Origin of the sequence: Pseudomonas sp. NPDC089569, from assembly GCF_050280625.1 — a bacterium.
In the GTDB taxonomy this organism is placed as follows: Bacteria; Pseudomonadota; Gammaproteobacteria; order Pseudomonadales; family Pseudomonadaceae; genus Aquipseudomonas.
Map to the genome: position 1 here is coordinate 1 of NZ_JBNNVQ010000027.1, position 57,671 is coordinate 57,671.

Consider the following 57,671-nt stretch of genomic DNA (forward strand, 5'->3'; position numbering starts at 1 on the left):
TCGAAGTGGTGCGCAGCAATGCCCATGGCGTCAGCGGCATGAGCGAGCGGCTGAGCAGCGGCTGCCACGAAGTCGCGGGCAGCAGCCAGCAACAAAGCGCGGCCGCCAGCACCATGGCCGCGGCGGCCAGTGAAATGACCGCCAGCATCGAGGAAATCACCCGGCATGCCGAGCGGGCGCTGAACATGGCCAACCAGGCCGAAGCGCTGGCCAAGGATGGCGGGCGGGTGATCCATCAGGTGGTCAACGACATGGACGGCATCGCCCGTTCGGCGCAGCAGTCGGCACAGGTGATCGCCACGCTGGACAAGGAGTCCGAGGGGATTTTCAGCATCATCCAGGTGATCAAGGACATCGCCGACCAGACCAACCTGCTGGCGCTGAACGCCGCCATCGAAGCCGCCCGCGCGGGCGACCAGGGACGCGGATTTGCCGTGGTGGCCGACGAAGTGCGCAACCTGGCGGGACGCACCAGCGCTTCCACCCAGGAAATCGCCGCCATGGTCTCGCGCATCCAGCACAGTACCCGCGAAGCGGTAACCAGCATGGAGGCGGGGGTGGCCCAGGTCGACAAAGGCATGGCCGTGACCGCCGATGTCGAACGCGCCATCGGCGAAATCCTCCAGGCCACCTTGAGCACCACGCAATTGGTCAACGACATCAGCCGCACCATCGGCGAGCAAAGCCTGGCCAGCAACGAAATCGCCCATCAGGTGGAGATGATCGCCGGCATGTCCGAAGGTAACAGCAAGGTGATTGGCCAGACGGCTTCGACCACCGATCAATTGTCGAACCTGGCGGGGCAGCTTTCGCAGTCGGTGGACCGCTTTCGGCTTTAAAACTCAGGTGACTGGAGTGGCGCTATCGCTAGCAGGCTAGCTCCCACAAGGGAGCTTCATTGAATTCGGAATTGGCATGCACCAAAGATCCGGTGTGGGAGCGAGCCTGCTCGCGATGGCGGCGCAACGTTCTACTGCTTCCGGGCGGTTTCCATCAGCCATTGCCTGAAAATCAGCACCTCGGGGCTGGGCCGTTTTCCGGTCTTCGATTGCAGTAAATAGTGCGATTGGTCGATCGCCAGTTCGCCCTCGAAAGGGGACACGAGCCTGCCCGAGTCGATGTAGGACTTGGTCAGGCTGCGCAATACGAGGGCAAAGCCTGAGCCGGCGCTGGCCAGTTCCAGCGCCGTGAGCGAGGTGTCCACCAGCAATCCGCCTTTTCCTTGTGTGTTTTGCGCGATGCCGGCAGCGCGGAACCAGCGAGTCCACAGGTCATCGCAACCCATGATGTGAATGAGGTTCTGCTGAGCCAGGGTGACCAGTGCTTCGGGCGAGCCTGCACGTTCAAGCCAGACCGGGCTGCACACCGGAATCGACGCTTCCTTCTGGATCAGTTCCGCCTCGAACCCCTCCCAGTGTCCGTCGCCAAAACGGATATCGACCGCGCTTTGATCGGCGCCCTGGGCGTCCGCCCAGATATCGGCCAGCAAGCGGATTTCAATGTCGGGATGTGCCTCGATGAACGAGTGCAGCTTGGGGGCCAGCCAGAGCACGGCGAAGGCGGCGGTGGAGCGCACGGTGATCGAGCAGTCGCCGCGACTGCCGAACAGGCCCACGGTCGACAGCGACAACTCATCGAACGCCTTGCGCACCGAAGGCAGGTAAGCCAGGCCCATGTCGGTCAGCCGCACGCCACGGGGCAAACGCTCGAACAACTGGAACCCCAGGTATTGCTCCAGCGAGCGGATTTGCAGGCTGACGGCCGCCGCCGTCATGTGCAGGTCCTCGGCCGCGGCGGAGAAACTCAGGCTGCGCGCAGCCGCTTCGAAAGTACGCAACCAGGGGAGGTGGGGTAGCTTGTAGGACATCGCCGAGCCTTAAATTTTTTTGGCCCAAAGGCCATTTTTTTCTTGTTTGTCTTGAAGGAGCTTTACCGAAATGATGGGCACGAACAAGTAGGCCACAAAAAGAAAAATGGCCTGCCGGCTTTCGTATCGGTTCTGCGATGAACCTCGGGCATGGGGCAAGGAACATGGCGGCAGTGGGGGAGTTCGACTACATCATCGTGGGCAGTGGTTCGGCAGGTTCGGTACTGGCCGATCGCCTCACCGCCGACGGACAGAGCCAGGTACTGGTACTGGAAGCGGGCGGCAGCGACCGGCGTTTCTTCATCAAGATGCCGATTGGCTACGGCCGTACGTTCTTTGATGAGCGCATCAACTGGAAATACGAGACCGAGCCGGAATCGGCCATCGATTCAAGACGCAGTTATTGGCCGCGCGGGCGGGTGATGGGCGGCTCCAGCTCGATCAACGCCATGGTCTACTGCCGTGGCTTGCCCGTGGACTTCGACGGCTGGGAGCAAAGGGGCAATGCCGGATGGGGTTGGGCCGATGTCCTGCCTTACTTCCAGCGCTCCGAACGGCGTGTCGATGCGCAAGGCAATGCGGCCCAGGGCGGCCCGTTGTACGTCTCGGATGTCACCGCGCAACTGCATCCGCTGCGCCGCCATTTTTTTGCGGCCGCCCAGGAAGTGGGGCTGCCTTACTCCGAAGACTTCAATGGCAGCAGTCCCGAAGGTGTGGGCGTCTATCAGATCAACACCTTCAAAGGCATGCGCTGCTCGGCGGCGGATGCGTTCCTGCGCCCGGCCATGCAGCGCGATAATCTGCGGTTGATGACCCATGCTCTGGTTCACCGGGTACTGTTCGACGGCCGTCGCGCGGTCGGGGTGGAGTTCGAGCACAATGGACAAGTGCAGACCGCCCGTGCCCGACGCGAGGTCATTCTCAGCGCAGGGGCGGTGAATTCACCGCAATTGCTGCAATTGTCCGGTGTCGGACCCAAGGCATTGCTGCGCCGTCATGGCATCCCCGTGGTGCTGGACAATGAGGCGGTGGGTGGACAACTACAGGACCACCTGGGCATCAACTACTACTACAAGTCGACCGAACCGACCCTCAACAACCTGCTGTCGCCGTTGCACGGCAAGTTGTGGGCGGGGCTGCGCTACGTGTTGACGCGCAAGGGGCCGCTCAGCGTCAGCGTCAATCAGTCCGGCGGCTTTGTGCGTTCCGATGCCCTGAGCGAATCGGCGGATACACAGCTGTATTTCAACCCGGTCACCTACTCGACGGCGCCGGAAGGCAAGCGCCCGTTGATGAACCCTGATCCGTTCGCCGGGTTCATCATTTCGTTCCAGCCTTGCCGACCCAAGAGCCGCGGGCGTATCGACATTTGCAGTGCCGACCCGCGCGTCGGGCCGAAGATTCGCCCCAATTACCTTTCCGATCCGGACGATGTCGCGGGCGTCATTGCCGGCGGCCGGCTGATCCAGCAGATGGTCCGCACCCAGGCCTTGCGCGGCCTGATCAAGGAGGCCATCGCACCGGACCTGGACGGCATGTCCGATCAACAGATCCTCGACGATTTCCGTCAGCGTTGCGGCTCGGTGTTCCATCCGGTCGGCACCTGCGGCATGGGCCCCGATGCCAGTAACTCAGTGGTCGATACGCGCTTGCGGGTCCATGGGCTGAAGGGCCTGCGGGTGGTCGACGCTTCGATTTTTCCCACGATTACCTCGGGCAATACCAACGCTCCGACCATCATGGTCGCGCAGAAAGCGGCCGATTTGATTCTGGCCGACAACAAGAAAATGGAGTGGCGTGATGCGCATCAAGAAGCTTGAAACCTTTTGCGATCCCTATGTGGGTTTTGTCCGCGTCACCAGCGACACCGGCGCGATCGGATGGGGGCAGCTGTCGACTTACAACGCCGATATCACGGCACAGGTGTTCCACCGTCAGGTGGCACCTTATGCGCTGGGCGCCGATGCGCTGGATATCGAAAGCCTGATCAGCCTGATTCCCGAGCGCGAACACAAGTTTCCGGGCACCTATCTGTGCCGGGCCATGGCCGGGCTCGATACCGCCCTGTGGGACTTGCGCGGCAAGGTCGAAGGCAAGCCCGTGGTCGAGTTGCTCGGCGGTACGCCGGGGCAGTTGCGTGCGTATGCTTCGTCGATGCGCCGCGATATCAGTGCCGAGAATGAAGCCAAGCGCTTTTTGCAGTTGCGCGATGACTATGGTTTCGACGCCTTCAAGTTCCGCGTGGGTCGCGAGTGCGGCCATGACATTGACGAGTGGCCGGGGCGGACCGAGCAAATCGTGCCGACGATCCGCAAGGCATTGGGCGACGGAGTATCGCTGCTGGTCGATGGCAACTCGGGGTTCTCCCCCAAGCGTGCCATCGAAGTCGGCGGCATGCTGCAAGACTACGGCATCGAGCATTTCGAGGAGCCGTGCCCGTATTGGGAACTGGAGCAAACCCGGCAGGTGACCGAAGCCTTGACCCTGGACGTCACCGGCGGCGAGCAGGATTGCGACCTGTCGACCTGGCGCAGAATGATCGAGATGCGCGCCGTGGATGTGGTGCAACCCGATGTCCTGTACCTGGGCGGCATCACCCGCTCGATGAAGGTCGCGCGGATGGCCGAGCAGGCCGGGCTGCCTTGCACGCCGCACAGCGCCAACCTGTCCCTGGTGACCTTGTTCACCATGCATTACCTCAAGGCGCTTCCCAACGCCGGCAAGTACCTGGAACTGTCGATTGAAGGCCTGGATTACTACCCATGGCAGGACGGCTTGTTCGTCGAGTCGCCCTACACCGTCAAGGATGGCCATGTGACGGTCAGCGATGCGCCGGGCTGGGGTATCGAAGTGTCGCCGCAGTGGCTGGAACGCTCCACCTATCAAGTCAGTGAGGTGGCGCGATGAGCACGGTCACCGACGCGCTGATTGCCGAGTATTTTGCCAGCGGTACCCTGAGCGGCTTGCCCCGTGACCATTGGATCGATGGTCAATGGCGTGCTGCCGCCAGTGGCGACTCCATGGAGACCTTCGATCCGGGCCTTGGCCGCGCGTTTGCCGGTTTTGCCTCGGGTGACGAACAAGACGTCGAACTGGCGGTGGCTGCTGCCGACAGGGCCTTGCGCGGCCCGTGGGGCAAAGCCACACCCGCCGAGCGCAGCCGCACGTTGATGCGCGCAGCCGAAGGTATTCGTGCCAACGCCGAACGACTGGCGGTGATCGAAACCCTGGACAATGGCAAGACCCTGAAGGAGGCGCAATCGGATGTGCGCTCCGCCGCGCGCCTGTTCGAGTACTACGCCGGCGCGGCCGACAAACTGCACGGCGAAACGATACCGCTGGGACCGGATTACGTTTCCAGCACCCACCTGGAACCTGTGGGTGTCACCGCCCACGTGATTCCCTGGAATTATCCGTTCTCCACGGCGGCACGGGGCCTCGCGCCAGCACTGGCGGCAGGTTGCACGGCGGTGCTCAAACCGGCCGAGCAGACCCCCATGACCGCGCTGTTGCTGGCCGAAATCCTGCATCAGGCCGGTTTGCCGGCCGGTGTCTGCAACGTCATCACCGGCACCGGCGCCAGAGTCGGCGCTGCCCTGGTGGCTCATCCAAAAGTCCGTCACGTCACCTTTACCGGTTCGGTGCAAACAGGCCAGGCGGTCATGCAGGCCGCTGCACGCAACATCACCAGTGTCACGCTCGAACTGGGCGGTAAATCGCCGATGGTGGTGCTGGGCGATTGCGACATGGAAAAGACCGTCGAAGATGCGCTGTGGGCGATCTATTCCAACGCCGGACAGATTTGCTCGGCCGGCTCGCGCCTGGTCATCGAGCGCGGCATCCACGCCGAGTTCGTCGAACGCCTGGCGGCCCGGGCCAATCAGCTGACCATCGGCCATGGCCTGAAGAATCCGGAAATTGGCGCCATCAGCTCACTGGAGCAGTTGGAAAAGATCAGCACCTACGTCGAAGATGCCAGGGCTCGGAAAATCAGGATCGCGGCGGGAGGGACCCGGCTGACGGATGCCCAGAGCAATGCCGGCTGGTTCTTCGCGCCCACGCTGCTCGACAACGTCAAACCCGGTGATCGCCTGGTGCAGGAAGAAATCTTCGGCCCGGTACTGTCGGTGCAAGTGGCCGACTCGGTCGAGCATGCACTGGAACTGGCCAATGGCACGCCGTTCGGACTGGCCGCTGGCATCTACAGCCGCGACATCACCAAGGCGCTGCGCCTGGCTCGCGATATCGACGCCGGGCAGGTGTACATCAACGAGTACTACGCCGGTGGAGTCGAAACGCCATTTGGCGGCAACAAACTGTCGGGCTTTGGCCGTGAAAAGGGACTCGAAGGCTTGCGCAGCTACTGCCGGGTCAAGGCGGTGACTGCGCGGATATAAAAGGTGGTTAGAGGTACAGCGACACGTGTGTGGGTCCGGCGAAGGTGATGAACACCCGCCCAGACAACTCCTGATAACAACAGCCAATAACGGGGACACCTCATGAGCAAACTCATTGACGATCTGACACAAGGCCTCAAGCAAGGGCGAATTGATCGACGTACCTTCATGCAGTGCATGCTGGCGGCAGGCGCCGGCATGGCACTGGCCACCAGTTTCCCCGGTCGTGCCCTGGCCGATACGGTGGGCAGCCCCAAGCGCGGCGGACACTTCAAACTGGGTATCGCCAGCGGGTCGACCACCGACTCGTTCGATCCAGGCTCATTCGGCGACAACTACATGCAGTCTGTCGGCCATTCGATTCACAGTTATCTGACCGAAGTCACCAACACCGGCGAACTCGTCGGTGAACTGGCCCAGAGCTGGGAGCCCTCGCCGGACGCGAAGGTCTGGAGCTTCAAGCTGCGCCAGGGTGTGCAATTTCACAACGGCAAATCCCTGGAGGCGGCGGATGTCGTGGCCTCGCTCAACCATCACCGTGGCCCGGATTCGAAGTCGGCCGCCAACAGCCTGCTGGCACCTATTGTCGATATCAGCGCCGACGGCAAGGACCGGGTGATCATCACCTTGAGTGGCGGCAACGCCGATTTCCCGTACCTGCTCTCCGACTATCACCTGCCGGTGATGCCATCGCAGGATGGCAAGGTCAACGCCACTGACGGCATCGGCTGCGGCGCCTACATGCGCGAGGCGTTCGATCCGGGTGTCAGGACGCTGGTCAAGCGCAACCCCAACTACTGGAAGCCGGATCGCGGCTGGTTCGACTCGGTGGAATTCCTGGTGATCGCCGACGTGGGCGCGCGTACCAATGCCCTGAGCACCGGCGAAATCCACGCCATGAACGGTTGCGACCTGAAAACCGTGCACCTGCTCAAGCGCAACCCGGCGCTGGAGATTTCCTCGATCAACGGCGGGCAGCATTACAGCCTGCCGATGAATACCACCATGGCGCCTTTTACCGACAACAACGTGCGCATGGCGCTCAAGCATGCGGTCGATCGCAAGACCATGCTCGAAACGATCCTGCACGGCCACGGCGAGGTCGCCAACGACCACCCGATCAGCTCCGGCTACCGCTACTTCAACAAGGAACTGGCGCAGCGCGACTACGATCCGGACAAGGCCCGGTTCTACCTCAAACAAGCAGGCCTGGACAGCTTGAAGGTCGACTTGAGCGCCGCCGATGCCGCCTTCGCCGGTGCGGTCGATACCGCCGTGCTGTTCAAGGAACACGCCGCCAAGGCAGGCATCGACATCAACGTGGTGCGCGAGCCCAACGATGGCTACTGGAAAAACGTCTGGATGAAAAAGGCCTGGAGCATGGACTACTGGGGCGGCAAGCCCACGGCGGACTGGGCGTTTTCACTGGTGTACGGCAAGGGCGCGAGCTGGAACGAAACCTTCTGGGACAACACCCAGTTCAACTCGCTGCTGCTGTCGGCGCGCTCGGAACTCGACGACCAGAAGCGCCGGCAGATGTACGGCGAAATGCAAGGCATGCTGCGTGACGACGGCGGCGCGTTGATTCCGCTGTTTGCCAACTACGTCGACGGCATCTCCCGCCGGATCGGCCACGACAAGCTGGCCAGCAACTGGGACCTCGATGGCCTGCGTGCGGCCGAACGCTGGTGGTTTGCGTGAGACGCCCGTGGGGTTTGAGCGCAGGGATGCGCCTTGACCATGGGGGGAGGGTGGCATGAACAAAATCACAACCTTGCTGACTCAACGCCTGGCTCTGGGCTGCCTGAGCCTGTGGTTCGTTTCGGTGATCATCCTGCTGGGTGTGGATTTCCTGCCGGGTGACATCGCGACCGAAATCCTCGGGCAGTCGGCGACGCCCGAGGCCGTGGTTGCCTTTCGCCATGCACTGGGGCTCGATCAACCGTTGCACATCCGCTACATCCATTGGTTGAGCGCATTCGTGCAAGGCGACTTCGGCAGTTCGCTGGCCAACGGCCGGCAGATTGCCGAGCTGCTGGGCAGTCGTTTGCTCAACACCCTGTTCCTGGCCTCGGTCACGGCGTTGATCGCCGTGCCGCTGGCCCTGGTGCTCGGCTTTCTCGCGGCGATCTATCGCAACGGGTTTTTCGACCGGATGATCAACAGCGCGACGCTGACGTTCATTTCGTTCCCCGAGTTCTTCCTGGCGTATCTGCTGATCCTGCTGTTCTCGGTGAAGGCCGGCTGGCTCCCCAGCCTGGCCAACGTCGATCCCGGCCAGCCCTTGCTCGAACGCATCTATCGGGTGTTGCTGCCGGCCCTGACGTTGACCCTGGTCGTCACGGCGCACATGATGCGCATGACCCGCGCGGCGATCATCAACCTGCTGGCCAGCCCCTACATCGAGATGGCCACGCTCAAGGGCGTGCCTCGCTGGCGGGTGATCCTCACCCATGCCTTGCCCAACGCCTGGGCACCGATCATCAACGTGATCGTGCTCAACCTGGCATACCTGATCGTGGGCGTGGTGGTGGTCGAGGTGGTGTTCGTCTATCCGGGCATGGGGCAGTTGATGGTCGACTCGGTGAAAAAGCGCGATATGCCGGTCGTCCAGGCCTGCAGCCTGGTCTTCGCGGCCACCTACATTGTGCTCAACCTGACGGCGGATGTGCTGTCGGTCCTGACCAATCCACGGTTGAGGCACCCCAAATGAACAAAGTGAACATGAACGTGGATGTCGAGGCCATGGCGGCGTTACCTGTGCATTCGTCGCGATCGGGCCCGGGCCGCCGGTTGTGGCGCGGGCTGCAAACGGCGCCCTGGACCGCCCGGTTCGGCATGCTGGTCATCGTGCTGTACACCCTCGGCGCAATCCTGGCGCCCTGGCTGACACCGTACGGCGAATCCCAGGTCGTCGCGCAGGCCTTCGAACCCTGGGGGCCGCAATTCCTGCTGGGCACCGACAACCTGGGGCGCGACATGCTCACCCGGCTGCTCTACGGCGGGCGCAACACCATCGGCATCGTCGCGCTCGCCACCAGCCTGGCCTTCCTGCTCGGTGGCGCAGCGGGGCTGTTGGCGGCGGCGCGGGGTGGCTGGGTCGATCAACTGTTGTCGCGCGTGGTCGATGTGCTGATGGCCATTCCGCAACTGATCTTCGCCCTGATGCTGCTGACACTGTTCGGCACGTCGATCCCGGCACTGATCATCATCATTGCGGTACTGGATTCGACGCGGGTCTTTCGCCTGACCCGGGCGGTCGCCGGCAACGTGGCGGTGATGGATTTCGTCGAAGTGGCGCGGCTGCGCGGCGAGGGCAACGGCTGGATCATGTTCCGCGAGATCCTGCCCAACATCATGGCGCCGCTGGTGGCCGAGTTCGGCCTGCGCTTTTGCTTCACCTTCCTGTTCATCAGCGCCCTGAGCTTCCTTGGCCTGGGGATCCAGCCGCCGACGGCGGACTGGGGCTCGATGGTGCGGGATAACGCCACCCTGATTTCCTATGGCGACATCACGCCGCTGTTGCCGGCGGCCGCCATTGCGCTGCTGACCATCGGGGTCAATTTTGTAGTGGATTGGTTTCTGCACCTGACGAGTGGCCTGCGCGATGACCAGTGAAAAAAACCATGACAAGCGTCACGACACCCTTCTGAACATCTCCGGCCTGCGGATCGAAGCGCAGTGTGCGGGGGGCTGGCAGGAGATCGTCAAGGGCATCGATCTGCAACTCAAGCGGGGGGAAATCCTCGGCCTGATCGGCGAATCCGGTGCCGGCAAGTCAACGCTCGGGCTGGCGGCCATGGGGTACGAGCGGCCGGGATGCCGGATCACCCAGGGCAGTATTGTTTTCGACGGCACTGACCTGATGCAGGCTTCCCGGGAGCAGAAGCTGAAACTGTGGGGATCGCGCATCGCCTACGTGGCCCAGTCGGCGGCGGCTGCGTTCAACCCGGCGCACAACCTGATCGATCAATACGTCGAAACGGCCGTGCTGCACAACGTGCTCAGCGAAGAACAGGCCCGCGCCGATGCGGTGGACATGTTCCGCCGCCTGCGCCTGCCCGATCCCGAGCAGATCGGCTTTCGTTACCCGCACCAGGTTTCCGGTGGTCAGCTACAGCGAGCCATGACGGCCATGGCCATGGCCTGCCGGCCCGATCTGATCATCTTCGACGAGCCCACCACGGCGCTGGATGTGACGACCCAGGTGGAAGTGCTCGCCGCCATACGCGATGTGGTCGAGCAGTTCGGCACCGCCGCCATCTACATCACCCACGACCTGGCGGTCGTCGCGCAGATGGCCGACCGGATCATGGTGTTGCGTCACGGCAACACTGTGGAAGAGGCCGATACACGGCGGATGCTGTCCGCGCCGCAAATGGAATACACCAAGACATTGTGGGCGGTGCGCTCGTTGCAGCATGAGCCCAAGACCTTCGACAAAGAGATGCCGGTACTCGAACTCCAGGGTGTGCATGCCGGTTATGGACAGTTGCCGATACTGCACGACATTTCCCTGCAAGTGCCCAAGGGCGCAACGGTGGCGGTGGTCGGAGAGTCCGGCTCGGGTAAATCCACGGTGGCCCGTGTCCTGACCGGTCTGTTGCCGGCCGGCAAGGGCCAGCTGTTTTTCGAAGGCCAGGCGCTGCCCCTGGGTTATCGCGAACGCAGCCGCGAATTGTTGCGGCACATCCAGATGATTTACCAGATGCCCGACACCGCGCTCAATCCCCGCCAGCGGGTTCGCGATTTTCTCGGCCGGCCACTGGAGTTCTACCTGGGGCTGACGGGTCGGGCGAAGGAAAAGCGCATCCATGAGCTGCTTGAACAGATCGAACTCTCGCCGACGCAAATCATCGACCGCTTCCCCGGCGAACTGTCCGGCGGGCAGAAACAGCGCATCTGCATCGCCAGGGCGCTGGCCGCCGAACCCAAGGTGATCATTTGCGATGAAGTGACCTCGGCGCTCGACCAGATCGTGGCCAAGGGCATTCTGCAATTGCTGGAGCGGCTGCAGGACGAGTTGGGCCTTTCCTACCTGTTCATCACCCATGACATCGAGACCGTGAAGGGGATCGCCGACCAGGTGGTGGTCATGCATCAGGGGAAAATTGTCGAGCAAGGCCCGCTTGCTCAGGTGTTCAGCCCGCCGCACCACGACTACACCGCGCGATTGCTGGCCTCGGTTCCGGAGATGGACCCCGATTGGCTGACCCGGCGACTGGCCGAACGGGTGTCACAGGCGGTTTGAATACAGTGATTGAATGCTAAGGACGACATGACAATGAAGAGCAAAGCAGTACTGACCCGAACCGACGTTGCACACCTGCTGGACGCCGCCCGCGCTGAAGCGCTGGCCTGTCAATGGCCGGTGACGATTGCCGTGGTCGACGATGGCGGTCACCCGCTGGCCCTGGAACGCCTGGACGGCTGCGCGCCGGCCAGTGCCTACATCGCCATGGAAAAGGCCCGCAGTGCGGCGCTCGGCCGTCGGGAAACCAAGGCCTACGAAGACATGATCAATGGTGGTCGCAGTGCCTTTCTTTCCGCACCGGTGCTCAGCGCAATGCTCGAAGGCGGCGTTCCGGTGTTGGCGGGCGGGCAGGTGGTGGGCGCCATCGGCGTATCGGGCGTCAAGCCTGATCAGGACGCACAAGTCGCCAAGGCCGGCGTGGCAGCACTCGATTCGCTGTGCGAGCCGGCCTGACGCGGTTGCATCAAAGGTATTTATCCGTCACGGCGCCTTCCGACGCGCTGGCCACGGTCCTGGCGTACTTGGCCAGTACGCCACGTTTGTATTTGGGCCGTGGCCGCACCCAACGGGCCTTGCGCGCGGCCAGTTCGGCGTCGGAAACATCCACGGTCAGTTGCCGGGTTTGCGCATCGATGATGATGCGGTCGCCGTTTTCGATCAGGGCAATCGGCCCGCCTTCGAATGCCTCGGGTGTGATATGACCCACGACAAAACCGTGGGAGCCGCCAGAGAAACGGCCGTCGGTAATCAACGCAACGTCCTTGCCCAGTCCCTTGCCCATCACCGCCGACGTCGGCGAAAGCATTTCGCGCATGCCCGGCCCACCCTTGGGCCCTTCATAGCGAATCACGATCACTTCACCGGGTTGCACTTCGCCATTGAGGATACCGGCCAGTGCGCCTTCTTCGCCGTGATAGACCCTGGCCTTGCCTTCGAAGCGCAGGCCTTCCTTGCCGGTGATCTTGGCCACGGCGCCTTCGGGCGAGAGATTGCCGCGCAGCACCACCAAGTGCGAGTCCTTCTTGATCGGTTGGTCGAAGGGCAGGATCACGTCCTGGCCGGCGGGGTAGTCGGGTACGTTTTCGAGGTTTTGCGCCAGGGTCTTGCCGGTGACGGTCAGCACATCGCCATGCAGCATGCCGGCCGCGAGCATGCGTTTCATCAGCGGCTGAATGCCGCCGATGGCCACCAGCTCGCTCATCATGTACTTGCCGCTGGGGCGCAGGTCGGCCACCACCGGTGACACCTTGCCCAGCTCGACGAAGTCATCCAGCGTCAGCTCGACATCCACCGCATGAGCCATGGCCAGTAGATGCAGCACCGCATTGGTGGAGCCGGCGAGGGCGATCACCACGCGAATCGCGTTCTCGAAAGCCTTGCGGGTCATGATGTCGCTCGGTTTGAGATCGAGCTTGAGCAACTCCATCACCTGCTGTCCGGCGCGGAAACTGTCCGACGCCTTGTCGCTGCCGATGGCCTCCTGGGAGCTGGAGCCGGGCAGGCTCATGCCCAGCGCTTCGATGGCCGAGGCCATGGTGTTGGCGGTGTACATGCCGCCGCAGGAACCGGGGCCGGGAATGGCCACTTCTTCGATCTGCTTGACCTGGATTTCGTTGATGTCGCCACGGGCATGCTGACCGACGGCCTCGAACACGGAAATGATGTCGGTATGGCCGGCACCGGGGCGAATGGTGCCGCCATACACGAAGATCGACGGGCGATTGAGGCGCGCCATGCCGATCAGGCAGCCGGGCATGTTCTTGTCGCAACCGCCCACGGTCACCAGGCCGTCGAAGCCTTCGCAACCGGCCACGGTTTCGATGGAGTCGGCGATCACCTCGCGCGACACCAGCGAATACTTCATGCCTTCGGTGCCGTTGGCGATGCCGTCGGAAATGGTGATGGTGTTGAACACCACGCCCTTGGCGCCGGCGGCGTTCGCGCCTTTTTCCGCCTCCAGCGCAAGCTTGTCGATGTGCATGTTGCAGGGCGTGACCATCGCCCAGGTGGAGGCGATGCCGATCTGCGGCTTGTGGAAGTCTTCGTCGGTAAAGCCCACGGCCCGCAGCATGGCGCGGGCGGGTGCGGCTTCGACGCCGTCGATCACTTGGGAGGAGTATTTGCGCAGATCGTCTTTATCGCTCATGACACATCCTCACACACTTAATTGCGGATCACTGAGTATAGTCGGCCATCCACCATAGCCCGTAGGAGCCAGGCTTGCCGGCGAAGGCGTTTCTGGAATCGCCACATGGCGTAAGGCCGTGTTCGCGGGGTAGGAGCCAGGCTTGCCGGCGAAGGCGTTTTCGAAATCATCGCATGGCGTAAGGCCGACTTCGCCGGCAAGCCTGGCTCCTACGGGTTCGAAAATACCCAGGACCAATCAGTCGCGAACAGACGTGCGGGTTTTTCGTGACGTGATATCCTGCGCGCCAACTGGGTTTGACCTGTTCAGTTTGCCCGTCCTTGAGACGTGCGAACCGATTCACTGTCGCTCAAGTAGCTGAAGCCAAAAAAGATAAAAAGTCAGTTCAGTAGGGACATATAACGAGGGTCGACTCTATGGGTCGGCCTTGTGTGCCCGCCCTGCAACTCGATGTGCTGCTGCCCCATGACCTGCCGTGACGCATGGGGTCGCAAGCGAAAGTCGCAGGGAGGATGGCGTTTTATCTAAGGTGCTACAGATGTTTAAGAAAGTGAACACAGCCCTGCTGGGGCTGGCTTTGTCATTGGGGATGACGACGGCCCAGGCGGAAGCCGCCAAAAAGGTCGACGTGCTGCTGATTGGCGGCGGCATCATGAGTGCGACCCTGGGGGTATGGCTCAACGAGCTGGAACCGGGCATGTCGATGGAAATGGTCGAGCGCCTCGACGGCGTCGCCCAGGAAAGCTCCAACGGCTGGAACAACGCCGGTACCGGTCACTCCGCCCTGGCCGAGCTGAATTACACGCCGGAAGATGAAAACGGCAAGGTGTCGATCCCCAAGGCCGTCGAAATCAACGAAGCCTTCCAGGTTTCCCGGCAGTTCTGGGCCTGGCAGGTCCAGCAAGGCGTGCTGAAGAATCCGCGTTCGTTCATCAACTCCACTCCGCACATGAGCTTTGTGTGGGGCGATGACAACATCAAGTTCCTGAAAAAGCGCTACGAGGCCCTGCAAGCCAGCCCGCTGTTCGCCGGCATGCAGTACTCCGAGGACCCCGAGGTCATCAAGAAGTGGGTACCGCTGATGATGGAAGGGCGTGATCCGAACCAGAAGGTCGCCGCCACCTGGAGCCCGCTTGGCACCGACATGAACTTCGGTGAAATCACTCGCCAGTTCGTTGCGCACCTGCAGTCCACACCGAAATTCGACCTGAAGCTGTCCAGCGAAGTGCAGGACATCACCCGCAATGCCGACGGCAGCTGGCGCGTCAGCTACAAAAACCTCAAGGACGGCAGCAAAACCGAAACCGACGCCAAGTTCGTGTTCATCGGCGCCGGCGGCGGTGCCCTGCACCTGCTGCAGAAATCCGGTATCCCGGAAGCCCGTGAATATGCAGGTTTCCCGGTAGGTGGCTCGTTCCTGGTGACCGATAACCCGGCCATCGCCGAGCAACACCTGGCCAAGGCCTACGGCAAGGCCAGCGTCGGCGCGCCGCCGATGTCGGTGCCGCACCTGGACACCCGTGTGCTGGATGGCAAGCGCGTGATCCTGTTTGGCCCGTTCGCGACCTTCAGCACCAAGTTCCTCAAGGAAGGTTCGTACCTGGACCTGCTGACCACCACCACCACGCACAACGTGTGGCCGATGACTCGCGTCGGGATCAAGGAATACCCGCTGGTCGAGTACCTGGCTGGTCAACTGATGCTGTCGGACGAAGACCGCCTCAACGCGCTGAAAGAGTACTTCCCCAACGCCAAGGCCGAAGACTGGCGCCTGTGGCAAGCGGGCCAGCGCGTGCAGATCATCAAGCGTGACGAAGCGGCCGGTGGCGTGTTGAAACTGGGCACCGAAATCGTTGCCTCCGCCGACGGCTCCATCGCCGGCCTGCTGGGTGCCTCCCCGGGCGCATCGACCGCTGCGCCGATCATGCTGTCCGTGCTGCAGAAAGTGTTCAAGGACAAGGTCGCCACCCCGGCCTGGCAGGAAAAGCTGCACCAGATCGTGCCAAGCTATGGCACCCAGCTGAACAACGACCCGGCCAAAGTGGCCGAGGAGTGGGCCTATACCGCCAAGGTGCTGGAACTGCCTGCGCCGCCGGTGATCGGGCAAGTGGCCGCTCCGGCTGCCGCGGCCGAGAAGCCGAAGGCCGTGAAGGAAAATGCGGCGTCTGACATGGCGTTGTAATCCGGCTGCCTTGCCGACCGGGCAGGGTGACAGGATGGACTGATCCGCAGAAAACGAAGCCCGCTGAACCGGTAACGGTCAGCGGGCTTTTTTGTGGATGATACCCGGCATTTTGCGGATGTCCCCCGGTCCCGTAGGAGCCAGGCTTGCCGGCGAAGGCGTTTTCGAAATCATTGCATGACATGGGACCTGTTCGCGGGGTAGGAGCCAGGCTTGCCGGCGAAAGCGTTTTAGAAATCGTTGCATGACATGGGGCCTGTTCGCGGGCAAGCCTCGCTCCTACAGGCGAAGGCGTTTCGAAATCATCGCATGCCGTGAGGCCGTGCTCGCGATGTAGGAGCCAGGCTTGCCGGCGAAAGCGTTTTTGGAATCATCGCATGACATGGGGCCTGTTCGCGGGCAAGCCTCGCTCCTACAGGCGAAAGCGTTTTCGAAGTCATCGCATGACGTGAGGCCATGTTCGCGATGTAGGAGCCAGGCTTGCCGGCGAAAGCGTTTTAGAAATCGTTGCATGACATGGGGCCTGTTCGCGGGTAAGCCTCGCTCCTACAGGCGAAAGCGTTTTCGAAATCATTGCATGACGTGAGGCCGTGTTCGCGGTGTAGGAGCCAGGCTTGCCGGCGAAGGCGTTTTAGAAATCATTGCATGACATGGGGCCTGTTCGCGGGCAAGCCTCGCTCCTACGGGCGAAAGCGTTTTCGAAGTCATCGCATGCCGTGAGGCAGGAGCCAGGCTTGCCGGCGAAGGCGTTTTAGAAATCATTGCATGACATGGGGCCTGTTCGCGGGCAAGCCTCGCTCCTACGAGGCGTAGGTGTTTTCGATGGCGTCGCATGACGTGGTCCCACAGATTATTGGCGTGCACCTGCGACTCTGTTCTGTATCTGATCCGCTTTTTTATGTGCTTTCTGCGTCTGTTATGAACTCAGTTTGCCCAACACAATAGGCGCAAGTTCCGCACCTTGGCTGCGGTGCACCGCAAACTCGATAGGCAGGGGGTCTTATGGGCAAGATGGCGATTTTTCTGGGTGGCTTTCTGCTGGTGACTATTTTGATTGGCGTACTGGCAACGATTTCACCGACGTAAGCGCGAGCCCGCGGATCAGAGGCGGGAACGGGCTGGATGGCCGATCGGAGCGCGCGAGCGTCGCACGCTCCATCACTGTCATTAGCCTCGTGGCTCTGCCACCAACAGCAACGACTGCGGCCCGGCACTTTGCGGGTGCTGCGGTTCCTGCAATCCGGCCAATCTGAAATCGGCCATGTCCAGGGCATTGATCCAGCTCGACAGGGTGCGCATGTACCACGGCATCGGTTGCCACTGGCCTTTGAAGCCGGCGAAGGTTTCTTCGCGCCAGCCATCCTGGTAGTCGCCCGCCGCAGCGACCCAAGGGTGCAGCGTCTGAATCACCAGAGCGCCGCCGGGAGCAAGCAGGGCGTTCATGGCGGCGAGCAGCGGGATGATGTCCTGATGCAGCAGGGCGAAGTTGGCGCAGATCAGGTCGTAGTCGCGACCGATGTCCACCGTCGCCTCAACCAGCGCCTCGTAGCTAGCCAGATGCACCTGCGCCGCGCCCGACGCTCGCGCGGCCTCCACCAGCGTCGCATCCCCGTCCACACCCGTCGCTGCGATGCCCCGATCCGCCAGCGCCCGCAACAACCAGCCTTCGCCGCAACCCAGGTCGAGCACACGCTCGGGCTGGCGCCCCAGTATCGCCAGCACAATGGCCTGGTCGGTGACCTGCCGGCGGCTCTCGATGGTGCCGCCGCGCACGGCTTCGATCCATGCGCCAGCGTTGTGATGCCAGCTCTGCAGGAGGGTGAATTCAGGGGTGGGCATGTCGAAGTCCGTAGGTTTGGTTGGGGGCAAGAATAGAACAAGTGAGGGGGCAACGGGCCTGCTACGCTCATTGGACATTTTGAAAAGGAGGCGAAACGATGGCGTTCGTGGACACGTTCGTGGCTGAAATCATCAGCCTGCAAGTGGCGTTGTATCACGCGCGTTCGCGTCTGGAGGCGCGCACCGATCCCGAGGCGTTGCACGATCTGAGGATCACGGTCAGGCGGATCCGGAGTCTGCTCAGACCGTTTCGCGCCATGCACGAAGTGACGGCATTGAACGAGGCCGCAGCCGACGTCGGCAGGCAGACGACACCGGCCCGTGATCTGGAAGTGCTCATCGAGGAACTGCAACAACGGGGTTTTCCTGAGTTGGCACAGCGCCGGCGCGCACGGTTGAATGCCAGCTATCACGCCGTCGTCAACGGTCAGCCGCTCAAGCGACTGATGGCAGCCCTGGATGCCTGGCCCGCCGGTTTTCGTGCGGCGAGGTCCAATGGTCGCTTGCAACATCTTGAACAGAAGATTCGCAAAACCCTCAACAAGCAGGTCGATCGCCTGCATGCGGCAATAGCCGATACGCAGTTTGATCGGCATCAGTTGCGCATCCTGGTCAAGCGCACCCGCTACCTGACCGAGGCGTTTCCTCAGTTGGCCCCCTTGTCGGGCAACGAAGCAAAACTGTTGAAAAGCCTGCAATCGGCCCTGGGCAGTTGGCACGACCATTACCTGTGGAGTGAACAAGCGCGGGTCGAGAAAGATCTTCTGCCACTCATGCCCGTCTGGTCGGCTTGCGCAGCGGCTCAACTGGAGAAAGCCGAAGTTCAACTGGCTCAGGTGGCCAGCCTGCTGCCAAAGCCTTCGGGGCCGCTCAAGGGTGGGCGCGACTTGAAGTATTTCGCCTTGCAGCAAGCCGTTTGACAGGCACGTCCTGGCACGTCCCGTCGGCCATGGCATCACGGCACAAAAAACATTGCTGTAATGGGATCAACTTACTATTGCGTTCATCGTTCAGGATGAAAGTCAGGAGATCACCATGGCCGACAGGTTTCGCGTGCTGTTTGTCTGCGCCGGCAACGATGTACGTTCGTTGATGGCCGAGGCGCTTTTGAGGCATACCGATTCGGAGCACTTTGAAGCCTTCAGTGCGGGGCTGGAACCCCTTGGAGTCGATTCACGCACCCTCGATTCGCTGGAACATATCGGTATCGACACAAGCGGGCTGCGCAGCAAGTCCATTGATGAATACCAGGGGCGGCCTTTCCATTACGTCATCACCCTGTGCGACAAGTCGTCGGAAGAAGCCGGCAGGATGCCGTTTTCCAACGAAGTGATGACCTGGAACTTTGAAGACCCGACCACCAGTGAAAGGCACGAGCCGTTTCGCCATACCCTTCAGGAAATACACGACCGGATCAAGATGTTCCAGACCGTCAAGACCCGCCATGCCGGGGAATGAGCGCCGACAGCGCGACGGTGTGTTCAGGCGATATAGCCCGACACCCCGTCCCACAGCAGCTTGAAGGCCGTGACCACCAGCAAGCCGTAACAGACACGGTACATCTGGCGCTGATCCAGCCTTGCGTGCAGGCGCCAGCCGAGCCAGACGCCGCAGGGCACGGCGAGCAGGCAAATGCCCGCCAGGGTCAGCACGTTGCCCGTCGGCCTGGCCAGCAGCAGCCAGGGCGCAGCCTTGAGCAGGTTGCCCACGGTGAAGAACATGCTGGTGGTCCCGGCATACACCTGCTTGCTCAGGCCCAGTGGCAGCAGGTAGATCGCCAGCGGCGGCCCACCGGAATGCGCCACCATGGTGGTGATGCCCGAGGTGATGCCGGCAGCCACCGCTTTGGGCGATGAGCGCGGGCGAACCCTAACTTCTGCGCCAGCCTTGAACCACAGCCCGACAAACACCAGGGTCACGCTCGCCATGACAATGGCGACCGCGCGATGGTCCAGTACACGAAAGAGCAGGTAGCCCATGCCGATGCCGACGACCAGGCCGGGAACCAGCAACTTCAGGTCCGGTTTGGACCAGGTGGACGGTTTCCAGTAGCGCAGGCCGAACAGGTCCATGGCGATGAACAGGGGCGCGAGCAGGCCGCCGGCGGTGATCGGGTCCATCACCAGTGACAGCAGCGGGATGCCGACAATGGCGAAGCCGCCACCGAATGCGCCCTTCATGAAGCAAATCAGAAAGACGCCGGCGAAGGTGACAAGGAGCGTGGTAACGGTCAGTTCCAAGGTGCTGTCTCCGGGGTTCATTTCGTGCGGGTGTGGACCCATAATCTCAAGCACCACCTGCACCGTGAAAAGTGCCAGTTTCGAGGTTTTTCCATGGGCCAGTTTGCAGCCAGTCCCGATGCTTCATCCCGTGGCGCGCAACACCGCATCTACGCCAGGCTGCGCGCGCAGATCGAAGAGGGCGTGCTGGCAGCGGGGGCCAAGCTGCAATCGACACGGGTTCTGGCGTCAGAACTCGGGGTTTCGCGAACCACGGTGACGGCGGCCTACGAGCAACTGGCTGCCGAGGGTTTTGTCGTCACGTCGTCGGGAAAGGCCGCACAGGTCGCGGACCTGGTGACGGCCCGAGGCGGTCAGCGCAAAACGGAGTCGGCAGCAAACATGGACGCGCCACCTGCGCTTTCCCTGTACGGGCAGCGGGTGGCCGGCATCTCGCCGTACAGCATGGCATCACCAGGGGCCCGTATCGATTTCCGCTACGGCGCAGTCGCTTCCAGGGATTTCCCGGCGCTGGGCTGGCAGCGTGCCTACAGTGCCGAACTGGTCAAGCGCCAGCCGGGTAACGATCAACCCGAAGGGCAGGTGCGTTTGCGCAGTGCCTTGCAAGGCTACCTGCGTCGTGCTCGCGGCCTGGTCTGCGATGTCGAGCAGATACTCATCGTGCATGGCTCGCAGCAGGGGCTTGATCTGTGTGCGCGGCTGTTGCTGAACCCGCAGGATACCTTCGTCTTTGAAGATCCAGGCTACCGCATGGCCCGCTATTGCTTTGCAGCCACGGGGGCGATGGCGCTGCCTGTCCCTGTCGATGCCGGCGGGCTCGACACCGGCGCGCTGCCCGAAGATGAGCGTGTGCGTTTGGCCTACGTGACACCATCGCACCAGTTCCCGATGGGCGCGGTGCTTCCCGTGGCACGGCGTCTGCAACTGCTGGACTGGGCGAGCCGGCATCGGGCATGGATCATCGAGGACGACTACGGTGGCGAGTTTCGCTATGGCCAGCGGCCCATCGATGCGCTGCAATCGATGGACACCGATGCCCGGGTGATCTACGTCGGCACTTTTTCCAAGGCCCTTTCGCCGCAGTTGCGACTGGGCTACCTGGTGCTTCCGCGCCCATTGATCGGGGTGTTTCGACAGGCCAAGCGCTTGACCGATCGCCACGCGCCACGCTGGGAGCAGGATGTACTCGCCTCGTTGATCGAAAGCGGCACTTACGAGCGTCACGTGCGTCGCCTGCGGCGGGAGAACGAACGGCGACGAAACGTGCTGCTGGCGTCTGTCGAGCAGCATCTGGCCGGGCAGGGGCAACTGGTCGGGTTGTCTGCCGGTCTGCATGGCGTCCTGCTGTTGCCGGGGCTTGGCCCGCAGGACGAGCCTGTATTGCAAGCGCTTGCGCTGGAGCGCGGTATCGGCGTTTATCCGCTGTCGCCGCTGTACGCCAACCCCGTGGCGGTGGCTCAGGAGCGAGCGGCAGGGCTGATTCTGGGGTATGCGGGCCTGATGACCCAGCAGATCGAGGAGGGTGTTCGTGTACTTGCCGAGGTGATTGGCCAGGTCAGGGGTGATTCCAATGCGCAGGTACGGACAGAAAACGCAGCGTCCGGACAGATCGCGCACTGATTTCCATTCGGCGGGAATTTGTAACATTCAGTCGTATTTGGCCACCGATATTAGCCAGCCCAACGGGTTTTCAATGAGGCTGTATCGTGTTCCAACGTGTTCTGTTTTCGCTGTCCGCTCTAAGCCTGTCCATCGCTGTCGCCCAGGCGGCTGAACCGCTCGACACTCCGCGCCTGCGCAGCATCGACAACTTCCGCGATATCGCCGGCACCACCACGGCGTACACCACGGCCAATGACGGCACGATGCGTAGCGGGGTGTTCTATCGTTCCAATGCGTTGACGCCTTCTGCGGCGGACCTGGCCACCCTGAACAGCCTGGGCATCAAGGCGGTCTACGACCTGCGCACGCCCAGTGAGATCGCCGCCACGCCCGACACCCTGCCCAGCGGGGCGAGCTACACCAATATCGACATTATCGGCGCCACCACGTCCGGTTCGAACGTCACCACCGTCTCGTTCCACAGCGCCGCCGAAGCCATTGCCATGATGCAGGACACCAATCGGGCATTCGTCAGCGATGCCGGCATGCGCAGCCAGTTCGGCAAGCTGTTCAATGAGCTGGCCGGGGTCGACGGCGCCGCGTTGTTCCATTGCACCGCCGGCAAGGACCGCACCGGCTGGACCGCCGCCGTGCTGTTGAGCATCGCCGGGGTCGACAGCGCCACGATCATGAGCAACTACCTGGCCACCAACCAGTACACCGCCGCGCGTGTGGCGGCGACACTGGCGGCGATGCCTCCCAGCATGGCGGCGATCTATGCGCCGTTGTTGGGCGTGGATGCCAGTTACCTGCAGGCGGGACTGGATCAGGTGACTGCGCAATACGGCAGCATGGACAACTACCTCAAGCAAGGTCTGGGCTTGTCCCAGGAAACCATCTATGTGCTGCGCGGCAAGATGGTCGAGTACAACAGCCTGCCTGGCCAGCAAGGGTTGCTTGGCAACGCCGCCGCCGGTGCCCGGTTGCTGCAGCAATTACAGAACAGCAGCCTGTCGGGCACCTACAGCGACTACAACTATTACCTGCAATCGGCCATCGATGTCGGCAGCCTTGGCGGTGTCGAATCCACCGTCGGCGGTCAGGTCCATGCCGATGCCGCCAGCTACCTGCTGCGCCAGGACGCCTTGATCGATCAGGCCGCTGCACCCTATACCCACGGCACGGACCTCAAGGTCGGGCAGTATCGCTTGTGGAGCACGGCACTGGCGGGCTATCTGGGCACCGACGGTTCGTCCCAGGCCGCCAGCAGCAACGAGCATAGCCAGGGGATGATGGTCGGCCTGACCCAGCGCTTCTCCGAACAACTCAGTGCCCATGCCGGGTTCGGCTACAGTCGTGGCAACGTCGGCGGGGCGGGTGGCGAGGCGGATACCGACCTGACCTTCATCAAGGCCGGTACGCGATACGCCTTCGATGGCCTGGAGCAGGGCCTGTATGTCGACGTCAACGCCAGTACCGGCTGGCTCGACTACGACAGCAAGCGCGAGCTGGGTGGCGGGCTGGGTACGGCCAAGGGCGACAGCCATGGCAACCTCAGTGGAGCAAGCCTGGCGCTGGGCTACCGCCTGCCGGTGAGCGGCATGATTCTGGAGCCGAGCCTTGGCACGCGGATCAGTCATCTGGACCTGTCGGGCTTCCAGGAGAAGGGCAGCGAACTGGCCCTGGATGTCGACGGCATTCATGAAACCCGCCGCAGCGCCTTTGCCAACCTTGACCTGTCGTTCGCCTCGATCGGTGCGGGTGCGTGGCAACTGGTGCCGGGTGTGCAGGTGGGTTACGAGCATGTACTGGGCGACCATGAAGTCGACAGCCAGGGACACTTGCTGGGGCTGGACATTGAACAGCGTGCGGCCTTCGACAATCGCGATCAGTTCACCGGCGGCGTCAATCTCATGGCGACGCTGGGGGCGTTGAGCGTGGGTGCGGAGGTTGGTGCCAGCGGTGGTGGCGATAGCCATGGTTTCAGTGGTGGTCTGAAGGCCAGTTACCTGTTCTGACGTGGTCACCCCCCTGTGAGCGACACAAAACCGTAGGAGCGAGCGGTGCGGCGATCCGACTTGCCCGCGAAGAGGCCGGTACATTCAACATCGGTGCTGACTGTTCTGGCGCCTTCGCCGGCAAGCCTGGCTCCTACAGGTCATGTGTCGATTGCGGGATTCGTGAACGACTCAATTCCGTAGGAGCGAGGCTTGCCCGCGAAGGCGGCCTTGCGTCATGCGTTGCCATTGAAAACGCCTTCGCCGGCAAGCCTGGCTCCTACAGATTATGTTATGCGTCGAATGCAGGATGGGTTCGTCGGCCTCTTCTCGCGTCCGCGGGGCTGATGCCGTAGGCACTCTGGAAATATTGGCAAAACCTGCCGACGTTGCTGAAACCATATCGCAGGGCCACGTCGGTCACCGACGGCGAGGCGCCCTGCGTCAGCTCGGCATGAGCACGCTCCAGGCGCACTTGCCGCTGGTAGGCAACGATCGACGTGCCGACGAAGTGTTTGAACCCTTCTTGCAATGCACGCAGGCTGACGTTGGTCAGTCGGGCCAGCTCGGTGCTGCTGAGCAGATTGTCGGGGTGTTCGCGGATGTATTCCACGGCCAGCCTCACATGACGTGGCGCGATGAGTGGAGCGGGGCGGCGAAGGGCTTCGGTGAAGTTGTGCGGCCAGGTTTCCAGCACCGCATCGATCAGCATTTCCTGAAGGCGTGAGGGCATCAGCGAACCCGTGTTCATCAACTGGTCAAACCCGGTTCCCGTCGCCATTTCAACCAACGCCCGGATGCCCTGGAACGCGCAAACCTGCAGGTCTACCGTCGGCTCGAACACGATCTTTTCCAGGATCGGCCTGCCCAGCAAGGTAGAGAGGCGCTCGGTGAGCAGCGCGCGCCTGATCGAAATCCCGTGCTGCGCATGATTGTCGACAAAGCGCACGGAGCGGATGTCGGCCTTGTCGATGGCCAGACCGACCCGTGAAAAACCCACGGATTCGGTGGCGTGGTTGAAGATGATGGTGCCGGCGGTGGGGATGACGAAGGTGATTTCGTCAAAGGGATCGGGAAAGTTGACCGTGAAGTCTCCCCGGTAGTGCATGCGGCGAAAGCTGACGCCGTCGTGCCTGCCGTAGACACCACCGATGATGATGTCTTTCGGCGGTGGTGAAGCATCGTCATAGCGGTTGCCGAACATTTTCGAGAACAGTGCGCCGAAGTCGTCGCTGCGCATGTCATCGGATCGCAGGATGATTTGCTTGTGTGTCGGGCTGGAGTACACCTTGAATATCACCTCGATGGGCGGACGAAGCCCTGGTTCGGACGTTGTCGATGGGTGGCGTTACGAATGGCAAAACGCGAAGAAGCTATCAGGCGCGAATGACAGGCGGGTGACAGGCACTTTCCTGTTTCCCGGATCGGGCTCGATTCAGCCTTTGCACTGGCGCACAGGCTCCGCACCACTGACAGCGTGCCGATGATCCGCTGTACCCGTGGCGGTCAGGTGCCAGAGGGACAGTCGAAGTCGTTGAACGGGTTATTTCATCGTGCCTTCATGGGGAACATCCCCGCAGAAGAGATCGACGTTGCCATCGGTCGCCGCGCTTCGCACGACGATGGAGTAATCACCGGCAACCAGTTGGGACAATGTGATCGGTGCGCTTCGTGAAAAGGTCCAGCCACGAATCGGCGAGCGTTCGGTGTTGACCTTGTCATTCATGGCGTACGCGACAGGGCCCGGTTTCTCGCAGCTGCCTTTATTGATGAAACTGTAGAGGCGCACGGGCAGGGCCGTGCCGGTGGGAACACCGCTGACAAAGAAGCTGAGCCCGGTCTCCTTGCCCCAGTCGGACAGCGCCACATTGCCGATCTGGCCGGCATTCTGGCGGCTGGCGTTCAAGGTGACCGACGTGCTCTGCTTGGAACCTGATGACGCGCAACCGAAGAGACTGGTGGTAACCAGGAGCGCTACAACCGCGTGTGTGAACTTCATGGCCAAACTCCTGTGCTGAATGAGTGTCATGGGAGATTAGCTGGTGCAAGCGGATACGCGTCGTCGATTGGCGCGCTTTTGTCGCGAAAATGCTGCGGCCTGCGTCGATAACGGCCGTTTTCAACTTATGTCGGTGCAGGAGGGAAAGCGATGGAACGATTCGAGGGTGGTTGCCTGTGTGGCGAGGTTCGACTGGTGGCGTCGGGCCGTCCCTACCGGGTCGGTCTTTGTCATTGTCTGGACTGCCGCAAGTTTCATGGGGCGCTTTTTCACGCCTCCGCGATATTCCCCCAGGACGCCGTTACGATCCAGGGTGAAACACGCGACTATGCCGGGCGGTTCTTCTGTCCACGTTGCGGATCTTCGGTGTTCTCGCGTTCGGGAGATGAAATCGAGGTCAACCTCGGGTCCCTGGATGCTCCCGATCAACTGACGCCTACCTATGAAAGCTGGGTGGTGCGTCGCGAGTCCTGGTTGCCGCCGTTTGCGCTGGCCCGGCGATATGAGCGCGATCGTGAAACGACAGGGCGCCTTGAGGAGTAGCTGACGCGAGCGACACGCCGAATGTCAGGGAGGTGAACTAGACTCACGCCGATAGCCCTCCCTGTCGCGACACAGCCATAGGCCACGATCCCATGAGCCATTCCGATTCTGCGTCTACCAGCCCGGAACCGGGCCGGATTGCCCGCCGGGCTAACGATGACGATCAGGGCCGCTGGCGCCGCTGGTTGCCGGGGTTGCAAACGCTGCGCTCCTATCAACTGGCCTGGTTGCGCAATGACCTTGTCGCCGGGCTGGTACTGACGACCATGCTGGTGCCCGTCGGTATCGCCTACGCGGTGGCATCGGGCGTACCCGGTATCTATGGCCTGTATGCGACCATCGTTCCGCTGCTGGCCTATGCGTTGTTCGGGCCCAGTCGCATTCTGGTGCTGGGGCCTGATTCCTCGTTGGCCGCGGTGATTCTCGCGGTGATCCTGCCGCTGTCCGGCGGCGATCCGCAGCGCGCAATCGCGTTGGCGGCGATGATGGCGATCGTTTCGGGGGCGGTGTGCATATTGGCCGGCATCGCGCGCCTGGGCTTTATCACCGAGCTGCTTTCCAAACCGATTCGCTACGGCTACATGAACGGTATAGCGTTGACGGTACTGATCAGCCAGTTGCCGAAATTCTTCGGTTTTTCCATCGATGCCGAAGGACCGCTGCGAAATCTGTGGGCCATTGCCAAGGCAATCATGGAGGGCAAAACCAACTGGACCACCTTTGCGGTCGGTGCCGCTACCCTGGTGGTGATCCTGCTGCTCAAGAAGCATAAGCGCGTACCGGGCATTCTGATTGCCGTGGCGGGGGCGACCGTCGCCGTCGGTATGCTGGACCTTGCCGCGCGCGCCGGGGTGAAGGTTCTCGGCTCCCTGCCGCAGGGGCTGCCGGCATTCGCCATTCCCTGGATCACCAGCACCGACCTGGTCCCGGTGCTGATCGGCGGCTGCGCCGTCGCGCTGGTTTCGTTCGCCGACACCAGCGTGCTGTCGCGTGTCTATGCGGCGCGGACCCGTACCTATGTAGACCCCAATCAGGAAATGGTCGGGCTGGGTGTCGCCAACCTGGCGGCGGGTTTTTTTCAGGGGTTTCCCATCAGCAGCAGTTCATCGCGAACCCCCGTGGCCGAAGCCGCCGGTGCCAGGACCCAATTGACCGGCGTCGTCGGTGCGCTGGCGGTTGCCTTGCTGCTGGTGCTCGCTCCGGACTTGCTCAAACACTTGCCCACCAGCGCACTGGCGGCCGTGGTGATCGCCTCCGCCATCGGCCTGATCGAGGTCGGCGACCTGCGCCGCATTTATCGTATCCAGCGCTGGGAGTTCTGGTTGTCGATTGCCTGTACGGTCGGCGTGGCCGTGTTTGGCGCTATCGAGGGGATCGGCATTGCCATCGTGATCGCCGTGGTCGAATTCCTTTGGGATGGCTGGCGTCCGTACTCCGCGGTGTTGGGCCGTGCCGAGGGCGTCCAGGGCTACCATGACATCAGCCGCTATCCCGACGCCCGGCTCATCCCAGGCCTGGTCCTGTTTCGCTGGGATGCGCCGCTGTTCTTCGCCAACGCCGAGTTGTTCCATGAACGCGTGCTGGACGCGGTCGCTGCATCGCCCACGCCGGTACGCTGGCTGGTGATTGCAGCGGAGCCGGTGACCAGTGTGGATGTGACCTCTGCGGACATGCTCGACGAACTGGACCAGGCCTTGCAAGCAGCCGGTATCGAAATGTGCCTGGCCGAGATGAAAGACCCGGTCAAGGACAAGCTCAAGCGTTTCGGGCTCTTCGCCCGGCTGGGTGAAGCGGCGTTTTTCCCGACCATCGGCTCGGCGGTCAACCATTTCCTTGCGCTGTATCCCGCGGACGGGTTGAGTCGCGAGAACGAAGATTGATCGGATGCGTGTAACCGGGCCACTGTTTGATCCACGGTCTAAACCGTCAGCAGGTCATCGCTGATCACACGATTTCGACCATTCTGCTTGGCTGCATACAGGCGTCGATCAGTCTTGGCCAGCAGCGCATCGAGGTCGCTGCAAGCATCGCTGAGCAACTCCGCTACGCCAATGGAGACAGTCAGGCGCACCTCTCTTGAAGGCGCCGAGCTCAGCATGGACTTTTCATCAGGGACGCACACCGAATCGCTGATTGCCATGCGCAGCGCTTCGGCACGTGTGCTGGCATCGGCGAGCGTCACGCCTGGCAGCAGCACGCAGAATTCTTCGCCTCCGTACCGCGCCACCAGGTCCTGCACACGCACCGAGTCGCGACATAGCGCCGCCAGATGCCTGAGTACTTCATCGCCCGCCGAATGTCCCCAGTTGTCATTGATCGACTTGAATCTGTCGATGTCCAGCAACAGGAGCGAAATGGGATGTTCACCCTTCAGGCGTTTGGTCAGTCGGTCGAAGTCGGACTTCAAGCGGCGCCGGTTGGCCAATTGGGTCAACGGATCTACCAGCCCCAGATCCCTTAATCGCGCATTGAGTGCCAGTTCCCTTTTGAGCAAATGGTCGACGATGAACAGCGTCATGGCCATCAACAGTCCCAGCAGAATCCAGATACCAATGAACAGCGTGCTGAACTGTGAAACGACGGCCCAGAGCAGCGCAGCGTCGGGAATCAGGTTGACCAGCATCAACCCCGACTCGGGCAGTTGCCGGTACAGCAACAGGCCTGCATCGGTCTGCAGGGAGCCGGAATGGTTTTCGAACAGCGTCGAGATCGACGTGGTCGATGATGAGCCCAGCGTCGTTTTCAGCCAGTCGCCTTCTTTTCGGTCAAATGCGGGTTCATTGGAGCCCAGCAAGACACCCCGTTCATCCAGCAGCGCATGCAACTCCTCGACCGGGGTGGTTCTTTGCATGTAGTCCTGAAGACGTTGTTGCGGTATCTCGAAAATAATCGCGCCTCGAACCGACTCATTGAACAGTACAGGCGTGCCGAGCAACAACCGGGGGCCTTTGAAGACGAAATTCCTCTCGACCACTTTGAAGGCGGCATCGAAGTCCCGTGCCTGTCTCGAAGTCGAATCCACGAGAACCATGGCTGCGAATTGCCTGAGCAAGGGGGTGATCTGTTCGGCCTCGACGGCCGGGTAGGTCACGATCAATCCTGATGTCGAAATGAACAAGGCGTGATCAATACTCACCCGGCTGTGGAACTGTACAGGCAAGATCTGGCTCATGAAGCGCGCAAGCACCAGATCTTCAGACAACTGCCGCGGCTCGCGTACCAGGCCGGGTATTGCCGGTATCTGGTCGTCGCCTATTCCTGAAATCAAGGAATCCGCAGGTTCGGTCTCCAGGGTCCAGACGGGGAGGCGGCGTTGCTCGGCGGATATCGCAGGCGCGACATCCTTCGTAATGACGGCTGACTGCCGTTCGCTCAACAGCAGGTTTTCGGCCGAACGGCGCAGCGCGCGCAACTCGCTCTTGTTGGCGGCCACGGCGGAGTCAATGGCAATGGCCTGCAAGTGCAGGTTGAACTGGCGAGCATCCATCTCGCGCTGGTAAACCACCCAATATTGTCTACAGGCCAGTACCGTCGTGATGGCCGAGACGACGAGAAAACACACCACGACGACTCGTCTCGGCTGAGTGCCGGCCCGCAAGACGCCTTTGCGCAACGCTGAACGCATCGACATAAGTGTCCTCACTGAGGCCGCGGGTGAAAGAATGGTGCTTAACGGCCATGGGCTGCATCGGCCAGTTGCCCGGTATCGACCCGGACAAACACCGAGTCGCCGACCGCCGTCAGCACATCGCCTGCGAAGACCTCGCAGATCACCCGGGTCTTGCGACCGACCTCGCCTTCGACTTTCGCCCGCAATGTCAGCGCAACGCCCATCGGCGTCGGCTTGATGAATTTGATACCCAGGTTGCCGGTGACGCAGTTGATGCGCGGCAAACTGGCGACTTCGCGCTGTTCCTGGCGGTAGTGATAGGCCATGGCCGTCCAGTTCGAATGGCAATCGACCAGCATCGCGATCAACCCGCCATAGACCAGATCCGGCCAGCCGCAATACATGGCATCGGGTACATGTTCGGCCATGACATGCACGCCGTCTTCATGCCAGTGGCTCTTGATGTGCAACCCATGGGGATTGCTGCTGCCGCAGCCGTAGCAAACGCCGTCGGGCGCGGCGGTGTCTTGCAGGGAGGTTTCGGGGGTGGACATGTCTTGGTGATCCGAAAAAAAGGAAAGTCTAACCATACTCCATAACCTGTAGGAGCCGGGCTTGCCGGCGAAGGCGTCTTTGAATGCATCGTATGACGCTAGGCCGCCTTCGCCGGCAAGCCTGGCTCCTACAGGCGAAGGTGCCTTTGAATGTGTCGTATGACGCCAGGCCGCCTTCGCCGGCAAGCCTGGCTCCTACAGATGATCGTTCCCACGCTCTGCGTGGGAATGCAGCCCGGGACGCTCCGCGTCCCAACATCCAAAGCCGAACGCAGAGCGTCCGTTGAGGCGTTCCCACGCAGAGCGTGGGAACGATCAGCAACCATACCCTGTAGGCGCCAGGCTGCGACTCACCGCGATTTTGTGAACATAGCCAAATACCGTAGGAGCCAGGCTTGCCGGCGAAGGCGATTTTTCGTCGTGCGACACAGTCAAAGACGCCTTCGCCGGCAAGTCGAATCGTCGCACCGCTGGCTCCTACGGGTTGTTTTTGCGGGTCAGATTGTTGCCAGCGCCTGCGCCAGGTCCGCGCGCAGGTCTTCGACATCCTCGACCCCCACCGACAACCGCACCAGCGCATCGCCGATGCCCAGTTGCGCGCGGGTGTCGGCGGGGATGGTGGCGTGGGTCATGATCGCCGGGTGCTCGATCAGGCTTTCCACGCCGCCCAGGCTTTCGGCGAGGGCAAAAATCTGCACGTTTTCAAGGAAGCGCCGGGAGCCGGCGAGGTCGGTGTTCAGGTCGACGGAGATCATCCCGCCGAACCCGCGCATCTGCCTGCGCGCCAGTTCGTGCTGCGGGTGCGAGGGCAGGCCGGGATAGTAGACACGCTTGACCTGCGGCTGACGCTCCAGCCATTGCGCCAGCTCCAGTGCATTGCTGCAGTGGCGTTCCATGCGCAAGGCCAGGGTCTTCACCCCGCGCAGGGTGAGAAAGGCGTCGAACGGGCCGGCGATGGCGCCCACCGCGTTTTGCAGGAAGCCCAGGCGATCCGCCAGTTCGGCGTTCTGGCCGACCACGGCGATGCCGCCGATCACATCGGAGTGACCGTTGAGGTACTTGGTGGTCGAGTGCAGCACGATGTCGAACCCCAGTTCCAGCGGGCGCTGGGTCCAGGGGCTGGCGAAGGTGTTGTCGGCCACGCAGATGATGCCCCGGTCACGGCAGGTACGGGCGATGGCGGCCAGGTCGGTAAGGCGCAACAGCGGGTTGCTCGGTGTCTCGACCATGACCATGCGGGTGTCGTCCTGCAACGCCGCTTCGAAGGCGGCCAGGTCTGTCAGGTCGACGAAGCTGAAACGATGCCCGGCACTGCGCTGGCGCACCTTGTCGAACAGGCGGAACGTCCCGCCGTACAGGTCGTTGCCGGAGACGACATGGGAGCCGACGTCGAGCAGTTCGAGCACCGTGGAAATGGTCGCCAGCCCGGAAGCGAAGGCGAAGGCCCGGGTGCCGCCTTCCAGATCCGCCACACAGCGCTCCAGCGCCCAGCGTGTCGGGTTGTGCGAGCGCCCGTAGTCCAGGCCCTTGTGCACGCCGGGGCTCTGTTGCAGGTAGGTGGAGTTGGCGTAGATCGGCGGCATCAGCGCGCCGGTGGACGGGTCAGGTGTCTGACCGGCATGGATCACCCGGGTGGCGAAACCACGTGGCGCGGCATTTTCATCGTGCTGGCTCATGCAAGGGATCTCCGTAGATGGTTGAGCATGTCGACCCGGGTGATCAGGCCATGAAAACCCGAGGCGTCGGCGATGATCGCCACCAGCCCGAGGTCGAGCACCGCTTCCAGTTGCGCCAGGCTGGCATCGGGCGGCAGGGTTTGCAGTTTGTCGGTCATGGCGCTGGTCACCGTCATGCGAAAGTGCGAATCGCCTTTCTGCACGCCCAGCAGAATGTCGGATTCGTCGATCACGCCGACCAGGCGCTTGCCGCCCACCAGCACCGGCAGTTGCGAGACGTCCGCCAGGCGCATGCGCTGGAACGCGGTGAGCAGGGTGTCGTCCGGACCCACGCTGATCACCCGGCCGTCCTCGAAACGTCGTGCGATCAGGTCGCGCAGGTCGCCGTAGCGCTTGCTTTGCAGCAGGCCCTGATCGGACATCCACTGATCGTTGTAGACCTTGGACAGGTAACGGGTGCCGGTGTCGCAGACAAAACTGACCACCCGTTTCGGCCGGGTCTGCTCGCGGCAATAGCGCAACGCCGCCGCCAGCAGGGTGCCGGTCGACGAGCCGCCGAGAATGCCTTCGGTGCGCAACAGTTGCCGAGCGTGATCGAAGCTTTCTTCGTCGCTGATGGAGTAGGCATGGCGCACGCTGGACAGGTCGGTGATCGACGGAATGAAGTCTTCGCCGATGCCTTCCACCGCCCAGGAACCGGGCGTGCCCAGGGTGCCGTTGCGGCTGTATTGGGCCATCACCGAACCGACCGGGTCGGCCAGCACCATCTCAAGATCCGGTTGCACCCGTTTGAAGAAACGGGTCAGCCCGGTCAGCGTGCCGGCCGATCCGACGCCGACGACAATGGCGTCCACATCATGTTGGGTCTGTGCCCAGATCTCCGGCGCGGTGCTGCATTCGTGGGCCAGCGGGTTGGCGGGATTGTTGAATTGATCGGCAAAGAAAGCGTCGGGAATTTCCCCGGCCAGGCGCGCGGCGACGTCCTGGTAATAGTCGGGGTGGCCCTTGCCGACATCGGAGCGGGTGATGTGCACCTCGGCGCCCATCGCCTTGAGGTGCAGGACTTTCTCGGTGGACATCTTGTCCGGCACCACCAGCACTACTCGGTAGCCCTTGGCGCGGCCGACCAGGGCCAGGCCCAGGCCGGTATTGCCGGCGGTGGCTTCGACGATGGTGCCGCCGGGTTTGAGGCGCCCGTCGCGTTCGGCGGCGTCGATCATTGCCAGGCCGATGCGATCCTTGATCGAGCCGCCGGGGTTCTGTGATTCGAGCTTGAGAAACAGGGTACAGGGCCCGGTATCGAAACGGCTGACACGCACCAGCGGCGTGTTGCCGATCATTTCGAGCACGGCAGGGCGGGAGTCGTTCGGCATGTCGTCACCTCGCTGCGGGAACCATCAATGGGTGGCCGCAAACCAGCGACAAGTCATCGCGATGGTCGCGGCAAAACGTGTTGTCTGGACCTTAGGCCCGGATCGGCGTGCTCGCAACCGCGGCGACGAAACTCTCCCCGATATTGGGGAATTTACCTGTGATGGGTTGGCGTTGTGGGGAGTGCTTGCGATCCATTAAGTCGCTGAAAATAGTGGCTAAATAGTGGCGGTGATCATCGCCAGATTGACCTGCTGCATGAGCTCGGTGACGGTTGCCAGGCTGCCGGTTTGCAGGGTCGCCATCAGCATCAATTGCTGCGGCGTGCAGGCATCCGCCAGGAACCGCCCGGCAAGGCCCGCGGCGGCCACGCTGGCGGCTGTCACCAGTGCTGCCGCCAGCGTGGCCGCCGCGAGTATCGCCAGCATGACGATCACGACGCCTGCCAGCATAGCCATCATCAGAGTCAGAGTTGCTTGCCCGGCCATGAATGAACACCTCCGCCGATTGCGCCCGTTTGGGGGATTCCCCTGTGGCGACATCAGCTAAAGCAAGGCGCGGGCCAAGCGTCATTGGTTCTGGCTACGGCGTGCGAAACCGCTCGGCAATGGCCTCGGCAAACGGATACAGGGAAAAGTAAGGCCTGGCCTCATCGATGACCCGTTGAACGGACGGCCGCCGGGTCAGGCGGTCGAAATAAGCGCTCAGTTGAGGGTGATCGTCAGGAAACGGCACCAACGTGCAGGCATAGAACAGCGCCGGGGCGGCGGCGCAGTCGGCCAGGCTGAAATCGGCGCTGGCTGCCCACTCGTTCAGGCCCAACTGGCGTTCGAGCATGTCGTAGGCGGTCAATAAGGTGTTGCGTTGTTTCGTCAGGTCACCGTGGGTTGCGTACAGGTGATCGGCGACGATCTGTTGCAGCGGTCCCTGGATGTAGTGGTCGAAAAAACGGTCCCACAGCCTCACCTCCAGGGCACTGTCCCGATCATCGGGGATCAGCCGATGCCGGTCGCCCGACAAGCGGTCCAGGTATTCGATGATCACACTCGATTCCGGCACGGCCCGCTTGCGATCGTGATCGAAGATCACCGGGAATTTGCACAGTGGCCAGAGCGCTTCGAGCTCGGCCCGGTCGGTGGCGCTGGAGAGGTCGATGATGCGCCTGTCGAAGTCGATGGCGTGCTCGTAAAGCGCAACCAGCACCTTGTGGCAGAACGACGACAGCGGGTGGTAGTACAGAGTCAGGGGCATGTTGAACTCCTCGGTACAAGGGTGACATGCAGTATTGACCACCCTGTAGCAGGTCGCGATGTGTTTTGACTGGCTCCTGCGGAGGTGGGGACGGCCACACAATCGTGGTGTGTCGCGTGCCTGTAGGAGCGAGGCTTGCCCGCGAAGGCGTTTTCGGAGGCTCCACACGACGTCAGACCGCGTTGCTGATCGTTCCCACGCTCTGCGTGGGAATGCCTCAACGGACGCTCTGCGTTCGGCTGTTGATTTTGGGACGCGGAGCGTCCCGGGCTGCATTCCCACGCAGAGCGTGGGAACGATCAAACGATCACCTGTAGGAGCGAGGCTTGCCCGCGAACCAGGCAGCGCGGTGTATCAGGTGCATGGCGTTATCGTTCTTCGCCGGCAAGCCTGGCTCCTACAAGCGAAGGCGTTTTCGGAGGTGCCACACCGCTCGCTGCGCCACCGCAATGAGCTGTGGGAGCGAGCCTGCTCGCGAAAGCGGTAGAACAATCAACCCGAATGTTGACTGATCCGACGCCATCGCGAGCAGGCTCGCTCCCACATGGGTGCGGTGGTTACTGGCGGGTCAAAGGTGGCGTGCGCGGCGGGATCTGGCGCTTGCTGCCGGTGGACTCGAACGCCGAGGCGAAGCGCAGCAGTGCCGAGTCGTCATAGGCGCGACCCGCGAAGGTCAGGCCGATCGGCATGCCGATGTCCGGCATGATGCCCATCGGCACGGTGACTGTCGGAACACCCAGGTGACGGATGGCCAGGTTGCCGTTGGCCACCCACACACCGTTGCTCCAGGCGATGTCCGCGGAAGCCGGATTGATATCGGCATCCGCAGGTCCCACGTCCGCCACCGTCGGGAACAGCACCGCATCCAGGCCCAGACGATCCATCCAGTCTTCAAGGTCGAGCTTGCGCGTCTGTTCAAGGCCGCGCAGCCCATCCGGCACGGTGGTGATCTTGTCCCACGGCGTGATGCCGCGTTCGGCCATTTTCACGTACTCGTCCATGCCGGCGGCCAGGTCGCCTTCACGGTTGGGCAGGGTGCCCGGGTCGTGAGGGAAAATCAGCGGACCGTCGACATCGACCAGGCGGTTGAGTTTCGGATCGCCGTTGGCTTGCAGGAAGTCATCGAACGCCCAGGCCGTCAGGTCCCACAATTCGTGGTGCAGGAATTCCTTGGAGACGATGCCGCGGTTGAACACGGTCGGCGCGCCGGGACGATCGCCTTCGCAATTGGATACCAGCGGGAAGTCCACTTCGATGACTTCGGCACCGGCAGCTTCCAGCGCCTTGCGCGCCTGCTCCCACAAGCCGATCACCGAAGGACGGGTGTTGATGCGCTGGCCGGTCGGGCCACCGATGCCTGGCGCTTCGCTGGTGCCGGCTTCGGGGTCGGCGTTGATGTACATGCGCGGAACGCCGAAACGCTTGCCGGCCAGGGAGTCGGCCTTGGCCGCCAATTCGTGATAGGAAGCGGGGCGCACCGAGGCGACGCTCGGAATCGGCACCCAGGGTTGCAGGCGCCACAGGTCGCCCCGTGTATCCGGATCTTCAGCGACGACCACATCGAGCACTTCGAGCAAGTCGGCCATGGTCCGGGCAAACGGCACGACCACGTCCATGGTCGGCGTCAGCGGCCAGTTGCCACGTACCGAAATCACGCCGCGCGAAGGCGTATAGGCGCACAGGCCGTTGTTCGTCGCCGGGCCGCGCCCGCTCGACCAGGTTTCTTCGGCCAGCCCGAATGCCGCAAAACTCGCAGCGGTGGCAGTGCCGGCGCCGTTCGACGAACCCGAGGCAAAAGGGGCGGTGAGGTAATCGGCGTTGTAAGGGCTCTCCGCGCGGCCGTAAACGCCGCGCTGCATGCCGCCGTTGGCCATGGGCGGCATGTTGGTCTTGCCCAGGCAAATGGCACCGGCGGCGCGCAGCCGTTCGATGGTGAACGCATCGCGGTAAGCGACCAGGTCCTTGAAGGCCGGGCTGCCCGAAGCGGCGGTCAGGCCCTTGACCAGATAACTGTCCTTGGCCGTGTAGGGGATGCCGTCGAGCGGGCCCAGGGTCGCGCCTTTGGCCCGACGGTCATCGGACGCTTGCGCTTCCTTGAGCGCCTCGGGGTTGCGAACCACCACCGCATTGAGGGCGGTCGGGGTGTCGGGGCCGTCATAGGCGTCGATCCGGGCCAGATAGGCCTGGACCAGTTCGACCGAGGTGGTCTGGCCGGATTCGAGCGCGCTGCGCAGTTGAGCAATGGAAACTTCGGTGACTTCGATCATGCGGTGGTTACCGGCTACTGATAGGGAATTCGGCAAATGTCGGCTCGGGGGCGATCCCGAGCGTGTCATTGTGCACCTGAAAGTCGATATTAATCGACTTTCAGGTGCACAGACTTACCCGACGCGAGCAGAATTTCAACCTCGGCGTTGAAATTTTGTACAAAAACGCCGCAGAAAAGTCGATATTGCAGTGCGCCCGATGCCCTCCAGGCGTGCTACCTGCGTCAGGTTCGATAAACAAGTCGCTGTTTTAAAAGAAAATTGTTACCGGAAGGGCTTCCCAGTCGAAACAAAAGTTGATAAATTCTCGCCCACTCCAGCGCAGGGGCCTGTAAAGACCGCTGACTGAGAGCCGAGTGCCAGGCACTCGTCGCAACATTTGCAGGGGCGTCGCCAAGCGGTAAGGCAGCAGGTTTTGATCCTGCCATGCGTTGGTTCGAATCCAGCCGCCCCTGCCATCTTTCGAAACGCCAGTTCCATTGGAGCTGGCGTTTTTTCTTGCCCGCGAAATATCCCGCCGCCTTTGCCCTGGTCGATTTATCCGGACACGGATAATGGCCATTTCGATCTCTTTTTGGCCAACCTCACGCTGTGAAGCCCCGGGATGGTCAGCAAGAATCGGAACCGGATGGCTGACTGACCAGCGCCGCCCGAATTCATAACCAGATTCTTGATCTTCCTTGCCCTTGGCCGCCTTGCGTGCCGCTGCCGTGTTCAAAAACATAACAATCATCGAACTGACATTGGGGAACTGATCCATGGAAACCATGAAACGCATTCTGGGCGCCACGGTGTGTGGGCTGTCGCTGCTGGCCAGCGCGGTGCACGCCGAACAGCGCGAGTTGAGGGTTTACAACTGGGCGGACTACATCCTGCCGTCGGTGCCCAAGGACTTCGCCACGCACACCGGCATCAAAGTGACCTGGGACACCTTCGACACCAACGAGTCCCTGGAAGCCAAGCTGCTGACCGGCAACTCCGGTTACGATCTGGTGGTGCCGTCGAACCAGTTCATCGAAACCCAGATCAAGGCCGGTGTGTTCCAGAAACTGGACAAGTCCAAACTGCCCAACTGGCAACATCAGGACCCGGCACTGCTCAAGTTGCTCGATGCCAACGATCCCGGCAACCAGTACGGTGTGCCTTACATGTACGGCACCGTTTTGATCGGTTTCAACCCGGCGAAAGTCAAGGCGGCACTGGGTGACAACGCCCCGGTGAACAGCTGGGACCTGGTGTTCAAGCCCGAGAACATGGAGAAGCTCAAGTCGTGCGGCGTGGCGATGCTCGACTCGCCGTCGGAAATCCTGCCGCTGGCCCTGCATTATCTCGGCCTGGACCCCAACAGCCAGAACCCCGACGACTATGAAAAGGCCAAGGCGTTGATGATGAAGATCCGGCCTTACGTCACCTACTTCAACTCCGCCAAGTACATGACCGACATCGCCAATGGCGATATCTGCGTCGCCATCGGTTACTCCGGCAGCTTCTACCAGTTCGGCAACCGCGCCAAGGAGGCCGGCAACGGCGTGGTGGTGGACTGGCGCTTGCCGAAAGAGGGCGCGCCGATCTGGTTTGACACCTTCGCCATTCCCAAGAGCGCGACGAACGTCGCCGAGGCCCACGAATTCCTCAACAACCTGCTGGACCCGAAAGTCATCGCCCCCATCAGCGACTTCCTCGGTTACCCCAATGCCAACAAGGACTCACTGCCGTTGATCAACAAGGACATCACCGGCAACGCCGACCTGACGCCCACCAGCGAGGCACTGAAAACCCTTTACGTGGTGCAGCCGCTGCCGCAGAAACTCGAACGGGTACGGACCCGTGTGTGGACGGCCATCAAGTCCGACACCTAACACCCACCCCCCTGTGTAGGAGCGAGCACGCTCGCGATGGACGTCCAGGCAACGCGTGCATTCAGACAGAACGCGTTTTCGTTGACGACCATCGCGAGCGTGCTCGCTCCTACAGGTTATTTGTTCGTCGTGCGGATCAGGTTGTTGCGCAGCGCCACGATCGCCTGTTGCATCTTCACGAAATCATCGGGATCAAGGCCGGTTTGCGGGAAGCCGTCCTCCGTCAGTTCTTCGCGCAGGCTGCGACCTTCCGGGGTCAGGCTGATGCGCACCTGGCGTTCATCTTCCGGGTCGCGCTGGCGCAGCAGGTAACCCATGGCCTCGAGTTTTTTCAGGATCGGGGTCAGGGTGTTGGATTCCAGGAACAGCTTTTCACCGAGACTGCCCACGGTCTGATGATCTTGCTCCCACAGCGCCACCAGCGTGATGTATTGCGTATAGGTCAGGCCGAGCCGTTCGAGCATCGGCTTGTAGGCCTTGCCGAAGGCCAGGTTGGTGGAATAGACCGCAAAACACAGGAACTCGGAGAGCTTGAGATCCAGCGCGGATGTCTTGTCAGTGGTTTTCATGACGGTCTCTTGGATAGTCGAGCAAGGCTGAAACTATACGTCGTGTGCGATGGTGTCGGAAGTGCTGGACCGTTGGACGGCCGACAACCGGTTACCGGGTAAACCCCCGGTAACCGGTCGCCGATTGCGTTACGCGATGAGGGCGTTGATGGCCACGTCAATGTTGCCGCGGGTTGCCTTGGAGTACGGGCAGATCGCGTCGGCATTGTGCGCAAGTTCAGTGGCGACTTCCTGGGACAGTCCCGGCACACGCAGGGTCAGTCGCGCCTGGAGGAAGTAGGCCGCCCCGGTCTGGCCCAGATCCACTTCGATATCGACCGCCGTATCCTCCGGCAGCGTCACCTTCATTTGTTGGGCTGCCAGGCCCACTGCTGCGATGTAGCAGGCCGACCAGGCACCGGCGAACAGTTGCTCGGCCTTCGGGTGTGGCTGGACACCGGTCAGCACGTGAGCGGGAGTGGCTTCGCCGGGCGACGACAGCACGATGTCGAGGTTGCCGTTATGGCCACGCGAGGTTTTGCCGGCGCTGTTGTGGGTGGTGTGGGTTTTGCCGGTGACCAGGACTTTTTCGATCTTGCTCATGATGATTTCCTCAAGATTGCAGGTAAGTGTTTGTGTGCAATTACATCGCATGCGATATGTATGATCAAAAAAACTAGGCCGTGATCACGTTCAGGGCAACGTCGATATTGCCGCGTGTTGCCTTGGAGTAGGGGCAGATCGAGTCGGCAATGTGCGCCAGTTCAGTCGCGACATCCTGTGCCAGCCCCGGCACGCGCAGCGTCAATCGGGCCTGAAGGAAGTAGGCCGGCCCCGTCTGGCCCAGGTCCACCTCGATGTCGACGGCCAGGTCGGCCGGCAGGACGATGTTGCGCTCCTGTGCCACCAGCCCGACCGCGGCGGTGTAGCAGGCGGACCAAGCGCCGGCGAACAGTTGCTCGGCTTTCGGATGCGGCTGGGTGGCGGCGAATACATGGCTTGGTTGTGCGGTGCCGGGCGAGGACAGTTCGATATCGAGGTTGCCGCCATGGCCACGCGACGTGTTGCCGACGCTGCTCAGGGTGGTGTGGGTCTTGCCGGTGAAGAGAACTTTTTCGATCTTGCTCATGGGTGAATCCTCAGGGGTACGCAGGATTTGATTTGTTATCGTGTGCGTATAAATCGCATACGATGGAAATAATATTCCTGCAGAACCCAATCAACGTCAACGTTATTTTTGGCCCCTGGCGACGAGCGGTCGTGGGTATTGCTAGAAGGTACAGACCGCGTCGGAAAAGGCCACCCGACCGAACTGCGCATTGGCATCCAGGGGGGTGATGGCCAGCAGCTGGTCCAGACGAATCTCCTGTTGGCCGTCAGCCGTTTCCAGGGTGAGGAATTCTTCCTTTTCGCTGGAGGTCCGCGTGGTCAGTGCCCTGGCCTCGAAGCGGGCGCCGTCCTTGAGTTCGACATCCAGCCGATAACCGCGCATGCAGGCGATCTCCAGATAGTCGTACAGGTCACAGTTCATGGGCTGATACGTGTTCATGGCATCACTCCTGACAGGGTTGGCCTTGCTCTGACGCACTATCTTGCTCCCGAGGGTTTTTTGCATCAATGCATCGACACCGCGCTGTGCGTTGCTGGTGAATAGCCGCGAGTTGGACTAAACACGGGTATCCCATCGCAGGAGTGACAGCCATGGCCGGACGGCAATGGACTCGTTGATCAATGCCGCCGCGCAGGCGCTGGCGGCGGGCGATCCGCTCGGCGCATTGAACCGGGTTGCGTTGCGTGACGACGCGCCGGCACTGGCGCTGCGCGGGATTGCCATGGCGCAACTGGGGGAGCTGGCGCGGGCTCGAACGCTGGTGCGTCGGGCGGCGAGGGCGTTCGGAGCGAAAGAGGCCATGGCTCGGGCACGCTGCATTGTCGCCGAAGCCGAGATTGCATTGGCTTCACGGGATCTTGGCTGGCCGGCCGGAGCCCTTGATGCGGCACGGGTCACGCTGGAGAGCCACGGTGACTGGCTCAATGCGGCCCATGCACGGTACCTGGCAATCCGCCGGCTGTTGCTGATCGGGCAGCTTGATCAGGCCAGCGAGCAACTGGCGCTGCTGGATCCGGCCACCGTGCCCCCTTCATTACGGGCCACCCATGAACTGGTCGCGGCAGGGATCGCCATGCGCCACCTGCAAGCACAGGCCGCCCGCGCTGCGCTTGCCAGGGCGGGGCTTGCGGCGCGCCAATCGGGTATTGCCGCATTGATGGCGGAAGTCGACTGTGCAGTGCGGATGCTCGACAGTCCCGTGGCGCATTCCAGGGTTCAGGGAGAACAGCGGCCGCTGTTGCTCGACGATGTGCAAGCGCTGCTCGCATCGTCATCGCTGGTGGTGGATGCCTGTCGCTACGTCGTGCAGGGCACCGGCCTGTCGGTGTCGCTGGCGACGCGGCCCATCCTGTTCACCCTCGCGCGAACACTGGCCGAGGCCTGGCCGGCGGATGTGCCGCGTGAAGCCCTGATTGCCCGGGCGTTTCGCTTGAAGCTCAGCGATGAATCCCATCGCGTCCGCTTGCGGGTTGAAATCGGCCGGTTGCGCGCCGTATTGAAACCCCTGGCTGATGTGATCGCGACCCGGTGCGGTTTTACCCTGGTGGCGCAGGACGCGACGGATGTCGTGCTGCTGATACCGCCCGTGGAGGAAAAGTACGCCGCCGTGTTCGCCCTGGTGGGCGATGGCGAGTCCTGGTCGAGTTCGGCCCTGGCAATGGCGCTGGGCAGCAGCCAGCGCACCGTGCAACGGGCCCTCGATGCACTGGCGGCAAAAGGCAGGGTGCAGTCTTTTGGAAAGGGACGGGCACGGCGCTGGATGATGCCGCCGGTGCCCGGTTTCGCGACGACCTTGTTACTCCCGGTGCCGCTGCCCGGTGGCTAGGATGAAGCTTCCAAGCCCTTTTGAGGAATGCCCACATGAAACAGTCAGCCGCCGAAATTCTCCGTGAATATGGTCCCTTCGAAGGTGTCGACCACGTGCACGGCCTGACCTGGGACGGTCACCAGGTCTGGTTTGCCAGTGGCGAAAAAATCAATGCGCTGGACCCTGACAGCGGCAGGACCCTGCGCTCCATCGACGTCGCCGCCCATGCCGGTACTGCCTTCGACGGCCGGCACCTGTTCCAGATTGCCGAGGACCGCATCCACAAGATCGACCCCCAGACCGGTCGCATCCTCGCCACCATCCCCGCCCCCGGTGGTGGCAACGACTCAGGTCTGACCTGGGCCGAAGGCACGCTGTGGGTCGGGCAATACCGCGAGCGCAAGATTCACCAGATCGACCCCGAGAGCGGCGCGATATTGCGCACCCTGGAATCCAACCGCTTCGTCACCGGCGTGACCTGGGTCGAAGGCGCGCTTTGGCACGGCACCTGGGAAGACGATGAGAGCGAACTGCGCCGGATCGATCAGGCGTCGGGCGAAGTGCTGGAAAGCCTCAAGCTGCCCGCCGGCATCGGCGTGTCGGGGCTTGAGTTCGACGGGGGCGAACGGTTTTTTTGCGGCGGCGGGGGGAGCGGGAAGGTGAGGGTGGTACGTCGTCCTTCCTGAACTGACCGGCTTGAAATCGACCTCGCCGAAGCATCGATGCCGTCGTGTTTTTGCCTTTGCGCAGGGCATGGCGGCAACCTTTCCCTTGCCCTGCGCGGCATCTGTTTAAACGCATGGAATTTCCAGCGGCTCTTCCGACCTCCTTACAGGAGGCTTCTCTTTCTTGAGCCGGAGTGGCCGGGTTTAGTCATCCGCCATGCGCCTGGGTGACGGCTTCTACGAACAACGCCTGATCCAGCAGGCGGTGGTCGAACGCACCGGTCAGCGCTTCATCGATGGCCAGACCTCCGACGAGGCCATGTTCAAGTACCTGATGAACAACGCCATCGCCAGCAAGGACGAGCTCAACCTGTCCGTGGGCGTGACCCTGACGGCCCAGCAAGTGGCTGCCTTGACCCACGACATCGTCTGGCTCGAAGAGCAGGAAGTGAACGGCGAGAAGGTGCTGGTGCCGGTGCTGTACCTGGCCCAGGCCAACAACCGCCTGGCACCGAACGGGGCATTGATCCAGGGCAGCGATGTCACGCTGATCGCCGGGCAGGACCTGAACAACGCCGGCACCCTGCGCGCCACCAACAACCTGACCGCCTCCGCCGGGCAGGACCTGACCAACAGCGGTCTGATCGAAGCCGGCAGCCGTCTCGACTTGTCCGCCGGCAACAACATCGTCAACAAGTCCGGCGGTGTCATTGCCGGACGCGATGTGTCCCTGACGACCCGCAACGGCGATGTGATCAACGAACGCACGGTCACCAGCGCGGAGCTCAGCAGCAACGGCTACAGCCAACAGCGCAACTATCTGGACAGCGCCGCGCGCATCGAAGCGGCCAACGACCTGTCCATTACCGCAGGCCGGGACCTGCTCAACAGCGGCGGCGTGCTCAGCAGTGGCCGCGATACGACCATCCAGGCCGGACGCGACCTCAATATCGTCTCGGCCGAACAGCAGAGCGCGGACACCGGCGGCAGCCGGCAAAGAAGCTCGGTGACGCAATTCGGATCGAGCCTGGACGCCGGGCGCGACATCAGCCTGAGCGCCGGCCGTGACCTCGGCATCATCGCCAGCGACCTCACCGCGCAACGCAACATCGACCTGACGGCACAAGGCGACCTGAGCATCGCCTCGGCCGCCGACGAAAGTCACTCTTACTCCAAGACCAAGAGCGTCACCACCCAGGAAGACCACGTCAAACAAATCGCCAGCACCCTCACGGCCGGCGGCAACCTGTCGCTCAGCGCCGGCAACGACCTGGCCCTGATCTCCAGCCGCATCACGGCGGGCAACGAAGCCTACCTGGTCGCCGGCAACAACCTCGACCTGCTGGCCGCACAAGACAGCGACTACTCGCTGTACGACAAAAAGAAAAAAGGCAGCTTCGGCCAAAAGGCCACCCGCCGCGACGAAGTCACCGACGTGACCTACGTCGGCAGCGAGATCACCAGCGGCGGCAACCTGACCCTGGTCAGCGGCGGCGACCAGCGCTATCAGGTGGCGAAGCTGGACAGCGGCAAGGACATCACCCTGGACAGTGGTGGGAGCATCACGTTTGAGGCGGTGAAGGACCTGCATCAGGAGAGTCACGAGAAGAGCAACAACAGCTTGGCGTGGACATCGATGTCGGGTAAAGGCAATACCGATGAGACGTTGCGTCAGACGCAGATGATTGCCAACGGCAACATCGTGATCAAGGCGGTCGACGGCCTGAACATCGGCATCAAGGAAGTGGACCAGCAAACTGTCAGCCAGACCATTGATGCCATGGTGCAGGCGGATCCGCAGTTGGCGTGGCTCAAAGACGCCGAGGCACGTGGGGACGTCGACTGGCGACTGGTCAAGGAGATCCACGAGTCGTTCAAGTACGACAGTTCGGGATTGGGGCCGGCAGCGCAGATGATCATTGCGATTGTCATGGCGGCTGTTGTGGGACCTGCGGCACTGAGTGCGATGTCTGCCAGTATTGGAACTATCGGAGCGACAGGTTTGGCCGCTGTGGCTACTGGGGCTGCTACAAATGCAGCCACCAGTTTCATCAACAACGGAGGAAATCTGGGTGCCGTATTCAAAGATGTGACGTCTTCGGATTCACTGAAAGGGTATGTCATTTCGGGGTTAACGGCTGGAATAACTGCTGGTTTGTTTGACGGCATTGTAAAGACATCGACTAACCCGTTTACAAAGGCAGTCACTGTTGATCTGAGCAGTCTGGAAGGGATTGGTCGGTTTGCCGGCAATCAAATATTGCAAGGCGAAACATCAGCGCTATTGAGCAAGGCGCTTGGACAAGGGGGGAGTGCTAGTGACGCGCTGAAAACCGCCTTGTTCAACACCTTGGCAGCAGCCAGTTTCAATGCCGTCGGTGACTACACGAAAGGGGTATTTGATGACGGGTCTCTACAGAAAATCGCTATCCATGCGATGGTCGGTGGATTACTGGCTGAAATAACCGGTGGGGATTTCAAGACGGGGGCACTGGCGGCGGGAGCGAATGAAGCGCTTATCGTAGATCTGAACAATTTGGTCAGTGGCAACCCCGACCTGCTATCAATGGCTTCTCAGATCGTTGGGGTTGTTGCCGCGTCGACGCAAGGGGGTGATGACCCGAACGCTTTGCAAACAGGGGCGTGGGTTGCCAACAATGCGACGTTATATAACTTCCAGAGTCATTTTGACGAGTTTCAGGAAAAGTACGAAGCCTGCTCAAACGATAAGAGTGGAGCTGGGTGTTCAACGATATTAAAAATGGCGGGGGAGCACTCTCAGAATCTCGGTAATGCTGTACTGAACACGGATGCTGCTTCAAATCCTGTTAGCTATACGTTGCTGGACGAGTCTGGTAAACCATGGATGATCATGGAGCCTACCGAGTACAACGCCTACGTGGCGCTTCCTACGGAGATGCAGGAGGCCTTCAGGTACTCAACGCAATGGCAGCTTGATTTAGCCTCAACCCTACTTTATGCAAACAAGGGGCAAGGTGCCAAGGCGGCTGAAAGCTACGGTATGATGTTGAGCGAGCCTGAGTATTGGGGGGAAATGGCAATCGCTCTAATGCTCTCGGCGTCCGGCGGGGCGGGAGCGTTCAAAGGTCTTGGTGGAGCTGGTGCAAAAGGCACTCTGAACACATCTTTGCTTGATGAGTTAGCTGCTAATGGTGTGAAATTTACACCTGAGAATGTCATTGCAACGACTCGCAGTTCTAATGGCAAGGTTGTATTCCTAGAAACTGGAAACTCAAAAGCCGGGTTGCAGCACATTATTGAAGAGCATGGAAGCCAATTTGCTCAGATGGGCGTGTCTGAGGCTGAGATCCCGGGCGTGGTAATGAAGGCGGTTTCTGAGGGTAGGTTCGTTGGTTATCAAGGCTCTGGAACTGGGCGTCCAATTTATGAGTTAACTATAAATGGGCAATCGCAGCGGATTGCTGTGACCGTTGGCGACAACGGGTTTGTCGTCGGTGCAAATCCAAGAGGGAGCGTTAAGTGAAAAAAATAAAGTTGATGGCGGATTATCAATGTCATCCGCTTTGGAATATGTCCCCCGATGAGTATGGGGACATAGCTCCTTGCGAGCTTCCTATCTCTGAAGAGCTTCAGCGGCGTCTATCAAAGTGGGCTGCCATGTACGATGAAACACTCGATTCTGATTATCCGCCAAATTCTGGATTCAAGAGTGAAGAATTAGAGCGCGAATTCAAGCAGGAGGGAGAACGATTGGCTGAAAGCCTAAGAAGTGAACTGGGGCCGGATTTTTCTATTTTTCTTAAAATCTAGTTGGTGCAAAAGGTATTCCAAGCGCCGACGAGTTTATTAACTTAAGAAAAAGGAAAAGGGGACGGATTTATTTTTCTGAAAGGATTGCCGGGTTGAAAGGTGTGTTCATAATCTAAAAAATAAATCTGTCCCCTTTAAGTTTTAGAGAGATTTTTGGCTGCAATGGAAGCCTGGATTAGGTCAATAGATATGTATGCAAAAAACTCTGGCGATAGTGATGTTACTAGCCCTAGCTGGAGTACTTTTGCAAAGATATTGTGTGCATCGAAAATTTATGAATAGTTGTTCTACATAGACTTCACTCAACACCGGTCTCGTGCCGGTGTTGTTTTATCTGCTTACTGCAAAATTTCCCTTCCTTCACCGCTCGCTTTGGCCGTGGCCTGAGCAATCAGGGCATCGAGCATCTGCGCAACGATTTTCTGTTGAACGGAAAAGGCGCGGAAAAGGGGACACCCATTAACCGGTCTCAAGTCGAGGATAAAAGCCAACTCGCCCTGCAGCTTCTAACCGCAGGGTTTCCCTTTATCTCAACCTGCTTGGCTGAACCTCGTCGAACCCGTTTCCTCATTACTGGCTACGACCGGAACGAATCACCAGCGCCGACAATGACCTGACGCAGGCAAGTGGAGGGCGTGCTCTCCATCACCGGCAAAGATATCAGCGCAATCGTTCACTTGACGCGTGATGATGATTATTTGACGCCAAAAACCCAGCCGTCTAACATTGCGCGCCACTATATTGCTATCACGCTCGATTTCCAAAGGATCGAGCTTCGATGGGATAAAAGCGAAAGCCTTCGGGCAGGCATTTCACTCAAATGCTCTGTCCCGTTGAGCCTTGTGTCCCGCTGGATGAAGCATAAGGATTGATGTGAAAAAACTATTCTTCGTACTGTTTACCGTGTTCCTCATAGCAGGTTGCACCAACCAGAAACTCACGCCTGAACACCGTGCCGAAATCAAGACCGTGAAGGTCTTGCCTGTTAAGTGGGAACGCCAGCAGATGAGTTACATGGGGCGCGAGCAGGCTTGGGCGGCGGCGTTGGGGGCCGGGCTGGGGGCGGGTGTCGGGATGGCGAGCGGGACGTCCCGCGTAGGCACTAGTGCCTTGACCGGTGCGGGTTTCGCGGCAGGCCTGAAGGCTGGTGAGTTGGCATCGATGCCGACGGCTCAGGCGATTCTTTATGTCATGGAGGCCGAAAAAATCGACCTGGGCGAGCTGCTGAGGGCGAACTTTGCCGCCGAGCTGGCCCGTAACCCGTCGCTCAAAATGGTAGGCGATGACGAAACGGCCGATGTGCAGATTCAGCTGACGGTCGATAGCTGGGGTTTTGCCCTGACGCAAGGGTTCAGCAGCGTGGTCTACCCGGTGATCAGGGTGGACGCGGTGATGAAACGGGGTGATGAACAACTGTGGCGACAAGCAGAAGGGGTGACGCCTTTCAGCAGCGGTAATGATTATGGCTACACGCCGTTGCAGTACCGTACGGAGCCGCAGACACTGCGTCTGGCGCTTAAAGGCGTGACCGAGATAGCCAGCAGGTTTCTCGCTCAGGACTTGAAGTAACCCTTTTCCCTAATCCGATGGCAGCGAGCGGTTTTTCTGCGGCGGTGGTGGTAGCGGAAAGGTGAAGTTAGTGCATCGGCCGTCATGAAAGATCAGCCCTGGGACTCAAATCGTCTGTGGATGTCGCGCATCTATTTCGTACCAACTCGCCTTCTCACCGACGCAGCTGTGTTTCTGCTTCTTCACAGAGAACGGCGTATCCAGGGTAGCGATAGCAATCGAGATCCACTGCGAAAAAGCACCCTTGGAATCAGACCAGAAAAGCGAAGAGCCGCAGGTGCCGCAGAACCGGCGTGTTACGCCTTCGGATGACTCATAGCCCTTGAGTGCTTCTACACCGGTCAGGATCGAGACTGCCGAGGCCGGAGCGCTCGCGTAAGTCGCGAAGGCCGCGCCATGGCTTTTCCGGCACTTTCTGCAATGGCAATGGGTGACGGCTTTCAACGCTGTCGATATGCAATAGGTGACTGCACCGCAGAGGCAGCTGCCCTGAAAAAACTCATTCATGTTGCGGTGATCCTCTGATAGCGTCGCGCCACTTTAGCGCAGTGGGGCAAGAATCGGCGGGTTGCCTTGCGTGCCGCATCGACGTCGCGCTCGGTTCCCGCCGTGTCGCCCTCTGACTACCGACTCCCCCAACCACCACGGCCACAGTCAGCAAGACCATCCAATCCGCGACAAAAAACATTCCTGTTAACGACCCACCCATCGCAACCCTGCAAATCCAACCCCCTGTTTTCAAAGGGCTGGAGCCATTTTTCATGTGTGTTCTTGCAGTATTTTCTCTGTATACAAATAAAATACAAAGCATTGACGGTCCCCGAAACCCGTGCGAATCTGATTTCAACAACACTAATAAACGCAGTTTCGCTACCCCGGAGGTCTTTTGTGAAAAACGGCAAGAGCACTCTTTATGACGACCTCAAGCGCCAGATTCTCACGATGGAGCTCGATCCTGACGAGGCGCTGGACGAGGTGGCGATCAGCGAGCGCTATGGCCTTTCCAGGACGCCGGTGCGTGAGGTGTTCCGGCGTCTGGCCGGTGAGGGCTATATCGATATCCGCGAGAACCGCGGCGCGCGGGTGATTCCGATGAACCACTCGACCTTGCGCAACTTCTTCCTGGTGGCGCCGATGGTCTACGCGGCGATCGGTCGACTGGCGGTGCAGAACTTCAAGTCCCATCAGTTGGCCGACCTGAAGGAGACCCAGCGTCGTTTCCGCGCAGCAACGGTAGCGCGCGATGCCTTGATGATGGTGGTGGAGAACAATCGGTTCCACGCGATCATGGGTGAAATGGCCGGCAACCAGTATCTGGAGCCGAGCCTGGAGCGGTTGCTGATCGATCATGCGCGCATCGGTCATACGTTCTTCCGCCCTCGCGACGAGGATACCGAGCAACGCTTGCAACTTTCGGCCGAGCACCACGATTCATTCATTGTTGCCATCGAGAATCGTGACGAAAGTGCGGTGGTCGATCTGGTGTTCGAACACTGGGAACTTTCCCGTGAAAACATGGAAATGTTCATTGCGCCGCAAGGGATGAAGGCCGACTTGCCCTTTGTACTTAAATAATATTGATCCCGGCCCGATCAATATGAGTTTCTGCCAGCGAGGCAGACTGCATTGAGTGTTGGTTCAGGCATGAATCAACAGGCAATAAACGCTAAACCGGATGGTGGACTAAAAGTTTCGCACCACGGGCTTCTATTGTTTAGAGGCTAATAAAAACAGGTTTAACCAAAGATCGAGGAATGCCATGAACAAAATCTGGAAGGCAATTTGCGCGGTCGTGTTAATGGGCATGTTTATCCTGCCTGTTCACGCCGAGGAGAAAACCATTACTGTCGGGACTTTGTCCTGGGAAGATTTGACGCCCATTACCGGCATTACCAAGAAGGTGCTGGAAGATTCCGGTTATACGGTCAAGGTCATCGAGTTTTCCGAGTGGGGTATTGCCTACGCGGCACTGACCAAGGGTGATATCCAGGTGCTGGCGTCGCAAACCGACTATGCGGCACAGGACTACTGGAACAAGAACAAGAACCGCCTGGAAAAACTGTCGCCGGTTTCCTATGGCCTGTACCAGGCCATCGCCGTGCCCAAGTACGTCGACATCGACTCCATCGAACAGTTGAACGACAACGCCGACAAATTCGGCGGCAAGATCATCGGCATCGAACCGGGTTCCGGTCTGATGAGCGACGCCACCAAGGCCGTCAAGGATTATGGGATCAAGCTGCAACTGCTCGAAGGCAGTACGGCGGCCATGACGGCGGCCCTGAAGTCGGCGGTCGATCGCAAGGAGTGGGTGGCCGTGACCGTTTGGGAGCCGTCCTGGATGGCGCAGAAGTTTGATCTCAAGTTCCTGAAAGATCCGAAAGGCGTATTCCCTCCACCACAAGGCTACTACTGGATCGGCCATAAAGGTTTCTCCGAGGAGTACCCGCACGCCCGTGAAGTGATGGCGAGTGTTTATGTGCCGCTGGCTGATATCACCAATATCAACGGCCAGGTCAAGGACGGCAAAAGCATGGAGCAGGCCGTCAACGACTGGACGACCAAAAATGCCGATCTGCTGAAACGCTGGGAAAACATTAAAAAACCCTGACGCTACACTTTTTCATGCCACTGCCGAGTTTTGATCAATTAGAAAAACCAGCACAACTGGTTCAATAGGCAAACCAATGAATACAGTCCAAATAGACACCAACGAAGTACTCGTCGATTGTCAGTCAGTCTGGAAAATCTTCGGCCAGAACGCCAAGGCAGCGATGGATGCCGTGGTGCAAAAGGGACTCGGCAAGACACAGATCCTGCAGGATTACGGTTGTGTGGTCGGGGTATCCGACGTCAGCCTGCAGGTTCGTCGCGGCGAGATCTTCTGCATCATGGGACTGTCCGGCAGTGGCAAGTCCACCCTGATCAGGCTGCTCAACAAATTGATCACGCCCAGCTCCGGCAAGGTGCTGGTCAAGGGCAACGATCTGTCCGCCCTGTCTGCCGCGCAATTGCGCGAGGTGCGGGCGCGCAATATCGGCATGGTGTTCCAGAGCGTCGCCTTGCTGCCCAATCGCACGGTGTTGGAAAACACCGCATTCGGCCTGGAGGTACAGGGCGTCGGCAAGGCCGAGCGATACAAAGTGGCGGAGCGGGCGCTGGCCAAGGTCGGCCTGACAGACTGGGCGTCGCGTTATCCCAGTGAACTGTCGGGCGGGATGCAGCAGCGGGTCGGCCTGGCGCGGGCGATTACCGCGGACCCCGAAGTGATCCTCATGGACGAGCCCTTCAGTGCGCTGGACCCGTTGATTCGCCGGCAACTGCAGGACGAGTTTCGCCAGTTGACCAAGGAACTGGGCAAGTCCGCCGTGTTCATCACCCACGACCTGGACGAGGCGATTCGCATCGGCGACCGCATTGCGATCATGAAGGATGGTGTGATCATCCAGGTCGGCACCGCCGAGGAGATTGTCCTCAACCCGGCCGACGATTATGTAGCCGAGTTCGTCGCCGGCATCTCCCGCTTGCACCTGGTCAAGGCGCATTCGGTGATGACACCGGTGGCAGTGTTCCAGGCCGCTCATCCGGACTGCGACCTGTCCCGGTTGCCGAAAGCGTCGGCCGAGGCCGATATCAACGAACTGATCAGCCTGACCACGGCATCCGAACTCGACGCCGTCGTCGTGGTGAAAAACGCAGCAGTGGTGGGCGTCATCACACCGCGCGATCTGCTGCGCGGCGTACAAGGCCTGCCTAACGACAACGCAGCCGAACAGGCGAACACCGTCCTGGAGGCGTCGACATGAGTACGCCCGATTTTTCCGCGCAATTCGACTCGGCGGTCGACGCGGGCCTGGAGTGGCTTTCCGAGCATGGCGAGTCGGTCTTCGAGACCTTCAATACGTTGCTGCAGGGCATTTTCAAAGGCGTGCTGTGGTGCCTGGCCTACCCGCCGTTTTATGTCGTTGCAATCATCATCGGCCTGATCGGCTGGCGCATGGTCGGAGTCCGCTTCGCGGTGCTGTCGACCCTGGCGCTGTTCGCCTGTGCCGTCATCGGCTTATGGCCGGAAACCGTCAGCACCCTGGCGCTGGTGCTGACGGCTACGGTACTGGCGTTGCTGGTGGCCGTGCCGCTGGGTGTGCTGGCGGGCCTGGCGCCGGTGGTGGATCGCGTGGTCGACCCTTGCCTGGACCTGGTGCAGACCTTGCCGCCCTACATCTACCTGCTGCCGGCGATTGCGCTGCTCGGCTACGGTCCTGCGACTGCGCTGCTGGCGACCTTCATCGTCGCGGTGCCTCCGGCGTTGCGCCTGACCTCCCTGGGCATCCGCATGACACCCAAGGAGTTCATAGAACTGGGCGAGGCCAGCGGTGTGACCGGGTTGCAGATGTTCTTCAAGATCCGCTTGCCGTTCGCCATGCCGAGCATCATGGCCGGGGTCAATCAGAGCCTGATGATGGCGTTCGGCATGGTGGTGATTGCCGGCATTGTCGGCTCCGGCGGCCTGGGTGAATCGATCTACGGCGCGGTGCGTACGCTGGATATCGCCAAGTCGATCAACGCGGCGATTGCCATCGTGATTCTGACCATGATCCTCGACCGGCTCGCGCAAAGTGCGGCGCGGTCGCGGATGGGAGACAGTCAATGAGCCTTGCGGATATGCGTTTCTCTCCCGGCGAATTTCTCGCCCCCGCCATCGATTGGTTGAACGCCAATCTGCACGGTCTGTTCGTGCTGATCAGCAAGGTGATCGAGACGACCTTGGGCGGCATCGAAACCGCCTTGCTGGCGCCACCGGCCTATGCGCTGATTGCGGCGGTGGTGGTATTGGCGTTCTTCTTCGCCAGCCTGCGCGTGGCGATTTTTGCCGGGCTGATGTTGGCGTTCTGCCTGTTCTCGGGATTGTGGGTGGCGTCGATGCAGACTATCGCCCTGGTTTCGGTGGCGGTGCTGATTTCAGTGGCGGTCGCCTTTCCCCTGGGGGTGCTGGCGGCACGGGTCAAGCGGGTCGATGACGCGTTCCTGCCCATTCTCAACGTGATGCAGACCGTACCACCGTGGGTGTACCTGATTCCGGCCGTGATGTTGTTCAGCCTCGGCCGCGTGCCGGCCATCATTGCCACCATCGTCTATGGCATCCCGCCGATGCTGCGTCTGACCACGCTGGCGTTCAAGCAACTGCCCAAGGATCTGCTGGAGCTGGGCCAAGCGTTGGGCGCCTCGCCACGTTCGATTCTGTTCAAGATCGAATTGCCGACGGCCGCGCCGACGCTCCTGGTCGGGCTGAACCAATGCATCCTGCTGTCGCTGGCGATGGTGGTATTGGCAGGGTTGGTAGGCGCCGGTGGCCTTGGCGCGGAAGTTACCCGTGGCCTGACACGCATGGAGATGGGCCTGGGCCTTCGCGCCGGCCTGGCCATCGTGGCGGTCGCCTTGCTGCTCGATCGCTTGTCGCGCGGTGCCTTGCAACGTCATTCCCCACGGCAAATGGTCTGAGAGATTGTCAGCATGAGACGCAGTTTTTTCTGTATTGATTCACACGCCTGCGGCAACCCGGTGCGGGTTGTCGCAGGCGGAGGGCCGTTGCTGCCATCGGTGTCGATGGTCGAGCGACGGGAGATGTTCGTCCGTGAACATGACTGGGTACGCACCGCGCTGATGTTCGAGCCCCGTGGCCACGACATCATGTCCGGCGCGATTCTTTACCCGTCCGTGCGTGAAGATTGTGACGTCGGCGTGCTGTTCATCGAGGTCAGCGGCTGCCTGCCGATGTGTGGCGCCGGGACCATCGGCCTGGCCACCGTCGCCATCGAGGAAGGCCTGGTCGAACCACGCGAACCCGGCAAGCTGGCTATCGAAACGCCGGCGGGGCGGGTGGATGTCGAGTACGTCGTGGAGGGGCGGTCAGTCGAGTCGATTCGCTTGTTCAACGTCGCCAGCTACCTGCACAGCGCGGACCTGGTCGTGCAGGTCGAGGGCGTCGGGACGTTGAGCGTGGACATCGCCTACGGCGGCAATTTCTACGCAGTGGTCGAGCCCCAGCAAAACTGGACCGGGCTGGAAGGCATGAAGGCAGCGGACATTGTCGACCTGAGCCAGAAACTGCGCGAAGCGGTCGCCCTGGCCTGCCATCCCGTCCACCCGGACGACCCGCGCATCAATGGCGTGCACCACGTGATCTGGTGCGACAAGGCCCAAAGCCTCAACGCCCATGGTCGCTGTGCAGTGTTCTATGGTGAAAAAGCCATCGACCGCTCACCCGGCGGCACCGGGACATCGGCGCGCATGGCGCAGTTGTTCGGCAAGGGCCGCTTGAAGGTAGGGGATACGTTCCGCCATGAAAGCCTGATCGGGACGATCTTCGAAGGGAAGGTCGAGGCCGCGACCCGAGTGGGAGAATTCGACGGGATAAAACCGAGTATCAGCGGCTGGGCGGAAGTGATCGGCCACAACACAATTTTCGTCGATGAAAAAGATCCGCTTGCCCACGGGTTTCAACTTGCGTAAACAGAGCGCGCAGCGAGCCGATTGCGGCTCGCGGATTTCGGACTTTGCGCTCGGGAGTGACAGGTATCAAGGCGTTGAATCACAAGGTCGTCCAGGCGACGAAGCGAGGCGTGCGTTGGTAGAACGACGTCAGTTCAGCGGTGGCATGAAGGGTAAGAACCTGCGCTACCTCAAGGAGCACGAAGGCCAGTCGGTCCGGGCGAGGGCAGGCTTTTTGCTGCTGGAGCATTTTTCGTTGCCGGCCTTCACCCAGGCGCTCGATACCGTCGTCACCGCCAACCTGCTGCGACCGGAGCTGTTTTCCACGAAAACCTTCGGCTTGACCGATGGCGAAGTGATCAGCGATCTGGGGCTGGTGATCCGGCCCGATGCATGTCTGAGCCATGCCGAGATTCAGGCGCTGGATTTGCTGGTGGTGTGTGGCGGTTACCGCACGACGCTCAAGGCCGACGAGGCATTGATCGGGCTTTTGCACGACGCGGCCGAGCAGGGCGTAACCCTGGCGGGGCTGTGGAACGGTGCCTGGTTTCTCGGCCGTGCCGGGCTGCTGGACGGTTATCGTTGCGCCATTCACCCGGAGCATCGCCCGGCGCTGGCGGAAATCGCCAAGCTGACCCAGGTCACCAGCGAAGCCTATGTGGTGGACCGCGATCGCCTGACCGCCTCCAGTCCGAACGGTACGTTCTATATGGCGCTGGAATGGATCAGGGGCTTGCACGACAAGGCGTTGACCGACGGCATCGAAGACATTCTGGCGTTCGAGGCTTCACGCTACCGACGCATCAAGCCTTCGCTCAATGCCTCGGTCAGCGGCCCGCTGCGTGAGGTGGTCAACCTGATGGACGCCAACCTCGAAGAACCGCTGGAGATGGACGCGCTGTGCGTTTATGCGGGCCGTTCCCGGCGCCAGATCGAGCGTTTGTTCAAGGAGCAGTTGGGCACCACGCCGCAGCGCTACTACATGGACTTGCGCATCACCGAAGCGCGACGCCTGTTGCAGCACACCACACTGACCATCGTCGAAGTCTCGGTGGCCTGCGGATTCGTTTCGCCCAGCCACTTCAGCAAATGCTACAGCTCCTACTTCGGTTATCGGCCATCCAGGGAAACCCGGCTGGTCAAATAGCCCTGTCTTCCGATCGTTCCCACGCTCTGCGTGGGAACGCCTCAACGGACGCTCGGCGTTCGGCTCGGGAGGGGACGCGGAGCATCCCGGGCTGCATTCCCACGCGGAGCGTGGGAACGATCTATCACCCGGTTCCCTGATCGTTCCCATGCTCTGCGTGGGAACGCCTCAACGGACGCTCCGCGTTCGGCTCGGGAGGGGACGCGGAGCGTCCCGGGCTGCATTCCCACGCGGAGCGTGGGAACGATCTATCACCCGGTCTTCCGATCGTTCCCATGCTCCGCGTGGGAACGCCGCAACGGACGCTCCGCGTTCGGCTCTGGAGGGGACGCGGAGCCTCTCGGAAACCAACCCTCGACAACCACTCATCACCTGCCATTGAGCCCTGTTTCTTTTGTGTATTTTAATTGTAGACACAAAGAATAACGTTGTTTTATAGTTCGAATACAGGTAGTAGACAGTGCTCACTCACCCGTACGAAGGTTTCTGAAGATGGCTACAAAAGAACTCGATCAGCAGGTTTCCAGCGATTTGCCTGTCGACCGCAAAGCCGTGTTGGGCGAAGCGCTGCGGCGCCGGATCCTGAGCATGGAGCTGGCACCCGGCGCCGTCGTGGATGAGCTGGCCTTGTGCGACGAGTTCGGGCTGTCCCGTCCACCGGTTCGTGAACTGATGCGGCAAATGGCGGCCGAGGGTTACATCGATCTGGAAGCCAACCGCGCAGCGCGGGTTTCTTCGATGAACTATCAATCGCTGCGCAGCTTTTTCCTTGCCGCGCCACTGATCTACATCGCCACCACGCAATTGGCCGCGACCCACGCAACGGCTGCCGAGATTGCCGAACTCAAGCGTATCCAGGCGCTTTTCCGCACCGCCATCGAAGAAAAGGATGTCGAGAAGCGCGTGCTCTACAACGACGAATTCCACCTGCAAATCGGCAGGATGGCGCACAACGCCTACCTGATGCCGAGCTTGCAGCGCCTGCTGATCGATCACGCACGGCTGGGCAAGATTTTCTATCGCCACCCGACAACCGCCGACATGCAGGAAGACCTGGAGCTGGCGGCCGGGCAGCACGACGAAATGATCAGCGCCATTGAAAACAATGATCCGGTTCTGGCCGGGGATATCGTGCGCGCGCATCTGGAGCTGTCCCGTCGACGGATGTCCGAATACGCCGCGCCGGAAGGATTGGAAGTGGCACTCAACTACTGAAAGCAAGGCCGGTTGCACTGGCAGAACCAGCACTCGCACCGTGACGGGATCGTGCACAAGGGACGCTTTCAGGGATTACAACGATAAAAGAACCCAGGTCACGAAAATGGCAAAGATCAGATACACACCCGCAGACGACTCCACTTGCGGCTGGTTCCACCTGAGTCCACCCAGGGTGGCGCGTGCGTCTCACACCGGTATTCGTTCGGCGCGTTGGGTGGTGGTGGGAGCCGGGTTCACCGGGCTGGCAGCGGCTCGGCAACTGGCACTGAATTTTCCGGATGACGAGATCGTCCTGATCGAGGCCCAGGAAGTCGGTTACGGTGCTTCCGGTAGAAACGCCGGCTTCGCCATCGACCTGCCGCACGATATCGGTGCCGACGATTACATCGGCGATATCAAGACGGCCAGGATCAGCATGGAGTTGAACCTGACCGGACAATCGATCCTTAAAAGCCTGGTGGAAAAGCACCGGATTCAATGCCAGTTCAGCATGTGCGGCAAGTATCAGGCGGCCATTGAGGATCGCGGCATTGCGGTGCTGGATGCCTATCGCCGTGGGCTGGACAAGCTCGGTCAGGATTACGAGATGATCGAGCAGAAAGACTTGCCCGATCACATCGGCACCCACTTCTATCGCAAGGCCCTGTTTACCCCTGGCACTGCGCTCATCC

50 protein-coding genes, 1 tRNA gene and 1 pseudogene (1 of these 52 running past the window's edge) are annotated in these 57,671 nt (G+C 61.0%); 34 read left to right on the forward strand and 18 right to left on the reverse strand.

What is annotated here, in order from left to right:
- The coding region (locus ACQKP2_RS13635; protein WP_427577130.1) for a methyl-accepting chemotaxis protein at positions 1-839 on the forward strand (839 nt) is incomplete at its 5' end.
- 131 nt (positions 840-970) lie between these two features.
- Here ACQKP2_RS13635 and ACQKP2_RS13640 read toward each other — a convergent pair.
- Positions 971-1,867, reverse strand: coding sequence for a LysR substrate-binding domain-containing protein (locus tag ACQKP2_RS13640; protein ID WP_427577132.1), 897 nt, complete (start codon positions 1,865-1,867; stop codon positions 971-973).
- Positions 1,868-2,031: 164 nt separating this feature from the next.
- Between ACQKP2_RS13640 and ACQKP2_RS13645 the strand changes: the two genes are divergently transcribed.
- The 8 genes from ACQKP2_RS13645 (at position 2,032) to ACQKP2_RS13680 (ending at position 11,971) form a co-directional block, all read left to right on the forward strand.
- The gene (locus ACQKP2_RS13645) at positions 2,032-3,687 is read left to right on the forward strand and encodes a GMC family oxidoreductase (protein WP_427577134.1); all 1,656 of its coding nucleotides are present in this window, start codon (positions 2,032-2,034) and stop codon (positions 3,685-3,687) included.
- On the forward strand, positions 3,668-4,774 hold the full coding sequence (locus tag ACQKP2_RS13650; protein WP_427577136.1) for a mandelate racemase/muconate lactonizing enzyme family protein: 1,107 nt from the start codon (positions 3,668-3,670) through the stop codon (positions 4,772-4,774). The genes ACQKP2_RS13645 and ACQKP2_RS13650 overlap by 20 nt, the downstream gene beginning before the upstream one ends.
- Positions 4,771-6,264: an aldehyde dehydrogenase family protein gene (locus ACQKP2_RS13655; protein ID WP_427577137.1), complete on the forward strand. Its 1,494-nt coding sequence runs from the start codon at positions 4,771-4,773 to the stop codon at positions 6,262-6,264. Before ACQKP2_RS13650 ends, ACQKP2_RS13655 begins: the two co-directional genes overlap by 4 nt.
- A 102-nt stretch (positions 6,265-6,366) precedes the next feature.
- Entirely contained in the window at positions 6,367-7,965 is a 1,599-nt protein-coding gene (locus ACQKP2_RS13660) for an ABC transporter substrate-binding protein (RefSeq protein WP_427577138.1), read from the forward strand.
- Positions 7,966-8,020: 55 nt separating this feature from the next.
- Entirely contained in the window at positions 8,021-8,977 is a 957-nt protein-coding gene (locus ACQKP2_RS13665; protein ID WP_427577139.1) for an ABC transporter permease, read from the forward strand.
- 32 nt (positions 8,978-9,009) lie between these two features.
- Positions 9,010-9,882 carry an ABC transporter permease gene (locus ACQKP2_RS13670; RefSeq protein ID WP_427577197.1) on the forward strand — a complete coding sequence of 291 codons (873 nt, stop codon included), beginning with the start codon at positions 9,010-9,012 and terminating at the stop codon, positions 9,880-9,882.
- The gene (locus tag ACQKP2_RS13675; protein ID WP_427577140.1) at positions 9,872-11,515 is read left to right on the forward strand and encodes an ABC transporter ATP-binding protein; all 1,644 of its coding nucleotides are present in this window, start codon (positions 9,872-9,874) and stop codon (positions 11,513-11,515) included. Before ACQKP2_RS13670 ends, ACQKP2_RS13675 begins: the two co-directional genes overlap by 11 nt.
- 33 nt (positions 11,516-11,548) lie before the next feature.
- Complete coding sequence (locus tag ACQKP2_RS13680) at positions 11,549-11,971, forward strand: GlcG/HbpS family heme-binding protein (RefSeq protein ID WP_427577142.1); 423 nt, start codon at positions 11,549-11,551, stop codon at positions 11,969-11,971.
- Positions 11,972-11,981: 10 nt separating this feature from the next.
- Here the strand turns inward: ACQKP2_RS13680 and ilvD are convergent, their stop codons facing one another.
- Positions 11,982-13,664, reverse strand: a complete 1,683-nt coding sequence (gene ilvD, locus ACQKP2_RS13685; RefSeq protein ID WP_427577143.1) for a dihydroxy-acid dehydratase — start codon at positions 13,662-13,664, stop codon at positions 11,982-11,984.
- A gap of 538 nt (positions 13,665-14,202) precedes the next feature.
- On the opposite strand from ilvD, the gene mqo reads away from it, so the two are divergent.
- The gene (gene mqo / locus ACQKP2_RS13690; RefSeq protein WP_427577145.1) at positions 14,203-15,846 is read left to right on the forward strand and encodes a malate dehydrogenase (quinone); all 1,644 of its coding nucleotides are present in this window, start codon (positions 14,203-14,205) and stop codon (positions 15,844-15,846) included.
- Positions 15,847-17,013: 1,167 nt separating this feature from the next.
- On the opposite strand, the gene ACQKP2_RS13695 is transcribed toward mqo, so the two are convergent.
- Positions 17,014-17,685 carry a class I SAM-dependent methyltransferase gene (locus ACQKP2_RS13695; protein WP_427577146.1) on the reverse strand — a complete coding sequence of 224 codons (672 nt, stop codon included), beginning with the start codon at positions 17,683-17,685 and terminating at the stop codon, positions 17,014-17,016.
- A gap of 98 nt (positions 17,686-17,783) precedes the next feature.
- Here ACQKP2_RS13695 and ACQKP2_RS13700 point away from each other — a divergent pair, with 98 nt between their 5' ends.
- Both ACQKP2_RS13700 and ACQKP2_RS13705 read left to right on the forward strand, forming a co-directional pair.
- Entirely contained in the window at positions 17,784-18,605 is an 822-nt protein-coding gene (locus tag ACQKP2_RS13700) for a CHAD domain-containing protein (protein WP_427577148.1), read from the forward strand.
- A 115-nt stretch (positions 18,606-18,720) separates the two neighbouring features.
- On the forward strand, positions 18,721-19,143 hold the full coding sequence (locus tag ACQKP2_RS13705) for an arsenate reductase ArsC (protein WP_427577149.1): 423 nt from the start codon (positions 18,721-18,723) through the stop codon (positions 19,141-19,143).
- A gap of 23 nt (positions 19,144-19,166) precedes the next feature.
- Here ACQKP2_RS13705 and ACQKP2_RS13710 read toward each other — a convergent pair whose 3' ends face one another.
- Positions 19,167-19,925 carry a sulfite exporter TauE/SafE family protein gene (locus ACQKP2_RS13710; protein ID WP_427577150.1) on the reverse strand — a complete coding sequence of 253 codons (759 nt, stop codon included), beginning with the start codon at positions 19,923-19,925 and terminating at the stop codon, positions 19,167-19,169.
- A gap of 93 nt (positions 19,926-20,018) precedes the next feature.
- Here ACQKP2_RS13710 and ACQKP2_RS13715 point away from each other — a divergent pair, with 93 nt between their 5' ends.
- Both ACQKP2_RS13715 and ACQKP2_RS13720 read left to right on the forward strand, forming a co-directional pair.
- On the forward strand, positions 20,019-21,545 hold the full coding sequence (locus tag ACQKP2_RS13715; protein WP_427577151.1) for a PLP-dependent aminotransferase family protein: 1,527 nt from the start codon (positions 20,019-20,021) through the stop codon (positions 21,543-21,545).
- A gap of 86 nt (positions 21,546-21,631) precedes the next feature.
- Positions 21,632-23,545: a tyrosine-protein phosphatase gene (locus tag ACQKP2_RS13720; RefSeq protein ID WP_427577152.1), complete on the forward strand. Its 1,914-nt coding sequence runs from the start codon at positions 21,632-21,634 to the stop codon at positions 23,543-23,545.
- A gap of 271 nt (positions 23,546-23,816) precedes the next feature.
- Here ACQKP2_RS13720 and ACQKP2_RS13725 read toward each other — a convergent pair whose 3' ends face one another.
- On the reverse strand, positions 23,817-24,764 hold the full coding sequence (locus ACQKP2_RS13725) for a helix-turn-helix transcriptional regulator (protein ID WP_427577198.1): 948 nt from the start codon (positions 24,762-24,764) through the stop codon (positions 23,817-23,819).
- Between the two features lie 303 nt (positions 24,765-25,067).
- Positions 25,068-25,523 carry a hypothetical protein gene (locus tag ACQKP2_RS13730; RefSeq protein ID WP_427577153.1) on the reverse strand — a complete coding sequence of 152 codons (456 nt, stop codon included), beginning with the start codon at positions 25,521-25,523 and terminating at the stop codon, positions 25,068-25,070.
- Positions 25,524-25,673: 150 nt separating this feature from the next.
- Here ACQKP2_RS13730 and ACQKP2_RS13735 point away from each other — a divergent pair, with 150 nt between their 5' ends.
- Positions 25,674-26,066 carry a GFA family protein gene (locus tag ACQKP2_RS13735; RefSeq protein ID WP_427577154.1) on the forward strand — a complete coding sequence of 131 codons (393 nt, stop codon included), beginning with the start codon at positions 25,674-25,676 and terminating at the stop codon, positions 26,064-26,066.
- 92 nt (positions 26,067-26,158) lie between these two features.
- Positions 26,159-27,946 carry a SulP family inorganic anion transporter gene (locus ACQKP2_RS13740; protein ID WP_427577156.1) on the forward strand — a complete coding sequence of 596 codons (1,788 nt, stop codon included), beginning with the start codon at positions 26,159-26,161 and terminating at the stop codon, positions 27,944-27,946.
- A gap of 38 nt (positions 27,947-27,984) precedes the next feature.
- On the opposite strand, the gene ACQKP2_RS13745 is transcribed toward ACQKP2_RS13740, so the two are convergent.
- From ACQKP2_RS13745 to ACQKP2_RS13775, 7 genes are all read right to left on the reverse strand, one after another.
- Positions 27,985-29,697, reverse strand: a complete 1,713-nt coding sequence (locus ACQKP2_RS13745) for a diguanylate cyclase (RefSeq protein ID WP_427577158.1) — start codon at positions 29,695-29,697, stop codon at positions 27,985-27,987.
- A gap of 38 nt (positions 29,698-29,735) precedes the next feature.
- Complete coding sequence (locus tag ACQKP2_RS13750; RefSeq protein WP_427577159.1) at positions 29,736-30,230, reverse strand: PaaI family thioesterase; 495 nt, start codon at positions 30,228-30,230, stop codon at positions 29,736-29,738.
- Between the two features lie 497 nt (positions 30,231-30,727).
- Positions 30,728-31,906 (reverse strand): trans-sulfuration enzyme family protein, encoded by a 1,179-nt coding sequence (locus tag ACQKP2_RS13755; RefSeq protein ID WP_427577160.1) that lies wholly within the window; start codon positions 31,904-31,906, stop codon positions 30,728-30,730.
- Complete coding sequence (locus tag ACQKP2_RS13760) at positions 31,903-33,279, reverse strand: pyridoxal-phosphate dependent enzyme (protein WP_427577161.1); 1,377 nt, start codon at positions 33,277-33,279, stop codon at positions 31,903-31,905. Before ACQKP2_RS13760 ends, ACQKP2_RS13755 begins: the two co-directional genes overlap by 4 nt.
- A gap of 216 nt (positions 33,280-33,495) precedes the next feature.
- On the reverse strand, positions 33,496-33,765 hold the full coding sequence (locus tag ACQKP2_RS13765) for a hypothetical protein (RefSeq protein ID WP_427577162.1): 270 nt from the start codon (positions 33,763-33,765) through the stop codon (positions 33,496-33,498).
- Between the two features lie 94 nt (positions 33,766-33,859).
- On the reverse strand, positions 33,860-34,528 hold the full coding sequence (locus tag ACQKP2_RS13770) for a glutathione S-transferase family protein (RefSeq protein WP_427577163.1): 669 nt from the start codon (positions 34,526-34,528) through the stop codon (positions 33,860-33,862).
- 557 nt (positions 34,529-35,085) lie between these two features.
- Positions 35,086-36,795 carry an amidase gene (locus ACQKP2_RS13775; protein ID WP_427577165.1) on the reverse strand — a complete coding sequence of 570 codons (1,710 nt, stop codon included), beginning with the start codon at positions 36,793-36,795 and terminating at the stop codon, positions 35,086-35,088.
- Between the two features lie 383 nt (positions 36,796-37,178).
- On the opposite strand from ACQKP2_RS13775, the gene ACQKP2_RS13780 reads away from it, so the two are divergent.
- Together ACQKP2_RS13780 and ACQKP2_RS13785 are read left to right on the forward strand one after the other, a co-directional pair.
- A tRNA-Gln gene (locus tag ACQKP2_RS13780) sits at positions 37,179-37,253 on the forward strand.
- Between the two features lie 300 nt (positions 37,254-37,553).
- On the forward strand, positions 37,554-38,654 hold the full coding sequence (locus tag ACQKP2_RS13785) for a polyamine ABC transporter substrate-binding protein (RefSeq protein WP_427577167.1): 1,101 nt from the start codon (positions 37,554-37,556) through the stop codon (positions 38,652-38,654).
- Between the two features lie 116 nt (positions 38,655-38,770).
- On the opposite strand, the gene ACQKP2_RS13790 is transcribed toward ACQKP2_RS13785, so the two are convergent.
- From ACQKP2_RS13790 to ACQKP2_RS13805, 4 genes are all read right to left on the reverse strand, one after another.
- Positions 38,771-39,223, reverse strand: coding sequence for a MarR family winged helix-turn-helix transcriptional regulator (locus ACQKP2_RS13790; protein WP_427577169.1), 453 nt, complete (start codon positions 39,221-39,223; stop codon positions 38,771-38,773).
- Between the two features lie 129 nt (positions 39,224-39,352).
- Complete coding sequence (locus ACQKP2_RS13795) at positions 39,353-39,805, reverse strand: Ohr family peroxiredoxin (protein ID WP_427577170.1); 453 nt, start codon at positions 39,803-39,805, stop codon at positions 39,353-39,355.
- 73 nt (positions 39,806-39,878) lie between these two features.
- Positions 39,879-40,331 (reverse strand): Ohr family peroxiredoxin, encoded by a 453-nt coding sequence (locus ACQKP2_RS13800; protein ID WP_427577171.1) that lies wholly within the window; start codon positions 40,329-40,331, stop codon positions 39,879-39,881.
- A gap of 141 nt (positions 40,332-40,472) precedes the next feature.
- Entirely contained in the window at positions 40,473-40,751 is a 279-nt protein-coding gene (locus ACQKP2_RS13805; RefSeq protein WP_427577173.1) for a Rho-binding antiterminator, read from the reverse strand.
- 166 nt (positions 40,752-40,917) lie between these two features.
- Here ACQKP2_RS13805 and ACQKP2_RS13810 point away from each other — a divergent pair, with 166 nt between their 5' ends.
- The 7 genes and pseudogenes from ACQKP2_RS13810 (at position 40,918) to ACQKP2_RS13840 (ending at position 48,146) form a co-directional block, all read left to right on the forward strand.
- Complete coding sequence (locus tag ACQKP2_RS13810) at positions 40,918-42,138, forward strand: helix-turn-helix domain-containing protein (RefSeq protein ID WP_427577175.1); 1,221 nt, start codon at positions 40,918-40,920, stop codon at positions 42,136-42,138.
- A 35-nt stretch (positions 42,139-42,173) separates the two neighbouring features.
- Positions 42,174-42,806 (forward strand): glutamine cyclotransferase, encoded by a 633-nt coding sequence (locus ACQKP2_RS13815; RefSeq protein WP_427577176.1) that lies wholly within the window; start codon positions 42,174-42,176, stop codon positions 42,804-42,806.
- A gap of 190 nt (positions 42,807-42,996) precedes the next feature.
- A pseudogene (locus tag ACQKP2_RS13820) lies at positions 42,997-46,290 on the forward strand (DUF637 domain-containing protein); the annotation flags it as partial.
- On the forward strand, positions 46,287-46,577 hold the full coding sequence (locus tag ACQKP2_RS13825) for a hypothetical protein (RefSeq protein WP_427577177.1): 291 nt from the start codon (positions 46,287-46,289) through the stop codon (positions 46,575-46,577). The pseudogene ACQKP2_RS13820 and the gene ACQKP2_RS13825, both read left to right, overlap by 4 nt.
- A 153-nt stretch (positions 46,578-46,730) precedes the next feature.
- Positions 46,731-46,859, forward strand: a complete 129-nt coding sequence (locus ACQKP2_RS13830; RefSeq protein WP_427577178.1) for a DUF7660 family protein — start codon at positions 46,731-46,733, stop codon at positions 46,857-46,859.
- A 353-nt stretch (positions 46,860-47,212) separates the two neighbouring features.
- Positions 47,213-47,449 (forward strand): hypothetical protein, encoded by a 237-nt coding sequence (locus tag ACQKP2_RS13835; protein WP_427577179.1) that lies wholly within the window; start codon positions 47,213-47,215, stop codon positions 47,447-47,449.
- A 1-nt stretch (position 47,450) separates the two neighbouring features.
- Entirely contained in the window at positions 47,451-48,146 is a 696-nt protein-coding gene (locus ACQKP2_RS13840) for a hypothetical protein (RefSeq protein ID WP_427577181.1), read from the forward strand.
- Positions 48,147-48,251: 105 nt separating this feature from the next.
- On the opposite strand, the gene ACQKP2_RS13845 is transcribed toward ACQKP2_RS13840, so the two are convergent.
- Positions 48,252-48,653, reverse strand: coding sequence for a GFA family protein (locus tag ACQKP2_RS13845; protein ID WP_427577182.1), 402 nt, complete (start codon positions 48,651-48,653; stop codon positions 48,252-48,254).
- 381 nt (positions 48,654-49,034) lie between these two features.
- Here ACQKP2_RS13845 and ACQKP2_RS13850 point away from each other — a divergent pair, with 381 nt between their 5' ends.
- The 9 genes from ACQKP2_RS13850 to ACQKP2_RS13890 all read left to right on the forward strand — a co-directional run.
- On the forward strand, positions 49,035-49,721 hold the full coding sequence (locus ACQKP2_RS13850; protein WP_427577183.1) for a GntR family transcriptional regulator: 687 nt from the start codon (positions 49,035-49,037) through the stop codon (positions 49,719-49,721).
- Positions 49,722-49,905: 184 nt separating this feature from the next.
- Positions 49,906-50,757 carry a glycine betaine ABC transporter substrate-binding protein gene (locus ACQKP2_RS13855; RefSeq protein WP_427577184.1) on the forward strand — a complete coding sequence of 284 codons (852 nt, stop codon included), beginning with the start codon at positions 49,906-49,908 and terminating at the stop codon, positions 50,755-50,757.
- A gap of 76 nt (positions 50,758-50,833) precedes the next feature.
- Entirely contained in the window at positions 50,834-51,952 is a 1,119-nt protein-coding gene (locus tag ACQKP2_RS13860) for a quaternary amine ABC transporter ATP-binding protein (RefSeq protein WP_427577185.1), read from the forward strand.
- Complete coding sequence (locus ACQKP2_RS13865) at positions 51,949-52,797, forward strand: ABC transporter permease (RefSeq protein WP_427577186.1); 849 nt, start codon at positions 51,949-51,951, stop codon at positions 52,795-52,797. The genes ACQKP2_RS13860 and ACQKP2_RS13865 overlap by 4 nt, the downstream gene beginning before the upstream one ends.
- Positions 52,794-53,645 carry an ABC transporter permease gene (locus tag ACQKP2_RS13870; protein ID WP_427577187.1) on the forward strand — a complete coding sequence of 284 codons (852 nt, stop codon included), beginning with the start codon at positions 52,794-52,796 and terminating at the stop codon, positions 53,643-53,645. Before ACQKP2_RS13865 ends, ACQKP2_RS13870 begins: the two co-directional genes overlap by 4 nt.
- A 12-nt stretch (positions 53,646-53,657) precedes the next feature.
- On the forward strand, positions 53,658-54,656 hold the full coding sequence (locus ACQKP2_RS13875; RefSeq protein WP_427577189.1) for a 4-hydroxyproline epimerase: 999 nt from the start codon (positions 53,658-53,660) through the stop codon (positions 54,654-54,656).
- A gap of 115 nt (positions 54,657-54,771) precedes the next feature.
- Complete coding sequence (locus tag ACQKP2_RS13880) at positions 54,772-55,782, forward strand: GlxA family transcriptional regulator (RefSeq protein ID WP_427577190.1); 1,011 nt, start codon at positions 54,772-54,774, stop codon at positions 55,780-55,782.
- A gap of 492 nt (positions 55,783-56,274) precedes the next feature.
- Positions 56,275-56,997: a GntR family transcriptional regulator gene (locus ACQKP2_RS13885; protein ID WP_427577191.1), complete on the forward strand. Its 723-nt coding sequence runs from the start codon at positions 56,275-56,277 to the stop codon at positions 56,995-56,997.
- A gap of 106 nt (positions 56,998-57,103) precedes the next feature.
- Positions 57,104-57,671: the 5' end (the start) of an NAD(P)/FAD-dependent oxidoreductase gene (locus ACQKP2_RS13890; protein ID WP_427577192.1), read on the forward strand. The gene runs 752 nt beyond the window's last position; 568 of the gene's 1,320 nt are visible here — the first part of the coding sequence; it begins with the start codon at positions 57,104-57,106; its stop codon lies off the right edge, out of view.

Bases quoted from the DNA above. Each gene is read 5' to 3' on its own strand.
- mqo (WP_427577145.1), top strand. From the start codon at position 14,203: ATGTTTAAGAAAGTGAACACAGCCCTGCTGGGGCTGGCTTTGTCATTG.
- ACQKP2_RS13805 (WP_427577173.1), bottom strand. From the start codon at position 40,751: ATGAACACGTATCAGCCCATGAACTGTGACCTGTACGACTATCTGGAG.
- ACQKP2_RS13680 (WP_427577142.1), top strand. From the start codon at position 11,549: ATGAAGAGCAAAGCAGTACTGACCCGAACCGACGTTGCACACCTGCTG.
- ACQKP2_RS13865 (WP_427577186.1), top strand. From the start codon at position 51,949: ATGAGTACGCCCGATTTTTCCGCGCAATTCGACTCGGCGGTCGACGCG.
- ACQKP2_RS13705 (WP_427577149.1), top strand. From the start codon at position 18,721: ATGGCCGACAGGTTTCGCGTGCTGTTTGTCTGCGCCGGCAACGATGTA.
- ACQKP2_RS13785 (WP_427577167.1), top strand. From the start codon at position 37,554: ATGGAAACCATGAAACGCATTCTGGGCGCCACGGTGTGTGGGCTGTCG.
- ACQKP2_RS13750 (WP_427577159.1), bottom strand. From the start codon at position 30,230: ATGTCCACCCCCGAAACCTCCCTGCAAGACACCGCCGCGCCCGACGGC.
- ACQKP2_RS13655 (WP_427577137.1), top strand. From the start codon at position 4,771: ATGAGCACGGTCACCGACGCGCTGATTGCCGAGTATTTTGCCAGCGGT.
- ACQKP2_RS13860 (WP_427577185.1), top strand. From the start codon at position 50,834: ATGAATACAGTCCAAATAGACACCAACGAAGTACTCGTCGATTGTCAG.
- ACQKP2_RS13645 (WP_427577134.1), top strand. From the start codon at position 2,032: ATGGCGGCAGTGGGGGAGTTCGACTACATCATCGTGGGCAGTGGTTCG.
- ACQKP2_RS13885 (WP_427577191.1), top strand. From the start codon at position 56,275: ATGGCTACAAAAGAACTCGATCAGCAGGTTTCCAGCGATTTGCCTGTC.
- ACQKP2_RS13735 (WP_427577154.1), top strand. From the start codon at position 25,674: ATGGAACGATTCGAGGGTGGTTGCCTGTGTGGCGAGGTTCGACTGGTG.
- ACQKP2_RS13740 (WP_427577156.1), top strand. From the start codon at position 26,159: ATGAGCCATTCCGATTCTGCGTCTACCAGCCCGGAACCGGGCCGGATT.
- ACQKP2_RS13760 (WP_427577161.1), bottom strand. From the start codon at position 33,279: ATGCCGAACGACTCCCGCCCTGCCGTGCTCGAAATGATCGGCAACACG.
- ACQKP2_RS13765 (WP_427577162.1), bottom strand. From the start codon at position 33,765: ATGGCCGGGCAAGCAACTCTGACTCTGATGATGGCTATGCTGGCAGGC.
- ACQKP2_RS13715 (WP_427577151.1), top strand. From the start codon at position 20,019: ATGGGCCAGTTTGCAGCCAGTCCCGATGCTTCATCCCGTGGCGCGCAA.
- ACQKP2_RS13775 (WP_427577165.1), bottom strand. From the start codon at position 36,795: ATGATCGAAGTCACCGAAGTTTCCATTGCTCAACTGCGCAGCGCGCTC.
- ACQKP2_RS13745 (WP_427577158.1), bottom strand. From the start codon at position 29,697: ATGTCGATGCGTTCAGCGTTGCGCAAAGGCGTCTTGCGGGCCGGCACT.
- ACQKP2_RS13640 (WP_427577132.1), bottom strand. From the start codon at position 1,867: ATGTCCTACAAGCTACCCCACCTCCCCTGGTTGCGTACTTTCGAAGCG.
- ACQKP2_RS13855 (WP_427577184.1), top strand. From the start codon at position 49,906: ATGAACAAAATCTGGAAGGCAATTTGCGCGGTCGTGTTAATGGGCATG.
- ACQKP2_RS13700 (WP_427577148.1), top strand. From the start codon at position 17,784: ATGGCGTTCGTGGACACGTTCGTGGCTGAAATCATCAGCCTGCAAGTG.
- ACQKP2_RS13790 (WP_427577169.1), bottom strand. From the start codon at position 39,223: ATGAAAACCACTGACAAGACATCCGCGCTGGATCTCAAGCTCTCCGAG.
- ACQKP2_RS13665 (WP_427577139.1), top strand. From the start codon at position 8,021: ATGAACAAAATCACAACCTTGCTGACTCAACGCCTGGCTCTGGGCTGC.
- ACQKP2_RS13800 (WP_427577171.1), bottom strand. From the start codon at position 40,331: ATGAGCAAGATCGAAAAAGTTCTCTTCACCGGCAAGACCCACACCACC.
- ACQKP2_RS13725 (WP_427577198.1), bottom strand. From the start codon at position 24,764: ATGCGCAGCGACGACTTCGGCGCACTGTTCTCGAAAATGTTCGGCAAC.
- ACQKP2_RS13875 (WP_427577189.1), top strand. From the start codon at position 53,658: ATGAGACGCAGTTTTTTCTGTATTGATTCACACGCCTGCGGCAACCCG.
- ACQKP2_RS13810 (WP_427577175.1), top strand. From the start codon at position 40,918: ATGGACTCGTTGATCAATGCCGCCGCGCAGGCGCTGGCGGCGGGCGAT.
- ilvD (WP_427577143.1), bottom strand. From the start codon at position 13,664: ATGAGCGATAAAGACGATCTGCGCAAATACTCCTCCCAAGTGATCGAC.
- ACQKP2_RS13660 (WP_427577138.1), top strand. From the start codon at position 6,367: ATGAGCAAACTCATTGACGATCTGACACAAGGCCTCAAGCAAGGGCGA.
- ACQKP2_RS13670 (WP_427577197.1), top strand. From the start codon at position 9,010: ATGGCGGCGTTACCTGTGCATTCGTCGCGATCGGGCCCGGGCCGCCGG.
- ACQKP2_RS13770 (WP_427577163.1), bottom strand. From the start codon at position 34,528: ATGCCCCTGACTCTGTACTACCACCCGCTGTCGTCGTTCTGCCACAAG.
- ACQKP2_RS13755 (WP_427577160.1), bottom strand. From the start codon at position 31,906: ATGAGCCAGCACGATGAAAATGCCGCGCCACGTGGTTTCGCCACCCGG.
- ACQKP2_RS13675 (WP_427577140.1), top strand. From the start codon at position 9,872: ATGACCAGTGAAAAAAACCATGACAAGCGTCACGACACCCTTCTGAAC.
- ACQKP2_RS13730 (WP_427577153.1), bottom strand. From the start codon at position 25,523: ATGAAGTTCACACACGCGGTTGTAGCGCTCCTGGTTACCACCAGTCTC.
- ACQKP2_RS13815 (WP_427577176.1), top strand. From the start codon at position 42,174: ATGAAACAGTCAGCCGCCGAAATTCTCCGTGAATATGGTCCCTTCGAA.
- ACQKP2_RS13795 (WP_427577170.1), bottom strand. From the start codon at position 39,805: ATGAGCAAGATCGAAAAAGTCCTGGTCACCGGCAAAACCCACACCACC.
- ACQKP2_RS13845 (WP_427577182.1), bottom strand. From the start codon at position 48,653: ATGAATGAGTTTTTTCAGGGCAGCTGCCTCTGCGGTGCAGTCACCTAT.
- ACQKP2_RS13650 (WP_427577136.1), top strand. From the start codon at position 3,668: ATGCGCATCAAGAAGCTTGAAACCTTTTGCGATCCCTATGTGGGTTTT.
- ACQKP2_RS13695 (WP_427577146.1), bottom strand. From the start codon at position 17,685: ATGCCCACCCCTGAATTCACCCTCCTGCAGAGCTGGCATCACAACGCT.
- ACQKP2_RS13870 (WP_427577187.1), top strand. From the start codon at position 52,794: ATGAGCCTTGCGGATATGCGTTTCTCTCCCGGCGAATTTCTCGCCCCC.